This is a genomic window from Xanthomonas sp. NCPPB 1132 (genome assembly GCF_056629235.1).
The window spans coordinates 3,207,763-3,263,874 of the sequence record NZ_CM152819.1 but is presented as its reverse complement, the minus strand read 5'-3'; the positions used below and the strand labels follow the sequence as shown (position 1 = coordinate 3,263,874).

General features: G+C 70.0%; 48 protein-coding genes (2 of these 48 cut by a window edge). 25 read left to right on the top strand and 23 right to left on the bottom strand.

Annotated elements, in window-relative coordinates; all coding sequences use genetic code 11:
- The 9 genes from AC1G9L_RS13935 to AC1G9L_RS13895 all read right to left on the bottom strand — a co-directional run.
- Nucleotides 1–392, bottom strand: the 5' end (the start) of a protein-coding gene (locus tag AC1G9L_RS13935) for an EAL domain-containing response regulator (protein WP_481069337.1). 880 nt of this gene lie to the left of the window's left edge; only the first 392 of its 1,272 coding nucleotides appear in the window; it begins with the start codon at nt 390–392; the stop codon falls past the left edge of the window.
- Between the two features lie 49 nt (nt 393–441).
- Complete coding sequence (locus tag AC1G9L_RS13930) at nt 442–975, bottom strand: chemotaxis protein CheW (RefSeq protein ID WP_019800357.1); 534 nt, start codon at nt 973–975, stop codon at nt 442–444.
- A 9-nt stretch (nt 976–984) separates the two neighbouring features.
- Nucleotides 985–2,901 (bottom strand): methyl-accepting chemotaxis protein, encoded by a 1,917-nt coding sequence (locus AC1G9L_RS13925; protein WP_481069336.1) that lies wholly within the window; start codon nt 2,899–2,901, stop codon nt 985–987.
- Between the two features lie 48 nt (nt 2,902–2,949).
- Nucleotides 2,950–4,947 (bottom strand): methyl-accepting chemotaxis protein, encoded by a 1,998-nt coding sequence (locus tag AC1G9L_RS13920; RefSeq protein ID WP_481069335.1) that lies wholly within the window; start codon nt 4,945–4,947, stop codon nt 2,950–2,952.
- A 58-nt stretch (nt 4,948–5,005) separates the two neighbouring features.
- The gene (locus AC1G9L_RS13915; RefSeq protein ID WP_481069334.1) at nt 5,006–7,144 is read right to left on the bottom strand and encodes a methyl-accepting chemotaxis protein; all 2,139 of its coding nucleotides are present in this window, start codon (nt 7,142–7,144) and stop codon (nt 5,006–5,008) included.
- A gap of 57 nt (nt 7,145–7,201) precedes the next feature.
- Nucleotides 7,202–9,277 carry a chemotaxis protein CheA gene (locus AC1G9L_RS13910; RefSeq protein ID WP_481069333.1) on the bottom strand — a complete coding sequence of 692 codons (2,076 nt, stop codon included), beginning with the start codon at nt 9,275–9,277 and terminating at the stop codon, nt 7,202–7,204.
- Nucleotides 9,278–9,290: 13 nt separating this feature from the next.
- On the bottom strand, nt 9,291–9,611 hold the full coding sequence (locus AC1G9L_RS13905; RefSeq protein WP_010343460.1) for an STAS domain-containing protein: 321 nt from the start codon (nt 9,609–9,611) through the stop codon (nt 9,291–9,293).
- Between the two features lie 426 nt (nt 9,612–10,037).
- The gene (gene mfd, locus AC1G9L_RS13900) at nt 10,038–13,718 is read right to left on the bottom strand and encodes a transcription-repair coupling factor (RefSeq protein WP_481069332.1); all 3,681 of its coding nucleotides are present in this window, start codon (nt 13,716–13,718) and stop codon (nt 10,038–10,040) included.
- 118 nt (nt 13,719–13,836) lie between these two features.
- Nucleotides 13,837–14,379: a GNAT family N-acetyltransferase gene (locus tag AC1G9L_RS13895; protein ID WP_010343463.1), complete on the bottom strand. Its 543-nt coding sequence runs from the start codon at nt 14,377–14,379 to the stop codon at nt 13,837–13,839.
- 132 nt (nt 14,380–14,511) lie between these two features.
- Between AC1G9L_RS13895 and AC1G9L_RS13890 the strand changes: the two genes are divergently transcribed.
- Complete coding sequence (locus AC1G9L_RS13890; RefSeq protein ID WP_019801356.1) at nt 14,512–15,474, top strand: DUF1963 domain-containing protein; 963 nt, start codon at nt 14,512–14,514, stop codon at nt 15,472–15,474.
- A 27-nt stretch (nt 15,475–15,501) separates the two neighbouring features.
- Here the strand turns inward: AC1G9L_RS13890 and AC1G9L_RS13885 are convergent, their stop codons facing one another.
- Entirely contained in the window at nt 15,502–16,410 is a 909-nt protein-coding gene (locus tag AC1G9L_RS13885) for a 23S rRNA (adenine(2030)-N(6))-methyltransferase RlmJ (RefSeq protein ID WP_019801357.1), read from the bottom strand.
- A 241-nt stretch (nt 16,411–16,651) separates the two neighbouring features.
- Between AC1G9L_RS13885 and AC1G9L_RS13880 the strand changes: the two genes are divergently transcribed.
- From AC1G9L_RS13880 to AC1G9L_RS13820, 13 genes are all read left to right on the top strand, one after another.
- The gene (locus tag AC1G9L_RS13880; protein WP_481069331.1) at nt 16,652–17,221 is read left to right on the top strand and encodes a hypothetical protein; all 570 of its coding nucleotides are present in this window, start codon (nt 16,652–16,654) and stop codon (nt 17,219–17,221) included.
- Complete coding sequence (locus tag AC1G9L_RS13875; RefSeq protein ID WP_481069330.1) at nt 17,110–18,570, top strand: GGDEF domain-containing protein; 1,461 nt, start codon at nt 17,110–17,112, stop codon at nt 18,568–18,570. The genes AC1G9L_RS13880 and AC1G9L_RS13875 overlap by 112 nt, the downstream gene beginning before the upstream one ends.
- A gap of 57 nt (nt 18,571–18,627) precedes the next feature.
- Nucleotides 18,628–19,338: a two-component system response regulator CreB gene (gene creB, locus AC1G9L_RS13870; protein WP_019799918.1), complete on the top strand. Its 711-nt coding sequence runs from the start codon at nt 18,628–18,630 to the stop codon at nt 19,336–19,338.
- A gap of 1 nt (nt 19,339) precedes the next feature.
- On the top strand, nt 19,340–20,782 hold the full coding sequence (gene creC / locus AC1G9L_RS13865; RefSeq protein ID WP_481069329.1) for a two-component system sensor histidine kinase CreC: 1,443 nt from the start codon (nt 19,340–19,342) through the stop codon (nt 20,780–20,782).
- Between the two features lie 221 nt (nt 20,783–21,003).
- On the top strand, nt 21,004–22,323 hold the full coding sequence (creD, locus tag AC1G9L_RS13860) for a cell envelope integrity protein CreD (protein WP_019801546.1): 1,320 nt from the start codon (nt 21,004–21,006) through the stop codon (nt 22,321–22,323).
- Nucleotides 22,324–22,344: 21 nt separating this feature from the next.
- Entirely contained in the window at nt 22,345–22,782 is a 438-nt protein-coding gene (locus AC1G9L_RS13855; RefSeq protein WP_481069328.1) for a hypothetical protein, read from the top strand.
- A gap of 287 nt (nt 22,783–23,069) precedes the next feature.
- Nucleotides 23,070–23,675 (top strand): GNAT family N-acetyltransferase, encoded by a 606-nt coding sequence (locus tag AC1G9L_RS13850; protein ID WP_019799192.1) that lies wholly within the window; start codon nt 23,070–23,072, stop codon nt 23,673–23,675.
- The gene (locus AC1G9L_RS13845; RefSeq protein ID WP_019799193.1) at nt 23,672–24,556 is read left to right on the top strand and encodes a nitrilase-related carbon-nitrogen hydrolase; all 885 of its coding nucleotides are present in this window, start codon (nt 23,672–23,674) and stop codon (nt 24,554–24,556) included. The genes AC1G9L_RS13850 and AC1G9L_RS13845 overlap by 4 nt, the downstream gene beginning before the upstream one ends.
- Nucleotides 24,557–24,686: 130 nt before the next feature.
- Nucleotides 24,687–26,093, top strand: coding sequence for a glutamate--tRNA ligase (gene gltX / locus AC1G9L_RS13840; protein WP_019799194.1), 1,407 nt, complete (start codon nt 24,687–24,689; stop codon nt 26,091–26,093).
- Between the two features lie 16 nt (nt 26,094–26,109).
- Nucleotides 26,110–26,598, top strand: a complete 489-nt coding sequence (locus tag AC1G9L_RS13835) for a transcriptional repressor (RefSeq protein WP_010343476.1) — start codon at nt 26,110–26,112, stop codon at nt 26,596–26,598.
- Nucleotides 26,599–26,860: 262 nt separating this feature from the next.
- The gene (locus AC1G9L_RS13830) at nt 26,861–28,009 is read left to right on the top strand and encodes a DNA glycosylase AlkZ-like family protein (RefSeq protein ID WP_019799195.1); all 1,149 of its coding nucleotides are present in this window, start codon (nt 26,861–26,863) and stop codon (nt 28,007–28,009) included.
- A 263-nt stretch (nt 28,010–28,272) separates the two neighbouring features.
- Entirely contained in the window at nt 28,273–29,247 is a 975-nt protein-coding gene (locus AC1G9L_RS13825) for an XdhC family protein (RefSeq protein ID WP_481071138.1), read from the top strand.
- Entirely contained in the window at nt 29,247–29,852 is a 606-nt protein-coding gene (locus tag AC1G9L_RS13820; RefSeq protein WP_481069327.1) for a nucleotidyltransferase family protein, read from the top strand. Before AC1G9L_RS13825 ends, AC1G9L_RS13820 begins: the two co-directional genes overlap by 1 nt.
- A gap of 143 nt (nt 29,853–29,995) precedes the next feature.
- Here the strand turns inward: AC1G9L_RS13820 and AC1G9L_RS13815 are convergent, their stop codons facing one another.
- The 4 genes from AC1G9L_RS13815 to AC1G9L_RS13800 form a co-directional block, all read right to left on the bottom strand.
- Nucleotides 29,996–32,191 carry a molybdopterin cofactor-binding domain-containing protein gene (locus tag AC1G9L_RS13815; protein WP_019800487.1) on the bottom strand — a complete coding sequence of 732 codons (2,196 nt, stop codon included), beginning with the start codon at nt 32,189–32,191 and terminating at the stop codon, nt 29,996–29,998.
- A gap of 23 nt (nt 32,192–32,214) precedes the next feature.
- Nucleotides 32,215–33,216 carry an FAD binding domain-containing protein gene (locus AC1G9L_RS13810; RefSeq protein ID WP_481069326.1) on the bottom strand — a complete coding sequence of 334 codons (1,002 nt, stop codon included), beginning with the start codon at nt 33,214–33,216 and terminating at the stop codon, nt 32,215–32,217.
- Nucleotides 33,203–34,036, bottom strand: coding sequence for a 2Fe-2S iron-sulfur cluster-binding protein (locus AC1G9L_RS13805; RefSeq protein WP_481069325.1), 834 nt, complete (start codon nt 34,034–34,036; stop codon nt 33,203–33,205). Before AC1G9L_RS13805 ends, AC1G9L_RS13810 begins: the two co-directional genes overlap by 14 nt.
- A gap of 345 nt (nt 34,037–34,381) precedes the next feature.
- On the bottom strand, nt 34,382–36,772 hold the full coding sequence (locus AC1G9L_RS13800; RefSeq protein ID WP_019800202.1) for a TonB-dependent receptor domain-containing protein: 2,391 nt from the start codon (nt 36,770–36,772) through the stop codon (nt 34,382–34,384).
- 349 nt (nt 36,773–37,121) lie between these two features.
- Here AC1G9L_RS13800 and AC1G9L_RS13795 point away from each other — a divergent pair, with 349 nt between their 5' ends.
- Nucleotides 37,122–37,454, top strand: coding sequence for an SMR family transporter (locus tag AC1G9L_RS13795; protein WP_019800201.1), 333 nt, complete (start codon nt 37,122–37,124; stop codon nt 37,452–37,454).
- A gap of 54 nt (nt 37,455–37,508) precedes the next feature.
- Here the strand turns inward: AC1G9L_RS13795 and AC1G9L_RS13790 are convergent, their stop codons facing one another.
- On the bottom strand, nt 37,509–39,581 hold the full coding sequence (locus tag AC1G9L_RS13790; protein ID WP_481069324.1) for a TonB-dependent receptor: 2,073 nt from the start codon (nt 39,579–39,581) through the stop codon (nt 37,509–37,511).
- Nucleotides 39,582–39,735: 154 nt separating this feature from the next.
- On the opposite strand from AC1G9L_RS13790, the gene AC1G9L_RS13785 reads away from it, so the two are divergent.
- Nucleotides 39,736–40,149: a MerC domain-containing protein gene (locus AC1G9L_RS13785; RefSeq protein WP_019801916.1), complete on the top strand. Its 414-nt coding sequence runs from the start codon at nt 39,736–39,738 to the stop codon at nt 40,147–40,149.
- A 111-nt stretch (nt 40,150–40,260) separates the two neighbouring features.
- Entirely contained in the window at nt 40,261–40,446 is a 186-nt protein-coding gene (locus tag AC1G9L_RS13780) for a 30S ribosomal protein THX (protein WP_010343492.1), read from the top strand.
- A gap of 163 nt (nt 40,447–40,609) precedes the next feature.
- On the opposite strand, the gene AC1G9L_RS13775 is transcribed toward AC1G9L_RS13780, so the two are convergent.
- From AC1G9L_RS13775 to AC1G9L_RS13765, 3 genes are all read right to left on the bottom strand, one after another.
- Nucleotides 40,610–42,046 carry a chloride channel protein gene (locus tag AC1G9L_RS13775; RefSeq protein ID WP_481069323.1) on the bottom strand — a complete coding sequence of 479 codons (1,437 nt, stop codon included), beginning with the start codon at nt 42,044–42,046 and terminating at the stop codon, nt 40,610–40,612.
- 171 nt (nt 42,047–42,217) lie between these two features.
- Nucleotides 42,218–42,742, bottom strand: a complete 525-nt coding sequence (locus AC1G9L_RS13770; protein WP_481069322.1) for a methylated-DNA--[protein]-cysteine S-methyltransferase — start codon at nt 42,740–42,742, stop codon at nt 42,218–42,220.
- On the bottom strand, nt 42,739–44,211 hold the full coding sequence (locus AC1G9L_RS13765; protein WP_481069321.1) for a DNA-3-methyladenine glycosylase 2 family protein: 1,473 nt from the start codon (nt 44,209–44,211) through the stop codon (nt 42,739–42,741). Before AC1G9L_RS13765 ends, AC1G9L_RS13770 begins: the two co-directional genes overlap by 4 nt.
- A 209-nt stretch (nt 44,212–44,420) precedes the next feature.
- Between AC1G9L_RS13765 and AC1G9L_RS13760 the strand changes: the two genes are divergently transcribed.
- The 5 genes from AC1G9L_RS13760 (at nt 44,421) to ubiM (ending at nt 48,208) form a co-directional block, all read left to right on the top strand.
- Nucleotides 44,421–45,464: a hypothetical protein gene (locus tag AC1G9L_RS13760; protein WP_019802045.1), complete on the top strand. Its 1,044-nt coding sequence runs from the start codon at nt 44,421–44,423 to the stop codon at nt 45,462–45,464.
- Between the two features lie 86 nt (nt 45,465–45,550).
- Nucleotides 45,551–45,838 (top strand): hypothetical protein, encoded by a 288-nt coding sequence (locus AC1G9L_RS13755; RefSeq protein ID WP_481069320.1) that lies wholly within the window; start codon nt 45,551–45,553, stop codon nt 45,836–45,838.
- 62 nt (nt 45,839–45,900) lie between these two features.
- The gene (locus AC1G9L_RS13750; protein WP_481069319.1) at nt 45,901–46,488 is read left to right on the top strand and encodes a DUF4019 domain-containing protein; all 588 of its coding nucleotides are present in this window, start codon (nt 45,901–45,903) and stop codon (nt 46,486–46,488) included.
- 43 nt (nt 46,489–46,531) lie between these two features.
- Nucleotides 46,532–46,921, top strand: coding sequence for an MAPEG family protein (locus AC1G9L_RS13745; RefSeq protein WP_010343499.1), 390 nt, complete (start codon nt 46,532–46,534; stop codon nt 46,919–46,921).
- A 99-nt stretch (nt 46,922–47,020) separates the two neighbouring features.
- Nucleotides 47,021–48,208, top strand: a complete 1,188-nt coding sequence (gene ubiM, locus AC1G9L_RS13740) for a 5-demethoxyubiquinol-8 5-hydroxylase UbiM (RefSeq protein ID WP_481069318.1) — start codon at nt 47,021–47,023, stop codon at nt 48,206–48,208.
- Between the two features lie 100 nt (nt 48,209–48,308).
- On the opposite strand, the gene AC1G9L_RS13735 is transcribed toward ubiM, so the two are convergent.
- The 3 genes from AC1G9L_RS13735 to AC1G9L_RS13725 form a co-directional block, all read right to left on the bottom strand.
- Nucleotides 48,309–49,232 (bottom strand): IS110 family RNA-guided transposase, encoded by a 924-nt coding sequence (locus tag AC1G9L_RS13735; protein ID WP_481069317.1) that lies wholly within the window; start codon nt 49,230–49,232, stop codon nt 48,309–48,311.
- A gap of 299 nt (nt 49,233–49,531) precedes the next feature.
- On the bottom strand, nt 49,532–49,855 hold the full coding sequence (locus tag AC1G9L_RS13730) for a hypothetical protein (RefSeq protein WP_019799058.1): 324 nt from the start codon (nt 49,853–49,855) through the stop codon (nt 49,532–49,534).
- Nucleotides 49,856–49,922: 67 nt separating this feature from the next.
- Nucleotides 49,923–50,144 carry an RNA-binding S4 domain-containing protein gene (locus AC1G9L_RS13725; protein ID WP_010343502.1) on the bottom strand — a complete coding sequence of 74 codons (222 nt, stop codon included), beginning with the start codon at nt 50,142–50,144 and terminating at the stop codon, nt 49,923–49,925.
- Between the two features lie 285 nt (nt 50,145–50,429).
- Here AC1G9L_RS13725 and AC1G9L_RS13720 point away from each other — a divergent pair, with 285 nt between their 5' ends.
- From AC1G9L_RS13720 to AC1G9L_RS13710, 3 genes are all read left to right on the top strand, one after another.
- On the top strand, nt 50,430–52,388 hold the full coding sequence (locus AC1G9L_RS13720) for a DEAD/DEAH box helicase (RefSeq protein ID WP_481069316.1): 1,959 nt from the start codon (nt 50,430–50,432) through the stop codon (nt 52,386–52,388).
- A gap of 152 nt (nt 52,389–52,540) precedes the next feature.
- On the top strand, nt 52,541–53,260 hold the full coding sequence (locus AC1G9L_RS13715; RefSeq protein WP_019799618.1) for a pseudouridine synthase: 720 nt from the start codon (nt 52,541–52,543) through the stop codon (nt 53,258–53,260).
- 109 nt (nt 53,261–53,369) lie between these two features.
- Nucleotides 53,370–54,437: a diguanylate cyclase gene (locus AC1G9L_RS13710; RefSeq protein ID WP_019799619.1), complete on the top strand. Its 1,068-nt coding sequence runs from the start codon at nt 53,370–53,372 to the stop codon at nt 54,435–54,437.
- Between the two features lie 197 nt (nt 54,438–54,634).
- On the opposite strand, the gene AC1G9L_RS13705 is transcribed toward AC1G9L_RS13710, so the two are convergent.
- A complete protein-coding gene (locus AC1G9L_RS13705) occupies nt 54,635–55,582 on the bottom strand; it encodes an EamA family transporter (protein WP_019799620.1) in 948 nt (315 codons plus the stop codon).
- Between the two features lie 52 nt (nt 55,583–55,634).
- Nucleotides 55,635–56,112 carry the final stretch of a 2-keto-3-deoxygluconate permease gene (locus tag AC1G9L_RS13700; protein WP_481069315.1) on the bottom strand. Its footprint extends 497 nt past the window's final position, so 478 of the gene's 975 nt are visible here — the last part of the coding sequence; its start codon lies off the right edge, out of view — the gene reads right to left on this strand; it ends in the stop codon at nt 55,635–55,637.

Below are 56,112 nucleotides of genomic sequence, written 5' to 3'. Positions count from 1 at the left end.
GCGGCCGCGAGCTGGGCGGCGCGCAGCGGCTTCTCCAGTCCCGCCAGCACCTGCAGGCCGTTGCCGCGGCCGACCTGCAGCACCGAGTCGATCAGGGCCGCGCCACGCTGCGACGCGACCACGATCGGCACGCGCACGTCGCTGCGGGCCAGCGCCTCGAGCAACTGCACGCCGTCCATGCCGGGCATTTCCAGGTCCACGATCAGCAGCCCCAGCGGCGACCCCTCGGTCACCCGCGCCAGCGCCGCATGGCCGTCGGCCGCGCCTTCCACTGCCACGGCGCCCATCCGCAGGCACAGGGCCAGCGCGTGTTCGCGCTGGACCTGGCTGTCGTCGACCACCAGGACCGTGCCGAAGTGGTGCAGGGCGGCGGTGTCGGGGGGCGTGGGCATGCGAAATCCGTTTCGAGAGAGGGGCAGGGTGCTGCGCGGCCAAGGCCGCTCAGGCGGCGATGCCTTCTTCCAGGTGGGCGTCGAGGGCGGCCATGCTGGCGAACTCCTGAGGTGCCAGCACCGCATCGGCGGCGAGCAGGATGACGAAGCGCTCGCCGACCTTGCCCATGCCATGGATGAAATCGCGGCGGATGCCGGTGCCGAACGCCGGCGGCGGGGCGATGTCGGCGGTGGCGATCTCCAGCACCTCGCTGACCGCATCCACCAGCAGGCCGAGCACCTGGCGCTCCTCGCCGCTGGCGACCTCGATGATGACGATGCAGGTGCGCTTGCTGATCTCGCTGGGCGCGCGGCCGAAGCGCTGCTGCAGATCCACCACCGGCACCACAGCGCCACGCAGGTTGATCACCCCACGCAGCGCGGGCGGCATCATCGGCACGTCGGTCGGCGTGCGGTACTCGATGATCTCCTTGATGCCGAGAATGCCGACGCCGAACATTTCCTTGCCGAGCAGGAAGGTCAGGAACTGGTCCGTCGCCAGGTCGCCGGCATCGGAGGGTGAGAGCGAAGCGGGAGCGTTCATGGCCATGCCTCAGAAGGTTTCGAAGTGGGTTTCGTCCAGCGTGTCGGCCAGCACCAGCTTGCCGCCGGCCACGCGCGCGATCGGCTTGGCCCCGGCCTGCCCGCTGCGGCCGCGCGCCGCGGCCGGACGTCGCGTCGCGGTCCTGGATGCGGCTGCGACTTCCAGCTTGAAGAAACTCATCAGTTGCTGCAGCTGTTCGGCCTGCGCGCTCATTTCCTCGGCGGTGGCCGCCAGCTCCTCGGAGTTGGACGCGGCCTGCTGCGTGGTCTGGTTGAGCTGGCCGACTGCGGCATTGATCTGGCCGACGCCGGAGGTCTGTTCCTCGGAGGCGGCGGTGATCTCCTGCACCAGGTCGGAAGTGCGCTTGATCGACGGCAGCATCTCGTCCAGCAGCTTGCCGGCGTTCTCGGCCAGCTCGACGCTGGAACTGGCCACATCGCCGATCTCCTGCGCGGCCACCTGGCTGCGCTCGGCCAGCTTGCGCACTTCCGCGGCGACCACGGCGAAACCCTTGCCGTGCTCGCCGGCACGGGCGGCCTCGATCGCCGCGTTCAGCGCCAGCAGGTTGGTCTGGTAGGCAATGTCGTCGATGATGCTGATCTTCTGCGCGATCTGCTTCATCGCCTGCACGGTCGCACGCACAGACTCGCCGCCGTCCAGCGCCTGGCTGGACGCCTTGCTGGCCATGCCGTCGGTGATCTTGGCGTTCTCGGTGTTCTGCGAGATCGAGGCGGTCATCTGCTCCAGCGAGGCGCTGGTCTCTTCCACGCCGGCGGCCTGTTCGCTGGCCGCCTGGCTCAGCGACTGCGCGGAGGCGCTGACTTCCTCCGAGGCGCTGGCCAGCGCCTCGGCATTGCTGTTGACCTCGCTGACCACCTGCGACAGGCGCGCGATGGTGTCGTTGACGTAGTTCTTCATTTCGGCATAGGCGCCGTCGTAGGACTTGTCGATGCTGCGGGTCAGGTCGCCCTCGGCCAGGCCGCCCATCACCCGCACCACGTCCTGGATGTTGTCGCCGGTGGTGGTGGTCAACTCGTTCAGGCCCTGGCCCATGTCGCGCTGGAACCCGGACAGGCCGTCCAGGGCGATGCGCTCGGAGAAGTCGCCACGGTTGGCGGCCTGGACCACGCGGCGCTGGCCGTCGATCACCAGCTTCAGCCGCTCGACCATGGTCCGCATCGCATACAACGCGCTGCCCCTGTCGTTGGCGCGCACCGCCACCTCCAGGTTGAGGTCGCCCTGCGCCACCTTGTTGGCGATCTCGGCCACGTAGGCCGGCTCGCCGCCGAGCAGGCGCATCAGGCCGCGCACGATGAAGACCGAAATGCCGGCGCCCAGCAGCACGCACACCACGATCACGGCGATGATCCACTGGCGCGAGCTGGCATAGAGCACATCGCCCTCTGCGCTGGCGGCTTCGCCGCCCTTGGTGTTCAGCACCACCAGGCTGTCGAGAATGGTCGACGCATCGTCGTACAGCTTGCGCTGGTCGCCGTTGAACAAGGCCAGCGCCTCGCTGGTCTTCAGCGTTCGCGACAGGTCGAGGACCTGCTTGTGCAAGGCCAGGTACTTGTCGAACTCGCCATTGAAGTTCGTATAGATGCCTTTTTCCTCATCCGAGGAAATGAGCTTGACGTAATGGTCGCGGTTACTTGCGTACTCGGCCAGGATCTGCTCCATCTGCTGGTCGAAGGCGCGCATTTCCTGCGGGTTTTCGGTGACCACGTGTTGCAGTTCGGCCACGCGCAGGTCGGACAGATTGGTATTCATCGCCTGCACGTAATGGATGCTGGGCATCCAGTTGGTGGCGATGTCGGTGGAGGCCTGGTTGACCTTGGCCAGCTTGTCCACCGTGAACACGCCCATGCCCACCATAAGCAGCAGGACGGCGGCGAAGCCGAGCCCGATTCTGGTAGCGATCTTCATTTGCTTGAACACCGTGATCCCCCTGTTGGATGTACGGAAGTGTGGTTGTCAGAACGTGTCGAACTGCGCTTCGTCCGGCGCCGGCACCAGCGCCAGGCCGGTCTCGCCAAAGCCGAAACTGCGTTTGCGCACCGGTGCCGACTTGCGCGCCAGGGCCTGCGGAGCGGCGGGGCGCCGCGGCGCCACCACCTGGTTGGTACGGAAGAAGCTCATCAACTGCTGCAACTGCTCGGCCTGACCGCTCATTTCCTCGGCGGTGGCGGCCAGTTCCTCGGAGTTGGCCGCGGCCTGCTGGGTGGTCTGGTTGAGCTGGCCGACCGCGGCGTTGATCTGGCCGACGCCCGAGGTCTGTTCCTCGGAGGCGGCGGTGATTTCCTGCACCAGGTCGGAGGTGCGGCGGATCGAGGGCACCATCTGCTCCAGCAGCTTGCCGGCGTTCTCGGCCAGTTCCACGCTGGATTCGGCGACCTGGCCGATCTCCTGCGCGGCGACCTGGCTGCGCTCGGCCAGCTTGCGCACTTCCGCCGCCACCACCGCGAAGCCCTTGCCATGCTCGCCGGCGCGCGCGGCCTCGATCGCCGCGTTCAGCGCCAGCAGGTTGGTCTGGTAGGCGATGTCGTCGATGATGCCGATCTTCTGCGCGATCTGCTTCATCGCCACCACCGTCGAGCGCACCGCATCGCCGCCTTCGTTGGCTTCGCGTGCGGCCTTGGCGGCCATGCTGTCGGTGACCTTGGCGTTCTCGGTGTTCTGCGCGATGGAGGCGGTCATCTGCTCCAGCGACGCACTGGTTTCCTCCACGCCGGCGGCCTGTTCGCTGGCCGCCTGGCTCAGCGACTGCGCGGTGGCGCTGACCTGCTCGGAGGCGCTGGCCAGGGCGTCGGCGTTGATGTTGACCTCGCCGACCACCTGCGCGAGGCGCGCAACGGTGGCATTGATGCTGTCGCACAATTCCTTCAGCTTGCCCTGGCACTGCACGTCCGCCAGCCGGGTCAGGTCGCCGGCTTCGATCGCCTTGAGCACGGCGCCGACGTCGTTGATCGGCCCGATCACCGTATCCAGGGTCAGGTTGATGCCGTCGACGATGCGGCGGAAGTCGCCATGGTGCAGGCTGCCGTCGGCGCGCACGTCCAGGCGGCCGGCCGCGGCCGCGTCGGCGAGCAGGCTGGTGTCGCGGATCAGCGCGCGCAGGTTGGCGCGCACCTGTTCGACGGTGTCGTTGATGAACGCCTTCTTGCCCGGGAAGGCGTCCAGTGGCGCGTCGAAGTTGCCGCGGCCGAATTCGGCGATGCAAGCCATCGCCTTCTTCTTGGTGGCGATGTGGTCGCCGACCATGCGGTTGATGCCGTCGGCCATGCTGCGGAAGTCGCCCTCGAAGCGGTGGCTCTCGATCACCACGTCGATGTCGCCGGCGTCGTGCTGCGCCGACATGTGCTGCATCTGCGCGATCAGCCCCTGCATGTTGCGGCGCACCTGCTCGATGATCTCGTTGATGAAGACCTTCTTGCCCGGGAACGTCTCCAGCGGCGCATCGAAATTGCCGCGGCCGAACTCGGCCACGCAGGCCAGCGCCTTCTTCTTGGTGGCGATGTGCTCGCCGACCATGCGGTTGATGCCCTCGGCGATGACCTTGAACTCGCCATCGAAGCGATGGTTGTCGATCATCACGTCGATGTCGCCGGCGTCGTGCTGCGCGGACATGCGCACGATCTCGTCATTGATCTGGCGCACCCCGGTCTGCACCTGCCGCAGCGCCAGCAGCACCTCGCAGGCCTGGTCGTTGCGGATGGTCGGCATCACCACCTCGAAATTGCCGGTGGCGAAGCGCGCCAGGGTGGTGGTGGCGATCCGCAGCGAGCGGGTGATGGCGTGGACGGTATAGGCCAGAACCGCGGCGGCCAGCACCGTGGCACCGATGCCCAGCGCCAGGGTTTGCCCGGAGCTCAAGCCGAGGGCGAACCCGCCCGCCGCAGCAGCCAATGGCAGCACGACGGCGATGGCCGAGCCGGTCCACAGCTTGGAGGACAGCGAGAGAGAGTTGGACATGCCATGGTACCTGTGCGGGTGAAGAGTCCCCGGCCTGGCAGGCCGGGACGGAAAGAGATCAGAACGAAACGAACGCGGCTTCTTCCAGGCGCGCGGCCTGGGCGGTGGCCGCCGGGCCGCCGAAGCTGCGGGCGCGTGGTGTGCGCTGCATCGACGTGGGCAGTCGCCGCGGTTGCGGGGTCGATGCCGGGGCGGTGCTGGCGCCGGTGGTGAAGAAACTCATGAGCGTTTGCAACTGTTCTGCCTGGCTGCTTACTTCTTCGGCCGTGGCGGCCAATTCTTCAGCGTTGGCAGCGGATTGCTGTGTTGTCTGGCTGAGCTGAACGACCGCGGCGTTGATCTGGCCGACGCCCGTGCTCTGTTCCTCGGAGGCGGCGGTGATCTCCTGCACCAGGTCGGAGGTGCGGCGGATCGACGGTTCCATCTCGCCGAGCAGGCGCCCGGTGGTCTCGGCCAGGGTCACGCTGGTGCTGGCGACGTCGCCGATCTCGTGCGCAGCGACCTGGCTGCGCTCGGCCAGCTTGCGCACCTCGGCAGCGACCACGGCGAAGCCCTTGCCATGCTCGCCGGCGCGTGCGGCCTCGATCGCCGCGTTCAGCGCCAGCAGGTTGGTCTGGTAAGCGATGTCGTCGATGATGCCGATCTTGCGCGCGATCTCCTTCATCGCCGAGACGGTGGCGCGCACCGCCTCGCCGCTTTCGGCAGCCTCGCGCGAGGCCTTGGCGGCCATGCCGTCGGTGACCTTGGCGTTTTCCGCGTTCTGCGCGATGGAGCCGGTCATCTGCTCCAGCGAGGCGCTGGTCTCCTCCACGCCGGCGGCCTGCTCGCTGGCCGCCTGGCTCAGCGATTGCGCGGTGGAGGACAGTTCTTCGGCGGCGCTGGCCAGGGTGACGGCGTTGCCGTTGACCTCGTTGACGATGCTGGTGAGCTTGTCGATGGTGGCGTTGACGTAGCGCTGCATGTCGGCGAAGGCGCCCTCGTAGTGGCCCTGCACCTGGCGGCTGAGGTCGCCCTCGGCCATCGCGCCCATCACCTTGATCACGTCGCCGACGCTGCGCAGGTTGCCGCGGGTCTGTTCGATGATCTCGTTGATGAAGGCCTTCTTGCCCGGCAGTTGCGGCATCGGCGCGTCGAAATTGCCGCGGCCGAACTCGGCCACCACGCCCAGCGCCTGCTTCTTGACAGCGATGTGCGCGGCGACCATGCGGTTGATGGCCTTGCCGATCGCGCAGAACTGCCCGTCCAGGTGCGCGCAGTCGATCTGCACGTCAATGTCGCCCAGGTCGTGCTCCTCGGACATGCGCGCGATCTCGCCGATCAGGCGCCTGAAGTTGCCACGCACCTGCTCGATGGTGTCGTTGATGAAGGCCTTCTTGCCGGGCAACTGCGGCATGCCCACGTCGAAGTTGCCGCGGCCGAACTCGGCGATCACGCCCATCGCCTGCTTCTTGACCGCGATGTGGCTGCCGACCATGCGGTTGATGCCGTCGGCCATGCTGCGGAAATCGCCCTGGAAGTGTGCGCTGTCGATGCTGGCGTCGATCTCGCCGGCATCGTGCTCCTCGGCGACGCGGCGCATTTCGGCGATCAGGCCGAGCATGTTGCGCCGCACCTGCTCGATGGTGTCGTTGATGTAGGCATTCTTGTCCGGGAACGCGGCCAGCGGCGCGGCGAAGTTGCCGCGGCCGAACTCGCCCACGCAGTCGATCGCCTGCTTGCAGACGCCGATGTGGGCGCCGACCAACTGGTTGATGTCGCCGGTCACGGTGCGGTAGGCGCCGCTGGCCTGCGTCGCATCCAGCATCACGTCGCAGTCGCCGGCGGCGTGCGCGTGGGTCATGTGCGCGACGTCGGCCTGCAACTGCCGCAGCGGCCGCTGCGCGGCGAGCAGGGCCTGGCCGATCTCGCTGCCGCCGGTCGCCGCGTCCACGCGGTCCAGTTCGCCCTGCGCCAGCGCCTGCAGACCGGTGCGGGCCAGCTCCAGCTCGCGCTGCGCGGCAGCGGCCGCCTGCTGTGCCGCGTGCACGCTGCGGCCCAGCAGCAGGCCGGCGACCAGCGTGGCCACGGCGACCAGGGTCCAGGCGAGGCCGCTGGCCAGCGGCAGCGCCAGCGCTGCGACAGCGGCGGCGGCAGGCAGGGCGACGGCGACGACGGCGGTCGTCGGCAGGGTGGTAAGGGGCGTCCGGTTCTGGGACATGGCGGCGATTCCTGGTTGATGGCGCGACGTATGAATGACGGCGGGCGGTGCGGCGGCTCAGGCCGCCAGCGATTCGGCGCCGGGTTGCAACTGGCCGAGCAGCGACGGCACGTCCAGGATCAACGCGACCCCACCGCTGCCGAGAATGCTGGAGCCACTGATGCCCTTGACCTGGGCGAAGACCTTGGAGAGCGGCTTGATCACGGTCTGCCACTCGCCGAGCAGGGTGTCGACCACCAGGCCGAACCGCTGCGCGCCCTGGCGGATCACCACGATGCTCTCGCGCGCCGGCGGCGCGCCGGCGATGGCGAACAGCGAGCGCAGGCGTACGTAGGGCAGCACGTTGCCGCGCAGGTCGATGTACTCGCTCTGGTAGTTCGGCGCGAACTCCACGCATTCCTCGACCACGTCCAGCGGCACCACGAACACCGACTTGCCGACCCCGACCTGGAAGCCGTTGATGATGGCCAGGGTCAGCGGCAGCCGCACCGAGATGGTGGTGCCGACGTCCTGCTGGCTGCTGATGTCCACGCTGCCGCGCAGCGCGGCGATGTTGCGCTTGACCACGTCCATGCCGACCCCGCGGCCGGACAGGTTGGTGACCTTCTCGGCGGTGGAGAAGCCCGGCTCGAAGATCAGCGCGAACACTTCGCGGTCCGAGAGCTGGCGGCCGGGTTCGATCAGGCCGCGCTCCAGCGCCTTGGCCAGGATCCGGTCGCGGTTGAGGCCGCCGCCGTCGTCGCTGATCTGGATGACGATGCTGCCGGAATCGTGGAAGGCGTTGAGCCGCACGGTGCCGCGTACCGGCTTGCCGCGCGCCTGGCGCACCTCGGCCGGTTCGATGCCGTGATCCATGGCGTTGCGCACCAGGTGGGTCAGCGGATCGGCGATCTTCTCCACCACCGACTTGTCCAGCTCGGTGTCCTCGCCATTGACCACCAGCGCGATGTCCTTGCCCAGCTCGCGGGCCACGTCGTGGACCACGCGGTGGAAGCGGCTGAAGGTGCCGCCGATCTTGACCATGCGCAGCTGCAGCGCGCTTTCGCGCACCTCTTCGACCAGCCCGGCCAGGATCGAGGTGGATTCCAGCAATTGCGCATCGCCGGTGCGCTGGGCGTTGGCGCCGGTGCTGGCGACGGCGATGATCAGCTCGCCGACCAGGTCGATCATGCGGTCCAGCTTGTCGGCGTCGACGCGGATCGAGCCGCCTTCCCCGCGCGCGCCCGCGGCTTTGGCCGGGCCGGCGCTGGCGGCAGTGGCGGCCGCTGCCGCCGGCGTGCTGGCCGCGGCGGGCGCGGCCGCAACCGGCGCGTCGGCGTTGTCGAACCCGGCGAAATCGTCGGCACTGGCCTGGCTGCCGGCCTCGGCCACCAGCAGCGGCAGATCCAGGTTGGCGGCGTCGCCCTGCGGGTCCACCGCCAGCACCTGCAGGTCGCAGTCGTCGCGCACGAATTCGAAGATGTCCTCGATCGCGGCCTGTTGCGCGTCGCTGCGCAGCAGGATGTCGAAGCCCAGGTAGCAGGCTTCCGGATCCAGGTCCGGCAGCGCCGGCACGCGGTCGTGGCGGGTGCGCACCGCTTCCAGGCTGCCGAGGCTGCGCAGGCAGCGGATCAGGTGCAGCGGCGAGTTGCCGAAGCGCAGCGCATCGGTGAACAGCTGCAGCGAGATTCGCCAGTAGCCGGTGTGCGCGGGCACGGCCGGCGCTGCCGCGGCGGCGCTTGCCTTGGCCGCCGGCGTGGCGGCGGGTTGCAGGTAGGTCTGCAGGCGTTGCAGCAGCGGCGCGCCGTCGGCGTTGAGCGTGGCTTCGTCGGCCTTGCCGCCGGCCGCGGCTTCCACCAGCGCGCGGATGTGGTCGCAGCAGGCCAGCATCAGTTGGATCAGCTCCGAATCCAGCGCGACCGCTTGCTCGCGCACCAGGTCCAGCACGCTCTCCACCACGTGGGTGAAGCCGACCAGTTGCGCCAGGTCGAACAGGCCACCGGAGCCCTTGATGGTGTGAGCGGCGCGAAAGATCGCGTTGACCGAATCGGGACCGGCTTCGCCGCGCTCGGCTTCCAACAGATTGCGCTCCATGTCCTCGAGCAGGTCGCGGCTCTCGGCGATGAAGGTCTGCAGCAATTGATCCATGTTCATGTCGTGCTGCCGATTAGTGAAGGGTGTCGTCGCCGACGCGCTCGAACGCGTCGTCCAGGCCGAGCAGGGCCAGCGCATCGCCGACCGCGGTGCTGCAGCCCTCGAGCTGGAATGGGCGTCCCAGCGCGCGCAGCGCGGCCTGGGTGGCCAGCAGCAGTTGCACGCCGGTGGCGTCGATGTCGGTCACCTCCTGCAACTGCAGGCGCAACCCGCCGGGATGTTCCAGCGCGGGCAGCAGCAGCGGCTTGAGTTCGGCCGCACGGCGGATGGTCATGTCGCCGTCCACGATCAGCTGCAGCGGCGGATCCTGTTCGTCGGGGGGCGTCGAGCGCATGGCGGGTCTCCGGCAGGGAAGTGGGAAAAGCCGGTGTCGCCGGCTTCGGTGAAAGCGATATCGGCGCGGACAGGAAATATTTAGAAATATTTAGCACGCGTGAAGCATTTGTCTCCCACACCGGACGCAAGCCTGAGTGGTTCAGACCAGCGCAAGATGCGCATCCCATAAACGCTTTGGCCGCGGTGTGCTTCAAGGTCTGTTGCACGTGCCGTGCCAAACGAGACGGCGCGTGAAGACGTCAAAAAAGCCGCGCGACGCGTGTTCGTCGGTCTTCACGTGAAGACCGCAGCGTCCGCGTGTTGCGTCAGCTGCAGGCGCGCCGTACGCCGCCGCATGTCGCGATGGCGTGTGTGGGAAAGACAACTGCGGCCCCTGTACGGTGGCCGCTCGTGGGCGCAGTGCGGGCAGGGTCGCCCGCGTCGCTCAGCGTGGCGACAGCGCGGTCAGCAGCCCGCGCGCGGCATTGAAACGGTCGGCCGCTTCCGGCAGCGGCAGCTTGAGCTTCAGCTTGTCCGGGCCATCCATCGCGTACAGCTTGGGCTGCTTCTGGATCATCTGGATGATGGTCATCGGATCCACGTTGGGCTTGGCCTCGAACACCAGGCGTCCGCCGTGTTCGCCCAGTTCCAGCTTGCGGATGCCCAGCGCATTGGCCTGCAGCTTCAGTTCGGCGATCGCGAACAGGTGCTTCACCGGATCCGGCAGCAGGCCGAAGCGGTCGATCATCTCCACCTGCAGTTCGCGCAGGCCGTCGCTGTCGCGGGCGCTGGAGATGCGCTTGTACAGGGTCAGGCGCGTATGCACGTCGGGCAGGTAGTCGTCGGGGATCAGCGCCGGCACATGCAGTTCCACTTCGGCGCCGCGTACTTCCTCGCCGGCATCCAGGTCCGGCAGCTTGCCCTGGCGAATGCTGCGCACCGCGCGTTCCAGCAGCTCGGTGTACAGGCTGAAGCCGACCTCGGCCATCTGCCCGCTCTGGTCCTCGCCGAGCAGTTCGCCGGCGCCGCGGATTTCCAGATCGTGGGTGGCGAGGGTGAAGCCGGCGCCCAGTTCGTCCATCGAGGCGATCGCATCCAGGCGCTTCTGCGCATCGGGGGTGATGCTGCGCCGGTCCGGTACCAGCAGATAGGCGTAGGCGCGATGGTGCGAACGGCCGACGCGGCCGCGCAACTGGTGCAGCTGCGCCAGGCCGAAACGGTCGGCGCGGTTGATGACGATGGTGTTGGCGTTGGGGATGTCGATGCCCGATTCGATGATCGTGGTCGACAGCAGCACGTTGAAGCGCTGCTTCTGGAAATCCAGCATCACCTTTTCCAGCTCGCGCTCGGGCATCTGCCCGTGGGCGATACCGATGCGCGCTTCCGGCACAAGTTCGCTCAGCTCGCGCTGCATGCGGCCGATGCTCTCCACGTCGTTGTACAGAAAGTACAGCTGGCCGCCGCGCGCCAGTTCGCGCTGGAAGGCTTCGCGCAGCAGCGCGTTATCCCATTGGGTGACGAAGGTCTGCACCGCCAGCCGGTTCGGCGGCGGCGTGGCGATGATCGACAGGTCGCGCAGGCCGGCCATGGCCATGTTCAAGGTGCGCGGGATCGGCGTGGCGGTAAGGGTCAGCAGGTGCACGTTGGCACGCAGCGCCTTCAGCGCTTCCTTCTGGCGCACACCGAAGCGCTGCTCCTCGTCGACGATGACCATGCCCAGGTCCTTGAACTTCACGTCCGGCTGCAGCAGGCGATGGGTGCCGACGATCACGTCGATGCTGCCGGCGGCGACCTTCTCCAGCTCGGCCTTGATCTCCTTGCTGCTCTTGAAGCGCGACAGCACCTCGACCTTGAGCGGGTAGTCGGCGAAGCGGTCGCGGAAGTTGCGGTAGTGCTGTTCGGCCAGCAGCGTGGTCGGCACCAGCACCGCCACCTGCTTGCCGGCGCTGGCCGCGGCGAAGGCCGCGCGCACCGCGACCTCGGTCTTGCCGAAACCGACGTCGCCGCACACTACGCGGTCCATCGGCTGGCTGCTGGCCAGGTCGCGCAGGGTGGCGTCGATCGCGGCCAACTGGTCCGGGGTTTCCTCGAACGGGAAGCCGGCGGCGAACGGTTCGTACATCGCCCGGTCCACCTGCAGCGCCAGCCCGGCGCGGGCCTGGCGCCGCGCCTGGATCTCCAGCAGCTCCGCGGCCACGTCGCGCACCTTCTCGGCGGCCTTGCGCTTGGCCTTGGTCCATTGCTCGCCGCCCAGCGAATGCAGCGGCGCGGTCTCGGCCGAGGCGCCGGAGTAGCGGCTGATCAGGTGCAACTGCGCGACCGGCACGTACAGCCGGTCGCCCTTGGCGTACTCGATTTCCAGGAACTCGCCGGGCATGCCGCCGGCATCGAGCACGATCAGCCCGCGGTAGCGGCCGACGCCGTGGTCCTCGTGCACGATCGGCGCGCCCTCGGACAGCTCGCCCAGGTCGCGGATGATCGCTTCCGGCTCGCGCCCCACGCGCCGGCTGCGCCGCGGCTGGCTGGCGCGCTCGGGGAACAACTGGCGCTCGGTCAGCACCGCGATGCGCGGCTCCTGCAACGCGAAGCCGTCGTCGAGCGGCGCCACGGCAATGGCAAAGCGTGCAGCATCAAGCCCCTCTCCCTCCGGCGACCGCAGGGAGTCCCCGTGGGAGAGAGGGGTTGGGGTGAGGGTCCGACCGCTAGTGGAGCCCGTCTGCGCAACCGTGGAACTTGCCGAAGCACCCGCCTTCTTCGATGAGGGCCGCGCAGACGCCGCACCCTCATCCGGCGCTTCGCGCCACCTTCTCCCGGTGGGAGAAGGAACAAATGCCGCGAAATTCGGCAGCACCTCCGGCTTCAACTCCGCGGCCGCCAACACTTCCAGCAGCGCCTCGCGGCGGCCCGGCGAATCGGCCGCGATCAGCACCCGGCCCGGGTAGTGATCGAGGAAGCTCTTCAGCGCTGCGCCCGGTGCGGCGTCCTTGGCCGCCACCGGCAGCGGCGGCAGCGGCTGGTCGCCCAGCGCCTGCGCCTCGTCGATGCGTGGATGGTCGGCGGCCCACACGTCGATGCGCGGCAGCCCGTTGAGGCGTTCGCGCAGCGCGTCCGGCGCCTGGTACAGCTCCTCCGGCGCCAGCAGCGGGCGCTCCACGTCGTGGCGGCGTTGCTCGTAGCGGGCCTGGGTCTGCGCCCAGAACGCGTCGGCGGCGGCGCCCACGCCCGGGGCGATCAGCGGCAGCACGTGCTCGCCCAGGTAATCGAACAGGGTGGCGGTGGCCTCGCGCGCGCCGCTGCCACGGGTCTCCTGGAAGAACAGCGGCAGGTAGTACTCGATGCCCGACGGCGCCAGCCCGGCCTTCAGATCCTGGTACAGCGCGCTGCGCCGGGTGTCCACGTCGAAACGTTCGCGCAGCGCGGCCAACACCCGCTCCACGCTCGCATCGTCCATCGGCACTTCGCGCCCGGGCAGCATGCGCACCGCCTGCACATGATCCAGCGAACGCTGCGACTCCGGGTCGAAGGCGCGGATCGAATCGATGTCCTCGTCCAGCAGTTCGATGCGCAACGGTGCGTCGGTGCCCATCGGGTACACGTCGAGCAGGCCGCCGCGCACGGCGAAATCGCCCGGGTCCATCACCTGCGGCACGTTGCGGTAGCCGGCGCTTTCCAGCCGCCGCTTCTCCGCATCCAGGTCCAGGCGCTGGCCCACGCGCAGGTCGAAACTGCCGCCGACGATGTAGCGCAGCGGCGCCACCCGCTGCATCAGCGTCTGCACCGGCACCACCACGATGCCCTGGGTCAGCGTCGGCAGCCGGTGCAGCGCGGCCAGGCGCTGGCTGACGATGTCCGGGTGCGGACTGAACTGGTCGTAGGGCAGGGTTTCCCAGTCCGGAAACGGCACCACCGGCAGGCCCGGATCGTCGCCGAGCAGGCTGTGCAGGTCGGCTTCGAGCTGATGCGCGCTCTGGTTGTCGCGTGCGACCACCAGCAACGGCCCGCGATGCGCGGACGCGGCGCAGGCGATGTGCCAGGCCAGTGCGGTGGAGGACGCGGGAGCGCGCCAGTGCGCGCGGAGCTGGCCGGACTTGGGCAGCGGCGGAACGGGGAAGGGAAGGGGCGGCATGGACCGTGGAGTTTAGCAAAGCCGGGTGCCGCGACCGGCGCGGCGCAACCCGGGAAACGCCGCGCGCCGGTTGGCTGCGCGGGAGGGGATGGCGAAGAGTAGGTCGGTGCGCGGGGACTCAGTTACCCAGTTCCAGCACCACCCGCACCAGGTCCGGATTGTCCGGATGCGGCATGCGCTGGAAGCCCAGCGACTCGGCCAGCTGCAGCATCGGCACGTTGCGTTCGAGCACGTCGCCGTAGAGCCGGTCCAGGTACTTGCGGCGCGCCCACTTGACCAGCTTGCGCATCAGTTGCCGGCCCAGCCCTTGCCCGGAGACGAAGCTGCTGACCAGGATCGCGTACTGCGCCTCGCGGGTGCCGGGGTTGATCGCCGCGCGCGCCACCGCGCCGACCACGGCCTCGCCCGGCGGCAGCGGCTCGGCCGCGACCAGGATCAGCTCCGACTTCGGATTGGGATGGGTGAGGCGTTGCGCCATGTCCTCGGTCAGTTCCTGCGTCGAATGCAGGAAGCGCTCGCGGATCTCGGTCGGCCCGAGCAGGCCGAAGGCACCCTGCAGCGGCGCGCTGTCCTCCGGCCGGATCGGCCGGATCAGCAATTCGCGCCCACTGGGCAGGGTGAAGGTTTCATGCCACGGAGGCATGCGGTTGCGGGTAGCCATGGCCGTATGATCCTCGACGAAGCCTGGATTCTCGCATTACCAAAACCTTACGCCCGTGAACGCAGCGTCCTGCCGATGTGCCGTTCGGGTGGTCTTGCTAGAGTGGCGCTTCGTTCAAGGGAATGCACGACGATGAAGACATCGCATGCCGTGGCCGTCTCCGCGGCGATCGGGCTGGGCCTGGCCGCGCTGCTGGTGGGGTTGCTGGTGGGCGGTGGCAGGTGGCTGCTGCGCGCGCAGCACCACGACACGCCGACCGCTACTGCCGCCGCTCCAGTCGCCGATGCGGAGCAACTGGCGACACAGGCATTGGCCCCGTACCAGGTGCGCCTGCAGGCCACGCGCCGGCCGGTGCTGCAGGTGCAACTGCAGCCGATGGCGCAGGACGATCGCCTGGCCAGCAAGGTCGGCGGGCGTCCCTACTGGACCGCGGACAGGCCGTATCCGCACGCGGCCGACGGCCAGCCGCTGGCGCTGCTGGCGCAGATCGATCTGGCGCGGATACCGCCGCTGCCCGGCTACCCGCGCCAGGGCATGCTGCAGTTCTTCATCGGCGGCGACGATTTCTACGGGGCCAACTTCGGTGGCGCGCGCAGCGACCTGGCCGCGTTGAGCGAACAACGCAATTTCCGCGTGGTGTACTGGCCGCAGCCGAAGGCGTCGGCGCGGCAGGCCGAGGTGCCGTTGCTGGCGGCCGACACGCTGCCGTTCGATCCGGCGCGGCCGCGGGCGATGCGGTTCGACGCCGGCGAGGAAACCACCGGCAGCAGCGATGTGCGCTTCGAGCAGGTGATGGGCAGGCCGCTGGAGCAGGTGGCCGCCGCCTACGCCAAGCGCCACGCGGTGTCGCAGGATGCGGTGGACGACGCGCTGTTCGATGCGCTGAGCCGTGGCGGCAACAAGCTCGGCGGCTACCCGGAGTTCACCCAGGAAGACCCGCGTACCCTGCAGGACAAGCAGGTCCTGCTGCTGCAGTTGGACAGCGACGAGGAGATGATGTGGGGCGACAGCGGCGTCGCCAATTTCTTCATCGATCCGGACGACCTGCGGCGCGGCGATTTCAGCCGGGTCGCCTACCACTGGGACTGCTTCTGAGCGCACGAGTGCGCCGCCGCCAACACCTCACGCCTCGCGCTTGAGCCACTCCAGGCGCGTGCTGGCGCCGGCCTCGCCCAGGTGCGCCTTCAGCGGCGGCAGCGCCTGCGCCAGCACCTGCTCGAACTGCCAGGGCGGATTGAGCAGCAGCATGCCGCTGCCGTTGAGCCGCAGCGGCGAATCGTCCGGGCGCACCTGCAGTTCGGCGACCAGCGCCGACGCCACCGGCAACGCCGCGGCCTTGCGGAAGAACGGCTGCAGGCTGCGGCGCTGCTTGATCGGATACCACACCGCGCACACCGCCTGCGGCCAGCGGCTCAGGGTCTCGCGCAGCGCGGCCACGATAAGCGGGTACTCGGCGTCCTGCGCTTCGTAGGGCGGATCGATCAGCACCAGCCCGCGGCCGATCCGGTTGGCCCCGGACTTCGGCGGCAGGAACGCCTTGATCGCTGCATAGCCGTCGCCGGCATGCACCTGCACGCGGCGGTCGTGGGCGAACAACGCCTTGAGTTCGGCGGCTTCCTCGGGCTGCAGTTCGCAGGCGGCCAACCGGTCCTGCGTGCGCAGCGCCTGCGCCACCAGCAGCGGCGAGCCGGGATAGTGCTTTAGTTGAATCCCCGCACAAGGACGTGCGGGCTTTTGCGAGGGACTCGCATCTTTCCCTCCCACTGGGTTGTCGGCCTGCACTGCGCGCAGATAGCGCTCCACCACCTCCGGCAGGGTCGGCTGGCCCATCAGCCGCAGCACGCCGGCGACCGCCTCGCCGGTCTTGCGCGCCTCGCTGGCCGCAAACAGGTAGCGGCCGCGCCCGGCGTGGGTGTCGAGCACGAAGAACGGGCTGTCCTTGCGCTTGAACGCATCGAGCAGCGCCAGCAGCACGATGTGCTTGAGGACGTCGGCATGGTTGCCGGCGTGGAAGGCGTGGCGGTAATTCATCCGCGCAGTGTACGGGGCGCCACGTCGGCCGGCCACGCCTGCCGCGATGCCGGGCAGGGCGTCTCCGCCGCCGCGGTACACTAGGCGGGTGGCCGCTCGCGGCCGCGGCGCTTTCCGGGCCTGGGGCCGGACGGCGTGGACGATTGGGCCTGTGCACCCGGGCGCAGGCGTCGTCGCAGCGTTCGGGTGCGCAGTGCCGATGCCAGATGGGCGGTCGGCGAGTGCCACGGTCTGCATGTCGATGCCTTCTTCCCTGTTGCTCGGTGTTCTTGCACTGGCACTGCCGTTCGCCGCATTCGGCGCCGCCCGTGCCGAGCCATCCAGCCCCCGCGCGGCACAGGCTGCGGCGTTCGATGCGCTGATCGAGGATGTCGGTGCGCACGGCAAGGACATGGCCGCCGACGAGCAGGCCTACCGCGTCGCGCATGCGCGGCTGCAGGCGCTGCTGCCTGCCAGCGACCCGGTGCGGCGCGCGCGCCTGGACGCCTTCGACTGCCAGCATTTTCCGCAGGGTCCGGCCGCGGCGGTGGAGCAGGCGCGGCGCGGCGCGCGCGGCGCGATCGCGCGCACCCATGTGCAGGTCCGGCTGGAGTACCTGCTGTGCGAAACCTATGCGCTGTACAACGACGGCCAGCGCCCGGCCTATCTGCGGCCCGCCACCACGATCCTGGCGCTGACCGACGCGCAGCGGTCCTGCGCATGCGTGCCTTCGCCGAGCGCGACGCCGGCCACTACGCGCAGTCGCTGCGCACCCTGCAGGAACTGCGTGCGCTCGACGCACGGCGCGATGGCGGCTGGGTGGCGCTGCTGACCCTGATCGGCATCGCCGACGCCTACCTGGACATGGGCCTGCTGGACCTGTCGCAGCAGGTCGTCGCCGAGGTCCTGCAGCGGGCCAGGCAGGGCGATGGCGGCTACATGCAGGCGCTGGCGGTGGAGCGTGAAGGCGCCATCGCCGAGCAGCGTGGCGACCTGCCGGCGGCGCTGGCCGCCTATCTGCGCGCAGCGGAACTGCATGGCCGGCATCCGCAGGAAGGCTCGCAGGCGTCGTTGCTGCTGCGCGCGGCCCGGGTCAACGCGCTGCTGGGCAACCTGCCGCAGGCACGCGCGCAGCGGCAGCAGGCCGAGGCGCAACTGGTCGCGATGGGCGCCACGCGGCTGATGCGCGCGCGGCGTGACTACGTGGACGCGCTGATCACCGAACGCAGCGGCGATGCGCGGGCCGCGCTGGCGCTGGTCGAGCGGGCCGAGCAGGGCTACCGCGCCAACGGCGACCTGCGCAGCCTCAGCGACGTGCTCGACCTCAAGGCCACGGCCTTGCGCGCGCTGGGCGCCTGGCGCCAGGCGCTGGATGCGCGCGAGGCGCAGATGCGCGTGCAGCAGGAACTGGACACGCGCATGCAGCGCGAGCAATCGCAATTCCTGATCGCCGAGTCGGAAAGCCGCGAGCGCGACCTGGCGGCGCTGCAACTGGCGCAGAAGGCCGAAACCCAGCGCAACCGGCTGCAGGCGATGGAGCGCGAGGCGACTCTGCGGCGCGCGTTGCTGGGCGCGGCGCTGCTGTTGCTGGCCGTGCTGGGCGGCGTGCTGTTCCTGACCCTCGGGCGCCTGCGCGGCGCCCGCCGCGAAGTGCGCATCGACAGCCTCACCGGCGTCGCCTCGCGGCGCCAGGTGCTGGCCGAACTCGACACTGCACTGACTGTGTTGCCGCGCGGCGGGCGCATGCCGCTGTCGGTGCTGGCGCTGGACGTGGATCACTTCAAGCGGATCAACGACGAGCACGGCCACGCTGCGGGCGACCAGGTGCTGCGGCTGGTCGCCACGACCCTGCGCCAGCGCCTGCGCAGGAACGACAGCTTCGGCCGCACCGGCGGCGAGGAGTTCCTGGCGTTGCTGCCCGGTGCCACCTGCGCCGAGGCGAGCCAACTGGCGGGGCAGCTGCGCGAGGTGCTGGAACGGCAGGCGTTCGACGCGATCGTGCCGGGCCTGCGCCTGACCGTCAGCATCGGCGTCGCCGAGGCCGGCGCCGGCGAGAGCAGCCAGGCGCTGCTGGCGCGCGCCGATGCGGCGCTGTACCGGGCCAAGCACGGTGGTCGCAACCGGGTGGAGCTGGCGGCGCCGCCGGGCGCGGCCCACCTGCGCGGCGGCAGCGATCGCTGACGCCGGCCTGTACGCGCCGCACGCCGCACGGACTGCCGCGGCGCCTGCGCGGCGGCTATGCTGCGCGCCATGTCCACGCCTGCCGCCGCCTGTGTCCTCGTGGTCGAGGACGAATCCGCCATCGCCGACACCGTGCTGTACGCGCTGCGCAGCGAGGGCTACGCGGTGCGGCATTGCCAGCTCGGGCGCGAGGCGCTGGCGCAGCTGCGCGAGGGCGGCATCGACGTGGTGGTGCTGGACGTGGGCCTGCCGGACCTGAGCGGGTTCGAGGTGTGCCGCACGCTGCGCGGTTTCAGCCAGGTGCCGGTGCTGTTCCTGACCGCGCGCAACGAGGAGATCGACCGTGTGCTCGGCCTGGAACTGGGCGCCGACGACTACATGGCCAAGCCGTTCTCGCCGCGCGAGCTGGTCGCACGGGTGCGGGCGCGGCTGCGGCGCCCGGCGGTGGTGGTGGGCGATGCCGACGCCGGCTGGCAGCAGCACGGCGATTTCGCCATCGACCGCGACGCCCGCCGTATCCGCTGGCAAGGCGTGGTGCTGGACCTGACCCGCTACGAGTACGCGCTGCTGGCGGCGCTGCTGCAGCGGCCCGGTGCCATTCTCAGCCGCGCGCAACTGATGGACCGCGGTTGGGACAGCAGCGCCGACAGCGCCGACCGCACGGTCGATACCCACATCAAGACCCTGCGCGCCAAATTGCGCGCGGCCGGCGCCGTCCACGATCCGATCCGCACCCATCGCGGCCTCGGCTACGCGCTGGAGGCCTGAGGTGCGGCTGGGGCTGAAGCTGTTCCTGGGCTTCTTCCTGATCGTGGGCGTGGCCGCCTTCTTCGTGATGCGGGTGTTCGTCAACGAGGTCAAGCCGGGCGTGCGCCAGGCGATGGAATCGACCCTGGTGGACGCGGCCAACGTGCTGGCGCAGATGGCCGCGCAGGACCTGAAGGACGGGCGCATCGCCAGCGGCCGCTTCGCCCGCGACCTAGCGGCGGCACAGCGGCGCGATCCACGCGCGATGGTCTGGCGTTTCCCCAAGCACAGCGTCGACTACCGCGTCACCATCACGGATGCGGCGGGCATCGTGGTGTTCGACTCGCGCGGGCAGGACATCGGCCGCGACAACGCGCGCTGGAACGACGTGTACCGCACCTTGCGCGGCGAGTACGGTGCCCGCTCCAGCCCCGAGGCCGACGGCGACCCCAACCACACGGTGATGCATGTGGCCGCGCCGGTCTACGATCCGGCCGAGCCGCAGCGGCTGATCGGCGTGTTGACCCTGTCCCAGCCCAACCGCAGCATCGAGCCGTTCATCGTCGCCAGCCAGCGCAGCATCCTGTTGCGCGGCGCCTGGCTGATCGGCATCTCGGCGCTGATCGGGATCCTGATGACCTGGGGCCTGCTGCGCGGCATCGGCCGGCTCAACCGCTATGCGCAGGCGGTCAGCGCCGGTGCGCCGGTGCCGCCACCGCCGCCGCGTCGCGACGAGATCGGCGATCTCGGCCGTGCGCTGGAGACGATGCGCCGCAAGCTGGAGGGCAAGCAGTACGTCGAGCAGTACGTGCAGTCGCTGACCCACGAGATGAAGAGCCCGCTGGCAGCGATCCGCGGCGCCGCGGAGCTGCTGCAGGAGCCGCTGCCGGAGCCGGAACGGCAGCGCTTCGTGCGCAACATCGCCGAGCAGCAGCAGCGCCTCACCGAGACCATCGACAAGCTGCTGGCGCTGGCCGAGGTCGAGCAGCACGGCTGGCTGCAGCGCCGCGAACCGGTGCCGCTGGCGCCGCTGTGCGCCGACCTGGCCGAAGCGCTGGCGCCGCAACTGCAGGCGCGCGGACTGCAGCTGCAGGTGCAGGCGCTGGATCCGGCCCTGGTGGTGTCGGGCGATCCCTATCTGCTGCGGCAGGCGTTGCACAACCTGCTCGACAACGCCATCGCGTTCTCACCGGAGGGCGCGAGCATCGTGCTGCGCGCCGAACGTGGCACCGATGCGCGCGTGCTGCTGGTGGTGGAGGACGCCGGTCCGGGCGTTCCCGACTACGCGCTGGAACGGGTGTTCGAGCGTTTCTATTCGCTGGCGCGCCCGGCCACCGGCCAGCGCAGCTCCGGCCTCGGCCTGCCGTTCGTGCGCGAGGTGGCGCGCCTGCACGGTGGCGACGCCAGCCTGCGCAACCGCGACGGCGGTGGCGCGGTAGCCTGCCTGGCGTTGCCGCTGGCCTGAGCCGGACCGATTCGCGCGAGAGCGCGCCGAGGCGGCCCGCCGGCGTTCCCGCGTCGGGACTGAAGTCCCTCCCACAGTGGGGGCGCACACCGCGTCGCAAGTACGCCGGCTTTCCAATCCCCATTCCTCATTCCCCGCACTTCACACCCACTTCAAATTCGCCTCAAACCCCGCCCACGCAGCGGTCGCATCCTGGCGCCCTCCCAAATCCAGAGGCCGCCATGAAATCCCTGAAGCTGCTGTTGCGATTCGCCACCATCGGCGGATTGATCCTGTTGTTGCTGATCCCGCTGATGATGATTCGCGGCACCGTGCAGGACCGCCAGCACTACCGCGACGAGGCGGTGGAACGGGTGTCGCAGAGCAAGGCCGGCGAGCAGCGCCTGCTCGGGCCGCTGCGGGTGATCCCGTGGACCCAGGAGCGCGACGTCGCGGTGCTCGACGCCGACGGCAAGCGCGTGACCAAGCGCGAGACCGAGACCGGCTACGTGCTGCAGGCGCCGCGGCGGCTGCAGGTGGAGGGCGAACTGAAGCCCTCGCAGCGCCATATCGGCCTGTTCAAGGTGCAGGTGTACAGCTGGCATGCGCGGCTGAAGGCCGAATTCGAGGATCTCGACTACGCCGCTGCCGACGGCCGCCGCTACGGCACGCCGTACCTGGCGATCGGCCTGCAGGACGTGCGCGGCCTGGTCGGTACGCCCAACCTGCGCGCCGACGGCCGTGCGCTGCCGCTGCAGCCGGGGTCGATGGGCCTGGCCGGCGTCTCCAAGGGCGTGCATGCCGTGCTGCCGGCGTTGCCCGACTCGCAGCAGGGTCGATTGACCGATCTGCACGACGTGCAGATGGAGTTCGTGCTCGACGGCACCCAGGCGCTGTCGATCGTGCCGGTGGGCGACGACAACCAGATCGCGCTGAGTTCGCCGTGGCCGCATCCGCTGTTCGGCGGCCGGTTCCTGCCCAACGAGCGCCGCATCAGCGCGCAGGGCTTCCAGGCGAGCTGGGCGTTGTCGTCGCTGGCCACGGGTGCGCAGGCGCAGGTGAGCGCCGGGGGCGAGGACCTGGATGCCCTGCGCGTGGACCTGGTCGATCCGGTGGATGTGTATACGCAGGCCGAGCGCGCCAGCAAATATGGCCTGCTGTTCGTGGTGCTGACCTTCGTCGCCTTCGGCCTGTTCGAACTGATCAAGCGCCTGCCGATCCATCCGCTGCAGTACCTGCTGGTCGGCCTGGCGCTGGCGATCTTCTTCCTGCTGCTGCTCAGCCTGTCCGAGCACATCCCGTTCTGGCAGGCCTATCTGGTCTCGGCGGTGGCCTGTATCGGATTGCAGTTCTTCTACCTGTCCGGGGTCTTGCGCAGCCGCCTGCGCGCGGCCGGCTTCGCCAGCATGCTCACCGTGCTGTACGGCGCGCTGTACGGCCTGCTGGCCTCGGAAGACAACGCCTTGCTGATGGGCTCGCTGCTGCTGTTCGGCATCCTCGGCGCGATCATGTGGATCACCCGCCGGATCGACTGGTACGAACTCGGCGCGTCGCTGCGCTGAGCCGTCGCGAGGAGATCGGACATGGTCGCGCACCGTCATCTGCATCGGCGTCTGCAGGCGCTGCTGCCCGCCGCCCTGGAAACCCATGGCCTGCACCCCGGCAACCTGCCGGCGACGCTGGCGCGCAGCGCGCAGGCGGCACTGGTCACCGCCGCCGACCGCGGCGGCGCCCTGTGGCTGCGCCTGAGCGAACGCAGCCTCGCGGCCCTGGCCGGCGATGCGGCGACGTTCCTGGGCAGCGCACTGCAGGCGCGTGCGGCCTTGCCGGGCGATGCCGCGCCGTGGCGCTACTGCCCGTGGCGCGCGGTGCGCCGCGATCCGGCCCGGATCGCGGCCGCGGACGCGGAGGACGCCAGCGGCTCCTCTTCCGCGGGTTTCGTCACCTGGGAGGCGCAAGGCCGCGCGCGCCTGCTGGTCTTGCCGGCACAGGCGGCGCTGCTGTGCCGCTGGTGGCGATGAGGTTCGGTGGCTGTGCCGATCGCCGCTGCAGCGGGGCCGGACCGACATCGGCCATCGACGACAGGAACACCGACGGTGGCAGGACGCCCCGCCGGTCACAGGACGGGCAGGACGCTCATGCAGGGATGCGGCAGGGACGTGCACGCAAGGACATCGCCAGGCAGTGCAAGGACGCGCAGGCATCACAGGACGGGCAGGACGCCCCCGCAAGGAAGCGGCAAGGACGCACGCGCCAGGGCAGCGCCAGGCAGGCAGCGCCAGGGAAACGCTTGCGGTAGAGTGCACGGATGCACTCTCCGCTCTCCATTCAGCGCCTGCGCGGCGCCGGGATCGTGCCGTTCCTGGACGCGGTAGCGCAGTTGCGCATCGCGGTGTTCCGCGACTGGCCCTACCTCTACGACGGCGATCTGGGCTACGAACGCGACTACCTGGGCGCCTACGCCGCCTCGCCGGACAGCGTGTTCGTGCTGGCACGCGACGGCGACCGGGTGGTCGGCGCTTCCACCGGGCTGCCGTTGCTCGACGATGCCGAGGCGTTCGCGGCAGCCTTTGCCGGCAGCGAGATCGATCCGGCCGGGGTGTTCTATTTCGGCGAGTCGGTGTTGTTGCCGCAGTACCGCGGCCGCGGTGTCGGCCATGCCTTCTTCGACGAACGCGAGGCGCATGCGCGCGCGCTCGGCCGCTTCCGCCTGACCGCGTTCTGTTCGGTGGAGCGGGCGTCCGACGATCCGCGGCGGCCGCCGGACTATCGCGGCAACGACGCGTTCTGGCGCAAGCGCGGCTACCAACCGCAGCCGGCCTTGCGCATGCACCTGCCGTGGAACGAGGTCGGCCGCGGCGAAACGCCGCATACCCTGGGTTTCTGGACCCGCGCGCTGGAGCCTGTCGCATGAAAGTCGCCGTCGCCAAGTACCCGATCGGCGCGCCCGCCGATTTCGCCGCCTTCGCCGACAAGCAGGCCGCGCTGCTGGGCGAGGCCGCGCAGGCCGGCGCGCAACTGGCGGTGCTGCCGGAGTACCTGTCGCTGGAACTGGCCGCGACTTTCGGCGCCGACGTGTCGGCGCGGCTGCCGGCCTCGCTGGCGGCGATCCAGGCGCTGCATGCGCCGTACCTGGCCTTGTTCGCCGACCTGGCACGGCGCCATCGCCTGCACGTGGTCGCCGGCAGCTTCCTGCTCGACGACGGCCAGGGGCGCTACCGCAATCGCGCCTACTGGTTCACCCCGGACGGCGGCCACGGCTGGCAGGACAAACTGCAACTGACCGGCTTCGAAAAGGCCACCGGCCTGATCGACGGCGGCGAGGCGCTGAAGGTGTTCGAGGCCGAGGGCGTGCGCGCCGGCGTGGCGGTCTGCTACGACAGCGAGTTCCCGCTGCCGGTGCGCGCCCAGTACGAGGCCGGCGCGCGCCTGCTGGTGGTACCCAGTTGCACCGACACCGAGGCCGGCGCCACCCGCGTGCGCGTAGGCTGCCTGGCGCGGGCGCTGGAGAACCGCATCTTCGTGGCCCAGTCGGTGACCGCCGGCGTCGCCGAATGGAGCCCGGCGCTGGACGTGAACACCGGCGAGGCCACGCTGTACGCGCCGATGGACGCCGGCTTCCCTGCCGATGGCATCGTCGCGCAGACCCGCGGCGAGCAGGTCTGGGCGATCGCCGAACTGGATTTCGCCGCGTTCGAAGCCAGCCGCGCCAGCGCGCAAGTGGCCAACGACCGCGACTGGCGCGGGCAACTGGCACCGGCCGTGCTGCGCGCGGAGCTGAGTCGCTTCGCGTAGCCCTGTTCCCGGGGCGAGACGCGGCTTTACCAATCCCCAATCCCCAATCCCCAATCCCCAATCCCGCGGCGCCAGCAGGCGCCGCACCATCAAGGTAAAATCGCCCGATTCCCGTCGTTTCGAGCGTTCCATGGCCTGCCGCACCCGTTTTGCCCCCAGTCCCACCGGTTATCTGCACATCGGCGGCGCGCGCACCGCGCTGTATTGCTGGCTGGAGGCGCGCCACCGTGGCGGCGAATTCGTGCTGCGGATCGAGGACACCGACCGCGAGCGCAGCACCCAGGCGGCGATCGACGCGATCCTGGAGGCGATGGAGTGGCTGGGCCTGGATTACGACGAAGGCCCGATCTACCAGACCCGGCGCCTGGACCGCTACCGCGAGGTCGCCGAGCAGTTGCTGGCGCAGGGCCAGGCCTACTACGCCTACGAGACCCGCGAGGAACTGGACGCCATGCGCGAAGCGGCGATGGCGCGGCAGGAAAAGCCGCGCTACAACGGCGCCGCGCGCGAACTGAACCTGCCGCACCGCGACGATCCCAACCGGGTGATCCGCTTCAAGAACCCGGCCGAGGGCGTGGTGGCGTTCGACGACCTGATCAAGGGCCGCATCGAGATCGCCAACAGCGAACTGGACGACATGGTGATCTTCCGTCCCGACGGCTACCCCACCTACAACTTCGCGGTGGTGGTGGACGACTGGGACATGGGCATCACCGAGGTGATCCGCGGCGACGACCACATCAACAACACCCCGCGCCAGATCAACATCTACCAGGCGCTGGGCGCGCCGGTGCCGAAGTTCGCGCACATGCCGATGATCCTCGACGAGCAGGGCGCCAAGCTGTCCAAGCGCACCGGCGCCGCCGACGTGATGCAGTACAAGGACGCCGGCTACCTGCCGCACGCGCTGATCAACTACCTGGCGCGGCTGGGCTGGTCGCACGGCGACCAGGAACTGTTCGGGCGCCAGGAGCTGATCGACCTGTTCGACGTCAAGGACGTCAATTCCAAGGCCGCGCGCCTGGACATGGCCAAGCTGGGCTGGGTCAACCAGCACTACCTCAAGAGCGACGACCCGGCGACGATCGCGCCGCAGTTGGAGTTCCAGTTGCGCAAGCTCGGCATCGACCCGGCCGCCGGCCCGGCCGCGGCCGAGGTGGTGGTGGCGCTGCGCGAGCGCGTGCAGACCCTGAAGGAAATGGCCGAGAAGGCCGAAGTCTGGTATCGCCCGCTGACCAGCTACGACGACGCGGCGGTGGCCAAGCACTTCAAGCCGGGCGCCGAACTGGCGCTGGGCAAGGCCCGGGAACTGCTGGCCGCGCTGCCGCAGTGGAGCCTGGACGGCGTCGCCGCCGCGCTGCACGACACCGCCGCCGCCCTGGAGATCGGCATGGGCAAGGTGGCGCAGCCGCTGCGCGTGGCCATCACCGGCACCCAGGTCAGCCCGGACATCTCGCAGACCGTCTACCTGGCCGGTCGCGAGGAGGCCTTGAAACGCATCGACGCCGCGCTCATCAAGATCCCAGCGGGAAGCTGATTCCCGGGAGACCGCCATGTCCAGCAAGAAGACCGCCTGCACCGAGCCGCACCACCACGTTCACGACGCTGCCGACTTCGTCAAGGTGGTGGAGCGGGTCAGCCGCGAGCGCGGTCTGCGCCTGACCCCGATCCGCGCCAACGTGCTGCGGCTGATTGCCGAGGCCGGGCGCCCGGTCAAGGCCTACGACCTGCTGGAATGGGTGCGCGAAGGCAAGGGCGTGGGTGCCGACGCCCCGCCCACGGTGTACCGCGCGCTGGATTTCCTGATGGCCAACGGCTTCGTGCACAAGCTCGAATCGGTCAACGCCTTCGTCGCCTGTCACCACCCGAGCAGCGCTCAGCATTCGGTGCCGTTCCTGATCTGCGACCGCTGCCATAGCGCGGTGGAGCTGGAGGACCGCGACGTGGTCGCGCAACTGGAGCAGCGCGCCAAGGCCCTGGGCTTCCAGCCGCAGGCGCAGACCCTGGAAGTGCACGGTCTTTGCGCGAAGTGCGCGGGTTGAGCCTGGCGCGCGTTTCTCTGCATTGCAGGCCCGCGGGCAGGGCATTCGATTGATCTGAGCCTGCTGGTTCGCCGTAGGCAATGCCCGCGATCGTTGCAATGCGGGCACGTCCTGTCCGCCGTGAAGCGTGGCGATGCGGCGCTGGCGATCGGAGCGACGAGCGCCGTGACGGCCAAGTGCGGTGAGTGCCCTGCGACCGGCGCTGCGCATCCGGGGTTGCTATCCTGACCGGCGCTACCGCATTGCCAGGAAGGTCGTTCCGATGCGCACTCCCGTCGCTTCCGTCCCGATCGCGCCCGACCGGGCGCGTGCGCTGTGGCTGCATGCGCAGCGCCTGACCACGCCGGCGCCGTTCGGCAGCGGCGCCGAGGCGGTGTGGCAGGCCACCGCGCACCTGGGCTATGTGCAGATCGATACCATCCACGTGATCGCGCGCAGCCACCACCACGTGCTGTACACGCGCATTCCCGAGTACCGCGAACGGGATCTGGAACAGGCGCAGTCGCAGGACAAGTCGCTGTTCGAGTACTGGACTCATGCCTTGGCCTACGTGCCGGTCGCCGACTACCGCATGTACGTGGCGCAGATGGCGCGTCGACGTGCACAGGCCGACGCCAGGGGCACGGTGGATGCGCAGGACTATGCGCGGCTGTTGCGGCGCATCCGCAGCGAGGGGCCGTTGTCGATCCGCGACATCGACGACGACGTGCTGGTCGAGAAGACCCATCCGTGGGGCAGTCGCAAGCCTTCGCGGGCCGCGTTGCAGTACGGTTTCTTCAGTGGCGACCTGGTGATCAGCCAGCGCAGCGGCATGCTCAAGACCTACGCGCTGGCCGCGCGGCATTTCGGCTGGCGGCAGCGGCCACGGGCGGTCAGCGACGCACAGTACGCGCGTTACCTGCTGCAGCGTGCGCTGCGCGCGCAGGGCATCGTCGGCGTGGAATCGATCTGCTATGGCGAGACCGCCGCCAAGCCGGCGGTGCGGGCGTTGATCGCCGCGGAAGTGGCGCGCAAGCGCCTGATCCCGGTGCATCTGCAGGGGCAGGAAGGCGTGGCCCTGTGGGCTGAGCCGGAGCTGCTGGACAGCACACCGCCGCCGCCGGATCCGACGCGGGCGCTGCTGCTGTCGCCGTTCGATCCGCTGGTGATCCAGCGCAAGCGGCTGCAGCAGTTCTTCGGCTACACCCACCGCTTCGAGGCCTATGTACCGGCGCTGCAGCGGCTGCTGGGCTACTTCGCGCTGCCGGTGCTGGTCGGCGACCGCATCGTCGCCGCGCTCGACCTGAAGATGGACCGTCGCGCCGGCCGCCTGCTGATCCAGCAATGGACCTGGCTGGTGCCGCGTCGCGCGGCGCTGCAGGCGACGATCGACGCGGCCTTGCAGCGCTTCGAGCGCTTTCATCTGGCGTAGCGGCTCGTCGTCGCGGACGTGTCGCCCGTTGGCGGCACCTGCATCCGACACAGCGTCGGTTGCAGGCAGTGTGTTGGGCATCCCCGATTTCCTTGCGCTGCCGGCGCCGCGAACAATCGTCGGGGTCACCTCGCGACCACAGGCAGACGCTTAGGCTCCGGATTCCCCCTTCGCCTGGCCGCCGCATGTCCGCTGCCCGCCACTGTCTGCAAGATGCGCTCGACGCCTGCCGCCGCGGTGCGCCCGCGGTGTTGGCCGTGGCGATGGCCCGCGAGGGTTCCACCTACGCGCACGCCGGCGCGATGGCCTTGTTCGGCGCCGATGGTGCGCAGCAGGGCTGGCTGAGCGGCGGTTGCCTGGAGCCGGAGATCGCGCGCTGCGCCGCGGAGGCCGCCAACGTCGCGACGCCGGTGTGGATGGAGATCGATACGCGCGAGGACGAAGACCTGCTGTCCGGCTCGGCAGCCGGTTGCCGGGGGCGCTTGCACCTGGCCCTTTTGCCGCTGCACGTCTTGCCCGGTTTCGACGCACTGGCCCAGGCCTGGCTGCAGGGGCGCGGTGGCTTGACCCTGGCGCTGCAGGCCGATGGCGATTTTGTCGCCAGTGTGGCCGGGCAGACGTTGCGGTGGCGCCTGCCGTGGCGCATGGTGTCTGCGACGTCGCCGCGCTTTGGCGAGGTGCACGTGCCGCCGCCGCCGAGGGTCAGCGTCTTCGGCGCCGGTCCGGAAACTGCCGTGCTGCTGCCCTTGCTGCGGCAGTTGGGCTGGATGACCACTTTGGTCGAGCAGCGGCCGCGCTGGGTCGCACTGGCGGCGCTGGCCGACCGCGCGCTCGCCTGCACGCCGACGCGCGGGCTGGCCGACTGCGCCGACAGCGACGCGGCGCTGGTGATGCACCACCATTTCGAGCTGGATCGCGAAGCGCTGGATGCGCTGGCCGGCAGCTCCATCCCGTTCCTCGGCCTGCTGGGACCGGTGCGGCGGCGCGAGGACCTGTTCCGCCTGCTGAGCCCGACGCAACGTGCGCAGCTCTCGCCGCGGCTGCATTCGCCGATCGGGCTGCGCCTGGGAGGGAACGGTGCGGAGGCGATCGCGCTGAGCATCGCCGCGCAGTTGCAGGCCAGCCGGGCGGCGCCGCCACGGCTGAGTGCGGTCGCGCAGGCAGGCTACAGGTCGCGACGGTCGCCGCGCGATGCGGTGGCGGTGGTGCGGCCATTGCTGGCCGAAGGCAGCGGCTGATGGCGCAGGCGCACGCGGCGTTGATCCTGGCCGCTGGCGCCAGCCGACGCCTGGGCCGCGCCAAGCAGACGCTGACCAGCGACGGCGAACCGCTGCTGCGTCGGGTCGTGCGTCTGGCGCTGTCCACGGCCCCGGCGCGCTGCGTGGTGGTGCTGGGCGCGCAGGCCGAGGCGCTGCAGCCGCTGCTGGAGGGGCTTGCGGTGGAATGCGTGCGCAATCCGCAATGGGACACCGGCATGGGCGGCAGTCTCGACTGCCTGCGCGCGGCGGTACGCGACGACGCGTCGATCGCCCGCAGCCTGGTGCTCGGCTGCGACCAGCCGGCGCTGACAGCGGTGCATCTGCAGGATCTGTTGGCGGCGGCCGCGCGGGCCGCGTCCGGTTGTGCGGTCAGCGCCTACGCCGGCGTGCGCGGGATGCCGGCGGTGGTGGCGCAACAGCGCTGGCGCACGCTGCCATTGGGCGGCGACCAGGGCTTGCGCACGCTGTTCGCGACGCTGGCGCCGGACAGCCTCGGCTGCATCGTCGCGCCGGCGTTGGCGCTGGACCTGGACACGCCGGAGGACGTGCAGGCGGCGGTGGCGAAGGGCTGGCTGGATCCGTAGCGGTTGCGTCGGGCGCGGTGTTGCGGCGACCGACGCTCGCATTGTAGGAGCGGCTTCAGCCGCGACAGGCGTTATCGGGAATGCCTGTCGCGGCTGAAGCCGCTCCTACGAGAGCAAACTGCGCGCAAACGCGGCGATCGCACTCAGCCGATCAACTTGTCCGGGGTGATCGGCAGGTCGCGGATGCGCTTGCCGGTGGCGTGGAACACGGCATTGGCGATGGCCGCGGGAATGCCGACCATGCCCAGCTCGCCCATGCCCTTGACCCCGAGCGGATTGACGATGGTGTCGTCCTCTTCGACGAACATGGTCTGGATCTCGTGCACGTCGGCGTTGACCGGCACGTGATAGTCGGCCAGCGAGGCGTTGAGCATGCGCCCGTAGCGATGGTCGATCTCGGTGCCTTCGCTGAGCGCCATGCCGATGCCCATCACCACGCCGCCGATTTCCTGGCTGTGCGAGGTCAGCGGATTCATGATCTTGCCGCAGGCGGTGGCTTCGATGACCCGCGTCACCTGCACCATGCCTGTGTCCGGATCGACCTTGACCTCGATGAACTGCGCGCCGTGCGCGGCGGTGGCGTACTGCTTGCGCTCGGCCGAGGGCTTGGATTCGTGCACCACCTCCAGTTCCAGCAGGCCGTGCTGGCGCATCAACTTGGCGACCTCCAGGCCGGCCTCGGGCTTGCCGGTCGGGCGCAGCTGGCCATCGACCAGTTCCACCGCATCCACGTCCAGCCCGCTGAATGCCGCCTGCCCATCCTGCCTGGCCAGTTCCAGCAGCTTGCCGCGGATCTCGCGCGCCGCGCCGTGGATCGCGCTGCCGACGCTGGCGGTGGTCCACGAGCCGCCCTGCGCCGGTGCCTTGGGCAGGCGCGTGTCGCCCAGTTCGAACTGCACGCGCTTGGCGTCGATGCCCAGATACTCGGCGGCGATCAGGGTCATCACCGTGTAGGTGCCGGGGCCGATGTCGGAGGTGGCACTGCCGACCCGGGCGCTGCCGTCGGCCTTCAGCACCACCCGAGCCAGCGCCGGCATCTGCATCGACGCCCAGGTGCCGGTGGCCATGCCCCAGCCGACCAGCAGGCGGCCGTCGCGCATGGAACGCGGCTCGGGCGTGCGCTTGCTCCAGCCGAAGGTCTCGGCGGCGAGCGCGTAGCACTCGCGCAGCGCCTTGCTCGAAAACGGCTTGCCGGTTTCCGGATCGGTCTCGGCGTAGTTGGCCAGGCGCAGTTGCAGCGGGTCCATCTTCAGCGCATAGGCCAGTTCGTCCATCGCGCACTCGATACCGAACATCTGGCTGATGGTGCCGGGCGCGCGCATCGCCTGCGGCGTCGGCAGGTCGGTCTCCACCACCTCGAAGCGATCCTCCACGTTGGCGCAGGCGTACAGCGAGCGCGCATTGCGGAAAAAGGCCTCGTTGAACGCCTCGATGCGCGAGGTGTTCAGCACGTGCCGATAGCGGATCGCCTGCAGCGTGCCGGCGGCGTCGGCGCCCAGCCCCAGTTCCACGCGGTAATAGGGGCGGTAGCCATGGCCGCTGAACATCTGCCGCCGGGTGTAGACGATCTTCACTGGCAGGCCGACCGCCTTGGAGACCGCGCCGAGCAGGAAGGTGTAGTAGTTGGGGCGCAGGCAGGAGCCGAACGCGCCGCCGACGAACAGCGAGACCACGTTGACCTTGTCCACCGGAATGCCGAAGTAGCCGGCCAGCTGTTCGCGGTCCTGGTAGACGTTCTGGCTCTTGTTGACCACGGTCAGGGTGTCGCCGATCCAGTAGCCGATGCCGCCGTGCGGTTCCATCGGGTTGTGGTGCTCCACCGGCATCGTGTACGCGGCTTCCAGCTTCACCGCCGCGGCGGCGAACGCAGCAGCCGGGTTGCCGCGCGGCTTCGGCGATTCCTCCGGGGTCGGATCGTGCGCCTGGTCGAGCAGTGCGTCGAAATCGGTATGCGCGGCCTCGGTGGCGTAGTCCACCTGGATCAGCCGCGATGCATGCCGCGCCTGCTCGAAGGTGGTGGCCACCACCACCGCGATCGGCTGCGCATTGAAGTGGATGCGGTCGTCGACCAGGGCACGGAACGACAGGTCTTCGCCCTTCTTCTTGACCGCGTCGGAGACCGGCTTGATCGCATTGAGGTGGGTCAGCACCTTGATCACGCCCGGCGCGGCCTCGGCGGCGCGGGTGTCGATGCGTACGATGCGGCCCTTGGCGATGGTGCTGGTGAGGATGTAGCCGTGGACCAGATGCGGGATCTGGAACTCCGCCGCATAGCGCGCCTTGCCGGTGACCTTGGCGAAGCCGTCGACGCGGCGCATTTCCTTGCCGATGTAATTCATTGCCGGTTTCTCCGGTTGGCCGCTCATGCGGCATCGCTGCCGCTGGCGCGGTGCAGGGCGCGGATCATCGCGTGCGTGCCCATCGGGATCTTGTAGGCGTTGTGCGCCAGCGGCTGCGCCGCGGCCATCTCGGCCTGCGCGGCGGCGGCGAAGGCGGCCTCGCCGACGTGTTGGCCCGCCAGCGCGCGTTCGGCGGCGCGCGCGCGCCAGGGTTTGTGCGCCACCCCGCCCATGGCGATGCGCGCTTCGCGGATGCGCCCGTCCGGTTCCAGCGCCAGCGCCGCGGCCACCGAAATCAGGGCGAACGCGTAGCTGGCCCGGTCGCGCACCTTCAGGTAATGGCTGTGCGCGGCGAACCCCGGCGCCGGCAGGGTGATCGACTCGATCAGTTCGCCGTGCGCGAGCTGGTTGTCGACATCGGCGCGCGTCTCCGGCAGCAGGTGGAATTCGGCGAACGGGATCTCGCGCTGGGTGCCGGCCGGCGTGCGCACCTGCACCGTTGCGTCCAGCGCGACCAGCGCCACGCACATGTCCGACGGGTGTACCGCCACGCAGTGCGCGCTGTGGCCGAAGATCGCGTGGGTGCGGTTGAGCCCCTCGCGCGCGCCGCAACCGCTGCCGGGTTCGCGCTTGTTGCAGGGCAGGGCGGTGTCGTAGAAGTAGCCGCAGCGCGTGCGCTGCAGCAGGTTGCCGCCGTTGCTGGCCATGTTGCGCAGCTGCATCGTGGCCCCGGCCAGGATCGCCTGGCTCAGCAACGGATAGCGCTGGCGCACCAAGGGATGGTTGGCGGTCTGCGTGTTGTTGGCGAGCGCGCCCAGGCGCAGGCCGCCGTCGGCGGTTTCGGCGATCTCGGCCAGGCCCTTGAGCCGGGTCAGGTCGACGATTTCGTCGGCACCGGTCACCCCTTCCTTCATCAGGTCGAGCAGGTTGGTGCCGCCGCCGAGGAAGCGTGCGTTCGGGTTGGCGGCGACACGGCGCACCGCGTCTTCCGGCGAGGTCGCGCGCTGGTACTTAAACGGCGTCATCGGCCACCTCCTTCGCCATCTTCAGGGCGGTCAGTTCGGACTGGTCGACATAGCGCCAGGTCAGCGGCCGCGGTGCGCCGCCGCTGTGCACGTCCTGGATGGCGGCGACGATCTTCGGGTAGGCGCCGCAGCGGCAGATATTGCCGCTCATGCGCTCGCGCACCTCGGCGTCGCTGAGTTCGGTGACCGGCCGGCTGACGTCGGTGCTGACGTGGCTGGCATCGCCGCGCTTGATCTCGTTCAACAGCGCCACCGCCGAGCAGATCTGCCCAGGGGTGCAGTAGCCGCACTGGAACCCATCGTGCTGCACGAACGCGGCCTGCATCGGATGCAGTCGCTCGCCGTCGGCCAGGCCCTCGATGGTGGTGATCTGCGTGTCTTCGGCCTGTGCCGCCAGGGTCAGGCAGGACAGCCGGCGCTCGCCGTCGACGATCACTGTGCAGGCACCGCACTGGCCGTGGTCGCAGCCCTTCTTGGTGCCGGTCAGCGCCAGGTGTTCGCGCAGCGCATCCAGCAACGTGGTCCGTGGATCCAGCTGCAGCGCGTGACGCTGGCCATTGACCTCGAGGACGACCGGCAACGCGTTTTGCGGCGGCGCGGCCTTGGCGACGGGTGCGGCGAACGCGGCCTCGCTGAAGAGGATCTGTCCACCGGCGCTGCTGAGGCCGGCGGCCGAGAGCAGGGCGAGGAATTCGCGGCGCGAGAGGCCGTTGATGCCGAGCCGGCGCGCCAGCGCGGCCTCGTCCTCGCTCAATGGGGTGTCGCGCGCGCTGTCGGCAGCGCCGGACGCGGCCTCGGAACGGTGAGGGTCATGCTGCATCGGTCTCTCCTGCCTGGGGGACCGCCACCGCGCGCGCCGTGGCGCAGCATGGAGCGAATCGACCTGGGTAGCGGCGCTGCCATCGCGACGCCGACGTACGGGCACGCATCGGCACCCGAGCCCGAGCATCGCGGCGGGACCGCGAAGGGATTGCGAAGAGAACGCGAAGGGAGGGTGTCGGGGCAGTGATACGGACGGGTGGCCGTGCCGGATCGGGATGCGCGTGTATGCGCTCCTGCAGATGCGATTGCCGCCACGACAGGCGGCCAATTGGGCCTGTCGTGGCTGGCGCAACGCGACGTCAGTATGGCGATGGCGTCACGTGCGTCTGCGATGCGGCACGCGCTACCAGCGATACGCCACCGACACCTGATACTGGCGGCCGGCGATCGGGCGGCCCATGAACACGCCGCCGGTGGCCGCGCCGGGCACGCGTACGTTGCCTTCGGTCAGGCCCAGCGTGTCGGTCACGTTGCTGCCGCTGACGGTGAGCTCCCAGTGCTCGCCGCTGTGCAGGCTGGCACCGACGTCGAGCATGTCGTAGGACGGCAGGCGCTGGCTGTTGGCCAGGTCGGCGTAGCGTTCGCCGATGTAGGAATAGGTCGCGAACACGCGCAGGTCGCCGAACGGCAGCATCCAGTAGTAGCTCGGCGTCAGCCGGAACTGGCGCTTTGGCTGGCGCATGACCTGGTTGCCGGTGTATTCGCGGTAATTGCGGTACTTCGCGTCCAGCCACACCCCGGTCCCGGCCAGTTCGAAGCCGCCGAACGGGCGGATCGCGCCTTCCACCTCCAGGCCGTAGGCGCGCGAATCGCCGACCGTGGTGAAGTTGCTGCCGTTGGCCAGGAAGGCCTGGAACGGCGAATTCTTGAAGGTGTTGTAGAACGCCGTGAGGTACAGATCGTAGTTGGCCGCACCCGACTTCAACCCCAGTTCGTATTGCCGGATGTCCTGCACCTTGGTCTGCCCGTCGCGCAGGTTGTCGAAGCCGGGAAACTTGACCCCGGAATTGACCCGCGCGAACACGCTGTTGTGCGCGTCGAGCTTGACGTTCAGTCCGGCCGTCCACGACAGCGCGTTGTCGTCCTGGTCGATGCGCCGCGTGCTCGGCAGCGAGATCGAGGTGGCGTTGTCGTAGAGCGTGGCCGGGTTGCCGTCCAGGTCCACGGTGGCGGTGTCGTGCACGGTGCCGGTGACGCGTTGGCGCTCGTAGCGCACGCCCAGGTCCAGGCGCAGGCGCTCGTCCAGTTCCCATTCGTCGGCGACGAACACCGCAGCGTTCTCGCCCTCGTAATGCGCGCGCAGCGCCAGGAAGGCGGTGCTGGTGAAGCCGTCGCGGGTCGGCTGGCGGCCATCGTCCAGCGTCACGTCGATGCGCCGCGCATGGTTCTGCGCGGTCAGCAGCATGGTGTTGCCGAGGTACCAGGTGTCGTTGGAGGTGTACCTGGCGTAGTAGCTGCCCACGGTGAGCGTGTTGCCGGCGAACAGCGCGCGGCTCAGGCGCAGGTCGTTGGTGAAGGAGTTCAGACGCTTGTCCACCGACCACCAGCCGGCTTCCAGCACCTGCTGGTTCGGATCGACCGCGCCGCCGCCATTGGTGTAGCGCGCGCTGCCGCTGCTGCCGTAGCCGGCGATGAAGTCGCCCAGCCGCTGCGGCGCGTCGCCGGTGAACAACGCATAGGTCGGCGCGGTGCCGCCCATCACGTTGAAACGGTCGGCCAGGGTCCAGTCGCCCAGCTGCCAGTTCAGCTCGCCGCCGAACACGTCGATGTTGACGCCGCGGCCGTCGCCGAGGTCGCGCCGGATGGTCTGGCCGTTGGGGCCGACCGGCAGGGTGACGTTGCGGAAGTCGTTGCTCAGCAGCGTGCCGTGCTGTGCGTCTAGGCCGGGAAAGCTGGACAGGTCGCTGCCGTTGTTGCGCGACAGCAGCGGGATCGCGGTGTAGAAGGCGTTGTTGTCGTCGGTATGGCGCGCATAGAACGACAGTTCGCCGCTGTCCCAGCGCTTGCTCAGGGTGGCGCTGAACTGGCCGCCCTTGTCGGCGGGGAACTGCGGGTCGCGCACGCCGTCGGTCTCGCGGAAGAAGCCGCCGATGCTGTAGTACCAGCCGTTGCCCATCGGCCCGCTGTTGAACAGATCGATGCGGCGCAGGGCGTCGCTGCCGCCGGTGAGGCGCACGCTGCCCTCCGGCTCGTCCTGGCCCTTCTTCTGGATGAAGTTGACGGTGATGCCGGCCTGGCCGTTGGAGAAGATCGGGCTGGAACCGCCGCGCAGCACTTCCATGCGTTCGATGGTGTCGTCGGTGCGGAACAGCGTGGAGTTTTCCAGGAACGACAGGGTCGGCGGCGGGAACAGCGGCGCCCCATCGAGCTGGAAGGTGACGAACGGCGCATCGCCTTCCGACGGCATGCCGCGCACGAAGATGTTGGCGCCGGTGCCGCCGCCGCTGGGCTCGGCCCACACGCCGGGCACGATCTTCAGCAGGTCGGCGCTGCTCTGCGGCACCGCCTGCTGGATCTGCTCGGGCGTGGCGGTGGTGATCGAGAAGCTCGCGTCGCGCTTGCGCAGGCCGCTGAAGCGCGCAGTGCCGCTGACGACCACGGTATCCAGGGTGGTGGCGTCGGGTTGCGTGGCCGGCGCAGCGGGTGCGTCGGCGGTCTGCGCCAGCGCGGGGGACGCGAGTAGGGCGGCGGCGATGGACAGGGGCAGCAGATGACGAAGCGGCGCAAGATGCATGAAGAATCTCTCCTTTCTTCATTCGAAACGATCGGCCGGGATGCGGCACGCGCGTGCAGCGCGCGGCCGCGTCGTATCGGCCGGTACGGCGCGAAGCAGGGGGCGACGCGCGGCGCCCTTTGTAACGCCGTCCAGCGCTTGGGCTGTTGTGCAGCGCGGTAAGGGCGAGGTTTGCGTGACAGGTTGCCCACGCAGGCCGCCATCGCACCGCCACGCAAGGCGTGCACTGCGCAGCGTGGCGTTGCCTGTGCATGCACGGTTGCACGTGGGCAGCCGGGAGAACGCCGTCGCCATCCTCACCACGCGCCACTTGCTATCGTGGCGCGCGTGTCTGCAAGAGCGTTCTGCAATGAAGAACTGGTTGTTCCTGCTGGTGGCCATCCTCGCCGAGGTGGTCGCGACCTCGGCGCTGAAGGCCAGCGAGGGCTTCGCCCGGCTGTGGCCGACGCTGCTGGCGCTGTGCGGCTATGGCATCGCCTTTTACTTGCTGTCGCTGACCTTGCGCAGCGTGCCGGTGGGCGTGGCCTATGCGCTCTGGTCGGGCATCGGCATCGTGTTGATCTCGCTGCTGGCGTGGTGGCGGTTCGGCCAGGCGCTGGATCCGCCGGCGATCGTCGGCATGGCGCTGATCGTCGCCGGCGTGGTGGTGATCAACGTGTTCTCGCGCAGCGCGCCGCATTAGCCAAAGAAAAGGCCGCCCGAAGGCGGCCTCCTCACACTGCGGCAAACGTGCCGGTCAGAAGAACAGGCGCACGCCGAACGAGGCGCTGCGGCCGGGCAGCATGACCTCGTCCTTGAGGAACGAGGTGTGCACGCGCGCGTCCTGGTTGGTCAGGTTGTTGCCGTCCAGGAACACCTCCCAGGCGGTGCTGCCGGCATCGACGTGATAGGCCAGGTGCGCATCGACCAGGGTGTAGCCGGCGGTCGGGGTCTCGTTGACCGCCACCTTGTCCTGCTTCTGGTAGCGGGTGGCGCCCAGCGCGGCGCGCCAGTGGCTGGCGTCCCAGCGCAGCTGCGCGCCGTAGCGCGCCGGCGCGATGCGCGGCAGGTTGCCGCCGTCCTTCAGCCGCGCGCGCACGGTATCGCCGAACACGCGCAGGTCCCAGGCGCCGCTGTCGTTGTCGGCCAGATGGAAGGTGGCCTCGCCTTCGAAGCCATGGAAGATCGCATCGGCCTGGGTCCACTGGCGGATCGGCAGGAAGTCGTTGTCCTCCTCGTGGTACCACTGGCCGCCGGTGTCGACGATGTAGATGAAGTCGTCGTAGCGGTTGTAGTAGCCGGCCACCTTCGCGTCCACCCAGTCGTTCTTGAAGATCAGCCCCAGCTCGGCCTGGTTGGCCTTCTCGGTCTTCAGGTCGGGGTTGCCGATCTCGTAGGCGAGGGTGGCGATGTGCGGGCCGTTGGCGAACAGTTCTTCCTCGGCCGGGGCGCGCTCGGCGTGGTCGAGGTTGGCGGTCAGGCGCCACTGCTCGTTGAAGCGGAAACCGCCGCTCAGCGACAGGCTCTTCGGGGTGAAGTCGCGGTCAACGCCGGTGTCGGTCCCGTACTTGGTCTTGTCCACGCGCGCGCCGACCTCGGCCTGCACGCGGTCCCAGCTGTTGCGCGCCAGCGCGAACACGCCGATGGCGCGGGTATCGGTCTTCGGCACGAAGGCTTCTTCGCCGATGGCCTGGAAGGTCGAGTCGCTGCCCTGTACGCCGACCGCGGTCTGCCAGCCGCCGCCCAGGCCGAAGGAGGCCTCCACGCGGCCTTCGTTGGCGCGCTTGTCGAACTTGGTGCCGACCTCCGCACCCTCGAATTCGGTGTGGGTGTAGGCGGTGTGGCCGAAGCTGTAGCGCAGCGCGCTGCCGTCGCCCCACGGGTCGTTCAGCGCGCCCTTGAGCTCGAAGCGGTCCTGGTGCAGCTGCAGCGACACGCCGCGCTCGCCGGCGGCCGGGTCGCCGGGTTCGCCCGGGTTGCCGTAGTTGTCGCGGAAGCGCGAGATCGACACGCCGACGAAGCCCCAGTCGCCGGCCAGCGAGCTGCCGATCGAGCCGACCTTGGACTTGACGAACGAGTTGAGCTGCGGGCCTTCCGGCGTGTCGTAGTCCTTCAGGTTGCGGTACACGCCGTCGGCGTGGATCGACAGGCCGCTGCCGTTGCCGGCATCGACGCGGAACATGTCGGTGTTGCCGCTCTTGTCGCCGCCTTCCCAGCGCGCCTCGGCACGGCCGTGCACACCGTCGACCGGGGTCTCGGCGATGCGGCCGTCGACCACGTTGACCACGCCGCCGATGGCGCCGGAGCCGTACAGCAGGGTGGACGGACCTTTCAGCACCTCGATCTGGTCGGCCAGGAACGACTCCACCGCCGGCGAATGGTCCTGGCTGACCGTGGACACGTCCTGCGAGGACAGGCCGTCGTTGAGCACTGCCACGCGCGGGCCGTCGAGCCCGCGGATGATCGGGCGGCCCACGCCGGGGCCGAAATTGGAGCTCTGCACGCCCGGCAGGCTGGCCACGGTCTCGCCGATGCTGGCGCCGCGATTCTCGTCCAGGCGCTCGCCGGCCAGCACGTCCACCGGCTGGCTCAGCGCGCCGGCGGCGTCGCGCAGCGGGCTGGCGGTCACCACCACCTGGTCCATGTCCTTCACGTGCCGGTCCTGGCTGTGGCCGGCGCCGTGGCGGCTGTCGCTCGCCGGCGGCGTGGCATCGGCCGCGGTCGTCGTGGCGGTAGGGTCGGCGGCCAGGGCCAGCGACGGACTCAGCAGGCCAAGCAGGGCCAGGGACAGGGCGGAACGGCGGAGCAGGGCAGGACGGGGAGCGGGCATGGGCATTCCATCAGGAGGGACATTCGGGGCGACGCGCGCACCACCGGCGCCGCGCAATGGCGGCGGACGGTCGGGGAAGGGGCACGGGACGCGCTGGTCGCCGGCGGCCGAATGTTATATTATTCCGTAACACTTTCAACCCGTGCCGACCGTCATGTCCTCACCGTTCGATCTGCGCGCCGCGCTCGACCGCCTTGGCGCCACCGGTTCGTTGCTGTGCGCGGTGCATTGCGCGGTGCTGCCGCTGGCCTTGGCGGTGCTGCCCTCGCTGGGCCTGGCGATGTGGCTGGGCGAGGGCGTGGAGCGCACCCTGGTGCTGTTCGTGACCTGCCTGGGCCTGTTCAGCCTGGTGCTTGGCTATCGCCGCCATCGCGTCTGGCAGGCGCTGGGATTGCTCATCCTCGGCTTGCTGGCACTGTGGGCTGGCCTGCTGGTGCCGGCGCTGCATCATGCAGTGGCGCCGCATGCGGCGATCATGACCTTCGGCGGCACCCTGGTCGGCCTGGCCCACCTGCTCAACCTGCGCCTGAACCACGGTCACGTGCACGACGCAAGCTGCGCCCATTGAGCGCACGTGGTAGGCTTGCCGCCCTTGCGCGAGGGCGCCGACCGCGTTGGCCTCGCCAAACCCCGTGCATCGCGCGGGGGTTTTCGCACATACATTCAGGAGTCGATGAGCATGGGTAAGGGTGACCGCAAGACCGCCAAGGGCAAGCGCTACAACGCCAGCTACGGCAATTCGCGCTCGCACAGCGTGAGCAAGGTGGCCGTGGGCGCTGCCGCGCCGGCCGCGAAGAAGTCGGTGGTCAAGGCGCCGGCGGTGAAGAAGGCCGTGGCCAAGAAGACGGTCGCCAAGGCCGGCTGAGCCAGCCACCGGGTGCGACGAAGAACGCGGCGCTTGCGCCGCGTTTTTTTATGTCCGTGTGATCCCTGGCCGTCGCCGCCAGGCGGCCGGTAGCGGTCCTGCGGCGGAAGCGGCAGTGGCGGCGCGCCTTCCGATCGCACCAGCGCCGGGCACGCGCCGCCAGTCAGTGCGGGCGTGGCGCGGCGGGGTGGTCGTCGCGATCGTCGTCGTGGTCGCTGCCGGCCAGGTCGGCCACCAGCGAGGCCGGCGTTTCCTCTTCCGCGGGCGGCGTGGGCGCCGGCGGCGGCGCCACCAGCAACAGCTCGGCCAGGCCGCGGTAGATCGGCGTGCGGCAGACCAGCGCCGAAGCGCCGCGGGCGATCAGCACCGTCGCCAGGATCGGCAGCAGCATGTCGCTGCTGTCGGTGAGTTCCAGCGAGATCACCGCCGAGGTCAGTGGCGCCTGGGTCACGCCGGTGAGGTAGGCGCACATGCCCAGCAGCACGAAGATGCGCGGGTCCACGCCCGGCATCAGTACGGCCAGGTTGTGGCCGAGCCCGGCGCCGACCGCCAGGGCCGGTGAGAACAGGCCGCCGGGGATGCCGGCCACGTAGGACACCAGGTTCGCCAGCAGTTTCATCAGGCCGAACTCGTGGCCGACGCTGGCGTGCCCCTGCACCAGGCTGCGTGCCTGCTCGTAGCCGGTGCCGAACGCGCCGGTGCCGAAGATCAGGCCCAGCAGCACCAGCGCCAGACCGCACAGCGCGGCCAGCAGCACCGGCTGGCGCCGGCGCAGCTCGCCCAGCCAGCGCGGCTTGCCGGCGACGGTGAGCAGCACCATGCGCGCGAAGGCGCCGCCGAGCAGGCCGGCGACCACGCCGCACAGCAGGATCGCCAGCCACGCCTTGCCCAGCGGCAGGCCGGCGGTGGCGACCCGGCCGAAGTAGGTGTAGTCGCCGAGCAGGCCCAGCGAAATCACGCCGCCGACGATCACCGCGGTCAGCAAGGTGCCGGAGAAGTTGTGCTCGAAGCGTCCGCTCAGTTCCTCGATGGCGAACACCACGCCGGCCAGCGGCGTGTTGAACGCCGCGGCGATGCCGGCGGCGCCGCCGGCCAGCAGGAAATGGCTGGCCTGGCGCGCATCGCGAAAGCTGAACCAGCGCCCGAACACGTACATCAGGCTGGCGCCGACGTGCACGGTCGGGCCTTCGCGGCCGATCGAGGCACCGCCGAACAGGGCCATGGTGGTCAGCATCAGCTTGCCCGCGGACACGCGCAGCGACAGGTTGGCCTGGCGGAAGCCGTCGTCGGGACGTTCCAGCGCGGCGATCACCTGCGGAATGCCGCTGCCGCGGGTGGGGCGCAGTGCGCCGTTGGTCAGCCAGGCCAGCAGGGCGAACACGCTCGGGGTCAGCAGCAGCGCCCACCACGGCGAATGCCCGATGATCCGCTGGAACAGATGGAAGGCGGCGTCGCTGGCCTTGGCGAAGACGATGGAGACCAGCGCCACCGCCACCGCGCCGCCCCACAGCACGGCGCGCTGCTTCCAGCTCTCCTGCGAGATCAGCGGGCGCAGACGATGGCGCAGGCGCGGCGGTTGCGCGGAATCGGGCGAGTGCATCGGCCTATTGTCGCACGCGTTGCCCTAGGCGGACGCCGGCGCGCCGCGGCCGTTGCCGTGGCGCTCAGCGCAGCGCCGGCGGATCGCCGTCGTCTGGCGCGGCAGTGAGAGCGAGCGGGTGGTTCAAGCGAGGGATGGACGTCGATCTGCGCCGCTGCATGGCCGACACGCTCAGCCGAACAGCGGCGCCGTGGTGCCGGCGGCCGCGCCACCCTCGCGCCGCTCCAGCGCCAGCAGTGCAGCCTTGGTCGGCAGGCCGCCACCGAAGCCCGTGAGCGCGCCGTTAGCGCCGATCACCCGATGGCAGGGCAGCACGATCGGCAGCGGGTTGCGCCCGTTGGCGGCGCCGACCGCACGTACCGCGCGCGGCTGGCCGAGATGCTGCGCCAGTTGCGCGTAGCTCCAGGTCGCGCCGAACGGGATCTCGGCCAGCGCCAGCCACACCCGCTTCTGGAAGTCGGTGCCGTGCGGCGCCAGCGGCAGGTCGAAATGGTCGCGCTCGCCGGCGAAGTAGGCCAGCAGTTGCTCGCGCGCGGCGCGCACCGGCGCCGGATCGTGCACCCAGTCGGCGCGGCCGCGGGCGTCGTAGCGGTTCTCGGGGAACAGGATGTGGCGGACGCCATCGGCGCCGACAGCGACGGTGAGCATGCCGATCGGGGTGTCGAAACGGTCGTAGGACAGCGGGGACGCGGTCATGCGCGGGTCTCCTCGGGAGGGTCGTTGGCCAGGTGCCACAGGTGCAGCACCGCGTAGGCGCGCCAGGGCCGCCAGGCCTGCGCGCGCGCCTCGGTGGCGCGTTCGCTCAGGCGTGCGCCGCCTTCGCCGAGTATGCGTTGCAGCACCAGGTCGCCGGCGGGAAAGGCGTCGGGCTGGCCGAGCGCGCGCAGCGCGATGTACTGCGCGGTCCAGGCGCCGATGCCGGGCAAGGTGATGGCGTGGGCGACGAAGTCGTCCAGGCGCTGGCCGGCGCGGAAGGACAGGCGGCCGTCCAGCACCGCCTGCGCCAGCGCACGGATCGTCGCCGCCCGCGAGCGCGGAAGGCCGATGGCTTCCAGCGGCGCGTCGCGCAGCGCCTGCGGCGTCGGGAAGGCGCGGTCAAGCCCCGGCGGCTGGCCGGGCCGCACGGCGCCATGGCGATCGACCAGACGCGCGGCCAGGGTCGCGGCGCCGGCGACGCTAACCTGCTGGCCGAGCACCGCGCGTACCGCCACTTCGAAGCCGTCCCAGCCGCCCGGCACGCGCAGCCCGGGGCGCCGGGCGATGGCGCGCGTCAGCAGCGGATCCTCGCCGAGCGTGGCGTGTACCGCGCGCAGGTCGGCATCCAGGTCGAACACCCGGCGCACCCGCCGGACGATGTCGGGAATGGCGCGCGGATCGGCCGCGGCGATGTGCAGGCGCAGTTCGTGGCGCTGCGGATCGGCCTCGACACGGATGCGGGTGGAGGCCTCGCAGGGGCCGAGCACGCGTTCGTAGCTGGCCTCGCCGATGCGTTCGATGCCGGGGATCGCGCGCTTGCGCAGGAACGCCAGCATCGCCGGGAAGTCCAGCGGCGGCCGATAGCCCAGGCGCAGCACCAGGTCGCCGCCGGGACTCTCGGCGCGCTGCTTGCGGATCGCCGAGGGCGGCATGCCGCAGCCGTCGAGGAACGCGGCGTTGAAGCGGCGCAGGCTGTTGAAGCCGGCCGCCAGCGCCACCTGGGTGATCGGCAGCGCGGTCTCGGTGAGCAGTTGCTTGGCCAGCAACAGACGCCGGGTGGCGTGCACCGCCGCCGGGGTGGCGCCGAGCTGGGCCACGAACAGGCGCTGCAACTGGCGCGCGCTGATCCCCAGTTCGGCGGCCAGCGCGGCGACGCTGGCGTCCTGCAGCGCGCCCTCGGCGATCAGTGCCAGCGCGCGCCGCACCACCTCTTCGCCTACTTGCTGTTGTGCTTCCGGCGACAGTTCGGGACGGCAGCGCAGGCACGGCCGGTAGCCGGCGGCCGCGGCGGCCGCAGCGCTGGGGTAGTAGCGCACGTTGCTGCGCTTGGGCGGCGGTGCCGGGCAGACCGGCCGGCAGTAGATGCCGGTACTGCGCACCGCAGTGAAGAACACACCGTCGAAGCGCGCGTCGCGCGACTGGCGGGCGCGGTCGTAGAGGGCGTGATCGGTGGCGGCGAGGGCAGGCATGGCGCCAGTCTAGTCGGCCCCGGCGCGGCGCACTGGCCGTTTTCGGACAGCAATGCCGTCGCGCTCGCGTGGCCGCGACGCCCGCGGTTTAGGCGCAGTTGGGGACGCTCCGCGCTGCGGCACTAGACTAGGTCGGCAGGGCGCCTTGCGCCTGCCTTCCGTGTTCGCCGTGGATCCTGCGCTTGGCTGCTCCGTTCAGACTCTGCTGGTTGTCGCTGTGTTGCCTGGGCCTGTTGGCCTGCGGGCAGCAGCCGGCGTCGGCACCGCGCACCGTCGCCGACAGCCCTTCGGCCGACGGCGAGCACATGGTCTCGATCGGCGCGCCGCCGGCACCGCCGCCACGCGCGGCCGTCCCCAAGCGCGATCCGCAAGCCTGGGACGAGGCCACCCTGGAGAACGGCGAGGCCTTCGTCAGTTGCGACACCGACTACGCTGCCGAGGCCGGCGACGGCCAGCCGCTTGCCGGGCTGGATCGGCCAGCGGTGGAAGCGGCGCTGGCGCCGTGCCGCGAGCGCGGGCTGATGCGGGTGCGCTATGTCGGCAAGATCAACGCCGGCTTCGCCGAGATGGTGCGGCGCCTGGCCGAGGTGGCCAGGCAGACCGGCATCGGCAAGCGCGTGCTCGACCTCGACTCCAGCGGCGGCCAGGTCGAGGCGGCGATCCGCGCCGGCGACGCGATCGGCGAGTCCGGCTGGACCGTGTGGGTGCGCGAAGGTTCGGTCTGCCACAGCGCCTGCGTGTTCGTGCTGGCCGCCGGCGACAACCGGCTGATCTCCGGCAAGGTCGGCATCCACCGGATGATGCGGATCAGCTCCACCGCGACCTCGCGCGCCGAACTCAACCGCGAGTTGCAGGAGGTCTATGGCAACGTCAAGGACTACCTGGAGCGCAACGGCGTGGCGGTGGCGGTGGCCGACCTGATGATGACCGTGCCCAACCGCAGCCTGCGCCTGCTCAGCAGCGACGAGCTCAAGCAGTACGGGCTCGACGGCACCAATGCGGTGCAGGACGACCTGGAGCGGATCAAGCAGTTGCGCAAGTGCGGCGACGATTTCGTGCGGCGCAAGGATGCGTTCCTGGTCGCCTTCGACCAGGAGTGCAAGACCAGAAAAGACGTGGACCTTGAGAGCCTGACCGCCTGCGGCCAGGCGCTGAAGCAGCGCTTCGGGTTTCCGGACCAGGCCTGTCCGGCGGAAAGTCCGCTGTCGGAGATCGACGTGGCGACGCTGCCGCTGGCCTCGCCCGGCGCCTGAACGGCCGCTGCGGCGCATCCCGCCCATTCACGTGGCGGGCATGGACGCGGGGCTAGCGTCGCCACATTCCATCCCGGAGCACGCGCATGGCCGCCGGAACCCGCTTGATGCTGCGGCTGTATCTGCCCCCGGCGTTGCTGGCGTTGGGCGGCTTCGTGATCGCCGAAGTGCTGCTGCACCTCGCCAACGGCCTGCACGCGCCCTGGCTGGCCCGGACCGGCTCGCTGCTGAGTCTGCTCGCCCTGGTGGCGGCGACCGCCTGGGCGCTGTGGGCCAGCTGGCGCGCCTGGCACCGGCAGCGCTACGCCGCCCCGACCGCGGCTGCGGCAGTGGCGAGCGAGACTGCGGTCGTGGCGGGCGAAGAGACGCCGTAGGCCGCTGCGCTGGTCCGCACAGGCCGCGTAGACTGCGGCCCTTGCCACCGCCCTGCAGAGCGATGTCCTTGTCCATCTCCGTCCCGTTCCGCCTCACGCTCGTCCTGCTGGCGCTCGTCGCTGGCGTCGCTTCCGCGCAGACCACGCCTGCTGCACCGCCTGCGCCCGCGCCGACGACTGCCCCGCCAGCGGCACCCGCCGCACCTGCTGCCGCTCCCGCGGCGGCACCCAAACCGGCGCCGCGCCATGCCGGCCCCGCAGCGCCCGCGCCTGGACCGCTGGCCAAGCAGGACGCACAGATGGCGCAGGCCGGTCTGCGCGCCGCGCAACTGGTGGACGCCGGGCGCACCGGCGAGCTGTGGGACGGCGCCTCGGCGGTGGCGAAGAAGGCGGTGACGCGCGCAGCGTTCGTGCGCGAAATCGACGCCGCGCGCGCGCGGCTGGGTACGCTGCTCGGCCGCGGCGTCGCCAGCGTGGCGCGGGTGCAGTACGCCGCCGGCTCGCAGGTGCCGCCGGGCACCTACGTCAACATCAGTTTCCCCAGCCGCTTCGCCAATGCGCCGCAGCCGGTGCGCGAGCTGGTGTCGTTGCGGCTGGACGAGGACAAGACCTGGCGCCTGGTGGGCTATCACGTCGCCATGCCCGATTGAGCGGCATGCTGCGCGCCATCTTCCCGTTCCCGACGAGGCTCCGATGCCCACCGAAATCCGCATGCTGGCCTGGGCGATCCTGCTCGGGATCGCGCAACTGCTGCTCGCCTCCGCCTTCGTCACCGCACAGCGCGGCTTGAAGTGGAACGCCGGCGCGCGCGATGCGCCGCAACCGCCGCCGGCCGGCGTGGCCGGGCGCCTGGATCGCGCGCTGCGCAATTTTCTGGAGACCTTCCCGTTCTTCGCCGCCGCCGCGGTGGCGGTGGCCGCGTTGGGCAGGGGCGATGCGCACACCGCGCTGTCGGCGCAAATCTATCTGTGGGCGCGGGTGGCCTATGTGCCGTTGTACGCGGCCGGCGTGCCGTACGTGCGCAGCCTGGTGTGGGTGGTGTCGCTGTGGGCGATCCTGCAACTGGTGTGGGCGCTGTTCTGAGCGCCGCGGGCTGCGACCGATCGTCGCAGCGCTGATCCAGATCAAGGACGCGGTGCGCGGCGGTCGTATGCTGACCGGGTTCGATCACGGAGTCGCCGCATGCAAGTGGATATCGCCATCGTCGGGGCCGGCCCTGCCGGCCTGTGCTTCGCCCGGTCGCTGGCCGGCAGCGGCCTGTCGCTGGCGCTGATCGAGCCGCAGCCGCGCGCGGCCTTGGCCGAGGCCGCTTTCGATGGCCGCGAAATCGCCCTGACCCATGCCTCGCGGGCGTTGCTGGAACAACTGGACCTGTGGGCGCGGATCGATCCGCAGGCGATCGCGCCGCTGCGCGATGCGCGGGTGATGAACGGTTCCTCGCCGTTCGCGCTGACCTTCGCCGCGGGCGAGGGCGATCGTGGCGACCTGGGCTGGCTGGTGCCCAATCACCTGATCCGTCGCGCCGCGTTCGCCGCGGTGCAGGACCAGCCCGGCCTGACCCTGCTCGACGGCGTGTCGGTACAGGCGCTGCGCCGCGACGCGCGCCAGGCGCAGGTGCAGCTCTCCGACGGGCGCACTGTGGCCGCGCGGCTGGTGGTGGCGGCCGACAGCCGTTTTTCCAGCACGCGGCGCATGAGCGGGATCGGCGCGCAGCTGCGCGATTTCGGTCGCACCATGCTGGTCTGCCGGGTGCGCCATGAACGTCCGCACCATCAAACGGCCTGGGAGTGGTTCGGTTACGGCCGCACCATGGCGCTGCTGCCGCTGCACGGCAACCAGGCCTCGGCAGTGCTGACCCTGCCGCCGGAGCGCGCGCAGGCGCTGCTGCAGATGGACGAGGCAGCGTTGGGGGCGGAGATCGGCGCCTGCTTCGAGCATCGCCTCGGGGCGATGACGCCGCTGGTGCGGCCGCAGGCGTATCCGCTGGTGGCGGTGTACGCGCAGCGCTTCGTCGCCGAGCGCTATGCCTTGATCGGCGACGCCGCCGTGGGCATGCATCCGGTGACCGCGCACGGCTTCAACTTCGGCCTGCAGAGCCAGGCGCGGCTGGCGCGCGCGCTGCACGACGCGCTCGCGCGCGGCGGCGACATCGCCGCGCCGGCCTTGCTGGCCGGCTATCAGCGCGGACACCGCCTGGCCACCCGTCCGCTGTACGAGGCGACCAATGCGATCGCCGCGCTCTACACCGACGACCGCCTGCCGGCGCGCGCGCTGCGCAGCGCCGCACTGCGCGTGGCCGACCGGGTCGCGCCGTTCAAGCGCGCGATCGCCGCGCACCTGACCCAGCGCGTGGCGGCGATGGGGCGCTGAGGTCAGGCACGCGACGAATGGAGCGACGGGTCGGCGCGTGCGCTGTGGCGGTTGTCGCGGCGGCCGAGCCTGTTGTGCGCTTTCTCGTAGGAGTCAACTGTCATGCACCTGCGATGACAGGAGGAGCGTACGGGGCCTGATCGCGCGCGATGGCATTGAGCCAGCGCAGGAACTTGTGCATGCAGGCGACGATGGCGACCTTGGCCGGCTTGCCCGCTGCGCGCAGACGTGCGTAGGTGTTGGCCAAGGGGGATTTGGCGCGGATGCTGGCCCAGGTGGCCATGTACAGCACGCGCCGCACGTCGGCACGTCCGCCTTTGATGCGGCGCTGGCCTTTCCAGCAGCCGCTGTCGTGATTGAACGGGGCCAGCCCGACCAGGGCAGCGAGCTTGCGTGGCGGCAGCGTGCCCAGCTCTGGCAGCCGCGCGGCCAGAACCGCGCGCAGGATCGTGCCGAGCCCAGGCACCTTGGGTAGGCTCGAGCAGGTCTTGCCCTGCTGCCCGATCTCCTGCGTCAACGTCTGGATCTGCTGGTTCAGCAGGGCGATCACCTCTCGGCAGCGGTGTTGCACCTTGGCGCTGGTGATGTGCTCCAGGCGCCGCCGATGGGCATCACGCTGGCTCACCAGGGTGGCACGCAGGTCCAGCAGTTCGCGAAGAGACTGCTGGTGCTCGGGCGCCACGGGCGTGGGCATGGTCGGGATGTGCTGGGCGGCGATGGCCAGCAGGCGCGCGTCCAGGGCATCGGTCTTGGCATGCAGGCCCAAGGCCTGGGCAAGCTTGCGCGGACGATCGGCGGCCATCCGCACTGCCGGCAGGTCCGCCTCTCGGAGCACCTTCAGCACGGCATGTTCGTAGCCGCCACTGGCTTCCAGCACGATCCGCTCGCAGCCCAGCTCGGCCAGGCGTTGGGCCAGCGCGCGCTGCCCCTGTGGCGTATTGGGTTGGGTCCAGGCCTGCTCGTCCGGCAGGACATGAATGACCAGTTCGGCCTTGGATACATCGATCCCGACATGGCGTCGCATAGACGTTCTCCGCAGTAGACTTATGGACGAGAGCGCTCCTGCCGATGCCCATGCTTGTGGAGTTCGAGCTCGTCACTCGGGCAACTGTTCGGGCTTGTCAGGCAGGAGAACCGGAGTGCGGCGGCGCTGACTCCTACTCGTGCTTGCTGGCACTGCGGCTAAACGGCCTGCCGCACTCCGCTCTCACCTACAACGATAGACCCTTATTTGACACAAGCGGCTTCAGCCGCGACCTGCCTTTACCAGGAAAGCGCGGTCGCGGCTGAAGCCGCTCCTACCAGGGGGCGGAAGGCGAGCCTTCAGGGTGAACGCCGTTGCGCCGCACCGGCGACGAGCTGGGCGAGGGTGGCTTGCAGGTCGCCGCCGCGCTGCGCCGCTTCGATCGGGGCGATGGCCCAGGCGCAGCCGGCGTGGCGCAGGTGCTGGCGCCAGTCGCCGGGCCAGGCCTCCAGTTCGTCCAGCGCCAGGTGGATGGAGCCGCCGCGCTCGGCATGCCCGCCGCAGATGGATTGGCCCAGGCAGAACGGACGCACCGCGTCCGGATCGAGCTGCACGATGTACACGTCGTGGCGCGGATGTTCCGCGGACGGCGCGATGTTGCGGGCGCCGAGTTCGATCAGCATCGTTCGGCACCCCGCGTTGCCCAACACCCTAGGCCGTTGCGTGGCAGGTCGGGCGCGCCGAGGGCGGTCACAGCTTGCCGAGCACCTGTACCTGCACGTCGCCCAGTTGCACCACCTGGCCCGCGCGCACCTTGCAGGCCTTGCGCAGTTCGACCTCGCCGTCCACGCGCACCTGGCCTTCGCTGATCACGGCCTTGGCCGCGCCGCCGCTGTCGCACAGGCCGGTCAGTTTCAACAGGTGCTTGAGTTCCACGTAGTCGCTTTCTAGCTGGAGATCGATGGTCTGCATTGGGGCTTGCTCGGAAATCGGCGCCCATTGTCGGTCATTCGCGGACAAAACGCCCAGCGTGTCGCTGGCTGCTGGCTGCTGGCTGCTGGCTGCAGGCTGCTGCCGCCGCGGCGGGCCGCTGCGCTGGGCCTTGTGGACACCGCGCCAAGGCCGTCCTCCGGGCAGTGCGGAGCGGGTCACGCCTGAACGGTGCCCTTCACCTGCTTTCGACATGCGGCCCGTCAGGGCGCACAATAGGGGCTTCTTTGCGCCTGCCGGTTCTCTGCGGCGCCCCCGGAGTCTCCCATGTCCCAAGATACCCCCGCGCCGCTGCTGTTCGCAGATCTCGGCCTCTCCCCTGCTGTGATGAAGGCAGTCGCCGACGTCGGCTACGAGTCACCGTCGCCGATCCAGGCCGCCACCATCCCGGCGCTGCTGACCGGCCGCGACCTGCTCGGCCAGGCGCAGACCGGCACCGGCAAGACCGCCGCGTTCGCGCTGCCGATCCTGTCGCGGCTGGATTTCGCCCAGCGCAAGCCGCAGGCGCTGGTGCTGGCGCCCACCCGCGAACTGGCGATTCAGGTGGCCGAGGCGTTCCATCGCTATGCCGCGGCGATCCCCGGCTTCCAGGTGCTGCCGGTGTACGGCGGCCAGCCCTACGTGCAGCAGCTGTCGGCGCTCAAGCGCGGCGTGCACGTGGTGGTGGGGACCCCGGGGCGGGTGATCGATCACCTGGACCGCGGCACCCTGGACCTGTCCGAGCTGAAGACGCTGGTACTCGACGAAGCCGACGAGATGCTGCGCATGGGCTTCATCGACGACGTCGAGGCGGTGCTGAAGAAGCTGCCGGAATCGCGCCAGGTGGCGCTGTTCTCGGCGACCATGCCGCCGGCGATCAAGCGCATCGCGCAGACCTATCTGAACGACCCGGCCGAGGTGATCATCGCCTCCAAGACCACCACCTCGGCCAACATCCGCCAGCGCTACTGGGCGGTGAGCGGGCTGCACAAGCTCGACGCGCTGACCCGGATCCTGGAGGTCGAGCCGTTCGACGCGATGATCATCTTCGCCCGCACCAAGGCCGGTACCGACGAGCTGGCGCAGAAACTGCAGGCGCGCGGCCTGGCCGCGGCGGCGATCAACGGCGACATCCAGCAGGCGCAGCGCGAGCGGGTGATCCAGCAGCTCAAGGACGGCAAGCTCGACATCCTCGTCGCCACCGACGTGGCCGCGCGCGGCCTGGACGTGGAGCGGATCAGCCACGTGCTGAACTACGACATCCCCTACGACACCGAAAGCTACGTGCACCGCATCGGTCGCACCGGCCGGGCCGGGCGCAGCGGCGAGGCGATCCTGTTCGTCAGCCCGCGCGAGCGCGGCATGCTGCGCGCGATCGAGCGCGCCACCCGCCAGCCGATCGAGGAAATGCAGCTGCCGAGCGTGGACGCGGTCAACGACCAGCGCGTGAGCCGCTTCATGGAGAAGATCAGCGAGACCATCGCCGGCGGCGGCATCGACATGTACCGCGACCTGCTGCAGAAGTTCGAGGCCGAGAAGAACGTGCCGATGGTGGAAGTGGCCGCGGCGCTGGCGCGCCTGCTGCAGGGCGAGACGCCGCTGCTGCTGGCCCCCGACCGCCCGCGCCCGCCGCAGGGCGAGCGCTCCGAGCGGCGCGAGCGGCCTGAGCGTGGCGAGCGCCCTGAGCGCCCCCGCTTCGAGCCGAAGTTCGAGCGCGAGCCGCGTGCGCCGCGCCGCGACGATGGCGAGCGGCCCGCGCGTCCGGCGCCGGCTGCGCGCGGCGAGGATTTCGACTACCACCGCGACGTCGGCAGCTTCGAGGCGCCGCGCCGCGACAAGGCGCCGAAAGCGCCGCGCGGCGCGCCGGAAGTGGGCATGGAGACCTACCGCATCGAGGTCGGCCACCAGCACGGGGTCAAGCCGGCCAACATCGTCGGCGCGATCGCCAACGAGGCCGGGCTGGAGAGCAAGTACATCGGCCGCATCGACATCCACGACGACCACTCGGTGCTGGACCTGCCGGCGGACATGCCGCGCGAGTTGCTGACGCACCTGAAGAAGGTCTGGGTGTCCGGCCAGCAACTGCAGATGCGCAAGCTCGAAGGCGACGATGCCGGCGGCGCGCCGTTCAAGCCGAAGTTCGCCCGTACCGGCAAGCCCGGCGGCAAGCCCAATGCCGCCGGCCCGCGCCCGGCCGGCCGCTTCGCCGCCGACCGCCCGCCGCGCAAGGGGCCGCCGAAGCGCTGAGAGGCCGGGAATAGGGAGTAGGGAATCGGGAATGGGGGGCTTCCCCGCTGCCGATACCTGCCTTCCTTTCCGAAGCTAACCATTGGCCAAGCTGGCAGCAGCCCGCTGTTGCCATTCCCCATTCCCGTTTCCCCATTCCCAGCTCTCAGCCCATGTCAGTCCGCCTCAACAAGCACATCGCCGAGACCGGGTTTTGCTCGCGCCGCGAGGCCGATCGGCTGATCGCCGCGCGCCGTGTGACCGTCAATGGCCAGCCGGGCGGGGTCGGTTCGGTGGTGGGCGAGGGCGACGAGGTCAAGGTCGACGGGCAGCCGCTGCGCGTGCGCGCCAAGGCCAAGAGCGGGCGCCGCCACGTCTACATCGCGCTGAACAAGCCGGTCGGGGTGACCTGTACCACCGAGAGCGCGGTCAAGGGCAACATCGTCGACTTCGTCGGCCACGAGCAGCGCATCTTCCCGATCGGGCGCCTGGACAAGGAGTCCGAGGGGCTGATCCTGATGACCAGCAACGGCGACATCGTCAACGAGATCCTGCGCGCCGAGAACCGCCACCAGAAGGAATACCTGGTGGCGGTGAACAAGCCGGTCACCGACGAATTCCTGCGCGGCATGGCGCGCGGGGTGCGCGTGCACGACCAGATGACCCTGCCATGCCGCACCGCGCGGATCGCCAAGTTCGGCTTTCGCATCGTGCTGGAGCAGGGACTCAACCGGCAGATCCGCTTGATGGCCGCGGCGTTCGACTACCGGGTCACCCAGTTGCGCCGCGTGCGTATCGACAACATCAAGCTCGGCGCGCTGAAGCCGGGCCAGTGGCGCAATCTCACCGAGCAGGAACTGCGCGGCCTGCTGCCGCAGCGGCAGGAGTGGTAACCGCGTCCCGGTACCGGCGGCCGGCCGGCGCCGTCCGTGCCGGGGCTGGCGTCCGCCACGGATTTGGCCATACTGCGCAACGCCAACCGTCGCTTCCATCGGGTACTCCGTGATCAAGCCTCGCAAGCCCGCCAACGAAGCCGCACGCCTGCAGGCGCTGCACGCGTTGCAGATCCTCGATACCGAACCGGAAGCGTCCTACGACGATCTGGTCGGCATCGCCGCCAAGCTTTGCGACACGCCCTCGGCGCTGATCTCGCTGGTGGACGCCGAACGCCAGTGGCTGAAGGCGCAGCGCAACGTGTGCCTGTTGAGCAATGCGCGCGACGAGTCGTTCTGCGGGCATACCATCCTGACCCCGGAGCAGGTCATGGTGGTCGCCGACGCCACCGCCGATGCGCGCTTCCAGCACAATCCGCTGGTCACCGAGGGCGGGGTGCGGTTCTACGCCGGCGCGCCGCTGCTGACCCGCGAGGGCTTGCCGGTCGGCACGGTGTGCGTGCTCGACAATCGCCCGCGCACCCTGGAGCCGGAACAACTGGCGGCATTGCAGGCGCTGTCGCGGCAGGTGATGCAGTTGATCGAACTGCGCCGCAGCAGCCATGCGCTGGCGCTGCAGCTGCGCGAACGCGCCTGGTACGAGCAACAGCTGCTGCAGTACCAGGAGTCGCTGGAATCGCTCAACGCCGAGTTGCTGGAGCAGGCCCGCACCGATCCAATGACCGGCCTGCTCAATCGCCGTGCCTTCGCTACCGCGTTGATGATCCACGCCCAGGCGGCGCAGCCGGGTTCGGCGCCGCTCAGCGTGGCGATCCTGGATCTGGACTACTTCAAGAGCGTCAACGACCTGCACGGCCACGAAAAGGGCGACGAGGCGCTGTTGGCGCTGGCCGACATGCTGCGCGCGCGCCTGCCGCCGGACAGCGTCGTGGCGCGTTACGGCGGCGGCGAATTCGCGCTGTTGCTGCCCGGCATGGATGCGGTGCAGGCCATGCGCACCTGCGAGCGCCTGCGCCAGGACACCAGCCTGCTGCAACTCGGCATCCCGCTGACCGCCAGCATCGGCGTGGCCACGCTGCAGGACCACGAGAGCGCCGAGGCCCTGCTCAAGCGTGCCGACCAGGGCCTGTTCCAGGCCAAGCGTGCCGGCCGCGACTGCGTGTCGCTGGCGGCGTAGGCACGCCACCTCGCGAACTCGGACGACGCAAGACGCCTTCGCGCCGTACCCTCACCCCAACCCCTCTCCCGGGGGGAGAGGGGCTCTTCCCCGGCATGCCGCGCCCTTCGCGTTGGCCTGCGGTGATGCCGCAACTGCACGGGGTGGGGCCAATCCCGACTCCCCGATCCCCAATCCCGGAGTGAACGCCCCAGCGCTCACTCCACCACGTTCTTCGCTTCGCAGGTCGCCAGCAGTTCCGGGTGCTGGACCGGACGCGTGCGGGTCAACAGCGGATGCAGGAAGACCGCGCCCAGGATCACCGCCACGCCGAGGTAGAACAGCCCGGTGAGCTGGCGTTGCTCGTCCAGCAGCACGATCGCGAACACGATCGCGTAGACCGGTTCCAGGTTGGTGACCAGTTGCACCGCATAGGCGCTGAGACGGCGCAGCGCGACCAGGGCCAGGGCGAACGGCAGCAGCGTGCACAGCAGCGCCAGCGCCAGCAGCAGCGCGGTGTCGTGCAGGCTGGGCAGCACCAGCAACGGTCCGCTCAGCGCCGGCAGCACCAACGGCAGCAACGGCGCCAGCGCGGTCAGGGTCAGGGTGCCGGCGCCCAGTTCCAGCGCGGTCACGGTCAGTGGATCGGCATGGTCGACCAGGCGCTTGTTGAGCGAGCCGAACGCCGCCACCAGCAACGCCGACACCGCGCCGACCGCCACGCCGGCGCGCATGCCGTGCGGCACCCCGCCGACCACCAGCGCCACGCCGGGCAGCACCGCCAGGCCGAAGGCCAGTTCGCTGGGGCGGAACGGCCGCTTCGCCACCCAAGGTTCGATCACTGCGGTGAATACCGGCGCCAGCGCGATGCAGGTCGCCGCCACCGAGGCATTGGCCAGCTTGATCGCGCCGTAGAAGGTGAGCCAGTGCAGGCCGACCAGGGCGCCGACGATGGCATAGCCCAGCGCCAGTTTCGGCGTCAGCGCCGCCAGTCCGCGCCACACGCGCGGCAGCAGCGCCAGCGCGGCCACCACCATCAGCATGCGCCACCACACCAGCGGCAGCGCGGGCAGGGTGATCAGCTTGCCGAGAATCGCGGTGATCCCCCACAGCAGGACGCAGAAATGGATTTGCAGCTGGGCTTTGGTGGTGGGGTGCATCGGCATCCGCGTATTGTCGCGCAAAGCGCGGCGCGACGGTCGCGGATCGGCACGCGGGTCAGGCGTCTGGCGCCTGCGGCGATCCGGTTCGCGCCATCCTGCGCGCATAGGCGGCGGTGAGCGGGGGCACCAGCAGCGCCGTCACCACCACCGAGGTCGCCACCAGCGCGGTCGCGGCCGGCGCGGCGGCGCGGAACTGCGGCGCCACCGCCGCCACCAGTGCGGGCGTGGCCACCGCCGCGCCAGCGGTACTGGAGGCGGCGAGGCCGGCGCTGCCGTTGCCGCCGGCCAGCCAGCGATCGGCCAGCAGCAGCGGGATCCCGGTCGCCACGATCACCCCCAGGCCGAGTGCGATCCCGGCCACGCCGGCATGGGCGACCATGCGCAGGTCCAGGGTATTGCCCAGGGCGAAGGCGAAGAACGGGATCAGTGCCGGCACCGCCCGCGCGAACAGGGCGCGCAGTGCCGGATCCAGGTTGCCGAGCGCGAAACCGGCCAGCAGCGGCAGCACCGCGCCCAGCAGCAACCGTGGTTCG

What these genes read in the sequence shown, in the direction of transcription:
- gltX (WP_019799194.1), top strand. Translation starts at nt 24,687, where the DNA reads ATGGCCTGCCGCACCCGTTTTGCCCCCAGTCCCACCGGTTATCTGCAC.
- AC1G9L_RS13850 (WP_019799192.1), top strand. Translation starts at nt 23,070, where the DNA reads ATGCACTCTCCGCTCTCCATTCAGCGCCTGCGCGGCGCCGGGATCGTG.
- AC1G9L_RS13780 (WP_010343492.1), top strand. Translation starts at nt 40,261, where the DNA reads ATGGGTAAGGGTGACCGCAAGACCGCCAAGGGCAAGCGCTACAACGCC.
- AC1G9L_RS13725 (WP_010343502.1), bottom strand. Translation starts at nt 50,144, where the DNA reads ATGCAGACCATCGATCTCCAGCTAGAAAGCGACTACGTGGAACTCAAG.
- AC1G9L_RS13835 (WP_010343476.1), top strand. Translation starts at nt 26,110, where the DNA reads ATGTCCAGCAAGAAGACCGCCTGCACCGAGCCGCACCACCACGTTCAC.
- AC1G9L_RS13820 (WP_481069327.1), top strand. Translation starts at nt 29,247, where the DNA reads ATGGCGCAGGCGCACGCGGCGTTGATCCTGGCCGCTGGCGCCAGCCGA.
- AC1G9L_RS13930 (WP_019800357.1), bottom strand. Translation starts at nt 975, where the DNA reads ATGAACGCTCCCGCTTCGCTCTCACCCTCCGATGCCGGCGACCTGGCG.
- AC1G9L_RS13755 (WP_481069320.1), top strand. Translation starts at nt 45,551, where the DNA reads ATGGCCGCCGGAACCCGCTTGATGCTGCGGCTGTATCTGCCCCCGGCG.
- ubiM (WP_481069318.1), top strand. Translation starts at nt 47,021, where the DNA reads ATGCAAGTGGATATCGCCATCGTCGGGGCCGGCCCTGCCGGCCTGTGC.
- AC1G9L_RS13815 (WP_019800487.1), bottom strand. Translation starts at nt 32,191, where the DNA reads ATGAATTACATCGGCAAGGAAATGCGCCGCGTCGACGGCTTCGCCAAG.
- AC1G9L_RS13800 (WP_019800202.1), bottom strand. Translation starts at nt 36,772, where the DNA reads ATGCATCTTGCGCCGCTTCGTCATCTGCTGCCCCTGTCCATCGCCGCC.
- AC1G9L_RS13855 (WP_481069328.1), top strand. Translation starts at nt 22,345, where the DNA reads ATGGTCGCGCACCGTCATCTGCATCGGCGTCTGCAGGCGCTGCTGCCC.
- AC1G9L_RS13790 (WP_481069324.1), bottom strand. Translation starts at nt 39,581, where the DNA reads ATGCCCGCTCCCCGTCCTGCCCTGCTCCGCCGTTCCGCCCTGTCCCTG.
- AC1G9L_RS13825 (WP_481071138.1), top strand. Translation starts at nt 28,273, where the DNA reads ATGGCCCGCGAGGGTTCCACCTACGCGCACGCCGGCGCGATGGCCTTG.
- AC1G9L_RS13880 (WP_481069331.1), top strand. Translation starts at nt 16,652, where the DNA reads ATGCCTTCTTCCCTGTTGCTCGGTGTTCTTGCACTGGCACTGCCGTTC.
- AC1G9L_RS13890 (WP_019801356.1), top strand. Translation starts at nt 14,512, where the DNA reads ATGAAGACATCGCATGCCGTGGCCGTCTCCGCGGCGATCGGGCTGGGC.
- AC1G9L_RS13920 (WP_481069335.1), bottom strand. Translation starts at nt 4,947, where the DNA reads ATGTCCAACTCTCTCTCGCTGTCCTCCAAGCTGTGGACCGGCTCGGCC.
- creB (WP_019799918.1), top strand. Translation starts at nt 18,628, where the DNA reads ATGCTGCGCGCCATGTCCACGCCTGCCGCCGCCTGTGTCCTCGTGGTC.
- mfd (WP_481069332.1), bottom strand. Translation starts at nt 13,718, where the DNA reads ATGCCGCCCCTTCCCTTCCCCGTTCCGCCGCTGCCCAAGTCCGGCCAG.
- AC1G9L_RS13750 (WP_481069319.1), top strand. Translation starts at nt 45,901, where the DNA reads ATGTCCTTGTCCATCTCCGTCCCGTTCCGCCTCACGCTCGTCCTGCTG.
- AC1G9L_RS13830 (WP_019799195.1), top strand. Translation starts at nt 26,861, where the DNA reads ATGCGCACTCCCGTCGCTTCCGTCCCGATCGCGCCCGACCGGGCGCGT.
- creD (WP_019801546.1), top strand. Translation starts at nt 21,004, where the DNA reads ATGAAATCCCTGAAGCTGCTGTTGCGATTCGCCACCATCGGCGGATTG.
- AC1G9L_RS13730 (WP_019799058.1), bottom strand. Translation starts at nt 49,855, where the DNA reads ATGCTGATCGAACTCGGCGCCCGCAACATCGCGCCGTCCGCGGAACAT.
- AC1G9L_RS13795 (WP_019800201.1), top strand. Translation starts at nt 37,122, where the DNA reads ATGAAGAACTGGTTGTTCCTGCTGGTGGCCATCCTCGCCGAGGTGGTC.
- AC1G9L_RS13735 (WP_481069317.1), bottom strand. Translation starts at nt 49,232, where the DNA reads ATGCGACGCCATGTCGGGATCGATGTATCCAAGGCCGAACTGGTCATT.
- AC1G9L_RS13775 (WP_481069323.1), bottom strand. Translation starts at nt 42,046, where the DNA reads ATGCACTCGCCCGATTCCGCGCAACCGCCGCGCCTGCGCCATCGTCTG.
- AC1G9L_RS13875 (WP_481069330.1), top strand. Translation starts at nt 17,110, where the DNA reads ATGCGTGCCTTCGCCGAGCGCGACGCCGGCCACTACGCGCAGTCGCTG.
- AC1G9L_RS13925 (WP_481069336.1), bottom strand. Translation starts at nt 2,901, where the DNA reads ATGAAGATCGCTACCAGAATCGGGCTCGGCTTCGCCGCCGTCCTGCTG.
- AC1G9L_RS13910 (WP_481069333.1), bottom strand. Translation starts at nt 9,277, where the DNA reads ATGAACATGGATCAATTGCTGCAGACCTTCATCGCCGAGAGCCGCGAC.
- AC1G9L_RS13810 (WP_481069326.1), bottom strand. Translation starts at nt 33,216, where the DNA reads ATGACGCCGTTTAAGTACCAGCGCGCGACCTCGCCGGAAGACGCGGTG.
- AC1G9L_RS13805 (WP_481069325.1), bottom strand. Translation starts at nt 34,036, where the DNA reads ATGCAGCATGACCCTCACCGTTCCGAGGCCGCGTCCGGCGCTGCCGAC.
- AC1G9L_RS13895 (WP_010343463.1), bottom strand. Translation starts at nt 14,379, where the DNA reads ATGGCTACCCGCAACCGCATGCCTCCGTGGCATGAAACCTTCACCCTG.
- AC1G9L_RS13915 (WP_481069334.1), bottom strand. Translation starts at nt 7,144, where the DNA reads ATGTCCCAGAACCGGACGCCCCTTACCACCCTGCCGACGACCGCCGTC.
- AC1G9L_RS13885 (WP_019801357.1), bottom strand. Translation starts at nt 16,410, where the DNA reads ATGAATTACCGCCACGCCTTCCACGCCGGCAACCATGCCGACGTCCTC.
- AC1G9L_RS13905 (WP_010343460.1), bottom strand. Translation starts at nt 9,611, where the DNA reads ATGCGCTCGACGCCCCCCGACGAACAGGATCCGCCGCTGCAGCTGATC.
- AC1G9L_RS13785 (WP_019801916.1), top strand. Translation starts at nt 39,736, where the DNA reads ATGTCCTCACCGTTCGATCTGCGCGCCGCGCTCGACCGCCTTGGCGCC.
- AC1G9L_RS13705 (WP_019799620.1), bottom strand. Translation starts at nt 55,582, where the DNA reads ATGCCGATGCACCCCACCACCAAAGCCCAGCTGCAAATCCATTTCTGC.
- AC1G9L_RS13715 (WP_019799618.1), top strand. Translation starts at nt 52,541, where the DNA reads ATGTCAGTCCGCCTCAACAAGCACATCGCCGAGACCGGGTTTTGCTCG.
- AC1G9L_RS13765 (WP_481069321.1), bottom strand. Translation starts at nt 44,211, where the DNA reads ATGCCTGCCCTCGCCGCCACCGATCACGCCCTCTACGACCGCGCCCGC.
- AC1G9L_RS13745 (WP_010343499.1), top strand. Translation starts at nt 46,532, where the DNA reads ATGCCCACCGAAATCCGCATGCTGGCCTGGGCGATCCTGCTCGGGATC.
- AC1G9L_RS13845 (WP_019799193.1), top strand. Translation starts at nt 23,672, where the DNA reads ATGAAAGTCGCCGTCGCCAAGTACCCGATCGGCGCGCCCGCCGATTTC.
- AC1G9L_RS13770 (WP_481069322.1), bottom strand. Translation starts at nt 42,742, where the DNA reads ATGACCGCGTCCCCGCTGTCCTACGACCGTTTCGACACCCCGATCGGC.
- AC1G9L_RS13720 (WP_481069316.1), top strand. Translation starts at nt 50,430, where the DNA reads ATGTCCCAAGATACCCCCGCGCCGCTGCTGTTCGCAGATCTCGGCCTC.